This window comes from Nonomuraea mangrovi (assembly GCF_042681425.1).
GTDB classification, from domain to species: Bacteria; Actinomycetota; Actinomycetes; order Streptosporangiales; family Streptosporangiaceae; genus Nonomuraea; species Nonomuraea mangrovi.
The window spans coordinates 113065-169689 of sequence record NZ_JBHUFV010000050.1; the positions used below are offsets into that span (position 1 = coordinate 113065).

The 56625-nt window shown below is 69.5% G+C and carries 46 protein-coding genes and 2 pseudogenes (2 of these 48 cut by a window edge); 20 read left to right on the forward strand and 28 right to left on the reverse strand.

Going from position 1 to position 56625, the window contains the following annotated elements; all coding sequences use genetic code 11:
- The 4 genes from ACFSKW_RS33195 to ACFSKW_RS33210 all read left to right on the forward strand — a co-directional run.
- On the forward strand, positions 1 to 619 hold the 3' portion of the coding sequence (locus ACFSKW_RS33195) for a hypothetical protein (RefSeq protein WP_379576527.1). 104 nt of this gene lie to the left of the window's left edge; the window shows 619 of its 723 coding nt (coding positions 105-723); its start codon lies beyond the left edge, outside the window; it ends in the stop codon at positions 617 to 619.
- Between the two features lie 133 nt (positions 620 to 752).
- Entirely contained in the window at positions 753 to 1343 is a 591-nt protein-coding gene (locus tag ACFSKW_RS33200; RefSeq protein WP_379576529.1) for a DUF4344 domain-containing metallopeptidase, read from the forward strand.
- 49 nt (positions 1344 to 1392) lie between these two features.
- Positions 1393 to 2091: a maleylpyruvate isomerase family mycothiol-dependent enzyme gene (locus ACFSKW_RS33205; protein WP_379576531.1), complete on the forward strand. Its 699-nt coding sequence runs from the start codon at positions 1393 to 1395 to the stop codon at positions 2089 to 2091.
- The gene (locus ACFSKW_RS33210; protein WP_379576533.1) at positions 2088 to 2351 is read left to right on the forward strand and encodes a DUF6343 family protein; all 264 of its coding nucleotides are present in this window, start codon (positions 2088 to 2090) and stop codon (positions 2349 to 2351) included. Before ACFSKW_RS33205 ends, ACFSKW_RS33210 begins: the two co-directional genes overlap by 4 nt.
- Here ACFSKW_RS33210 and ACFSKW_RS33215 read toward each other — a convergent pair.
- The 3 genes from ACFSKW_RS33215 to ACFSKW_RS33225 form a co-directional block, all read right to left on the reverse strand.
- Complete coding sequence (locus tag ACFSKW_RS33215; RefSeq protein ID WP_379576535.1) at positions 2333 to 3874, reverse strand: FAD-dependent monooxygenase; 1542 nt, start codon at positions 3872 to 3874, stop codon at positions 2333 to 2335. The two genes, ACFSKW_RS33210 and ACFSKW_RS33215, sit on opposite strands and share 19 nt — an antisense overlap.
- Positions 3853 to 4797: an MBL fold metallo-hydrolase gene (locus ACFSKW_RS33220; protein ID WP_379576537.1), complete on the reverse strand. Its 945-nt coding sequence runs from the start codon at positions 4795 to 4797 to the stop codon at positions 3853 to 3855. The genes ACFSKW_RS33215 and ACFSKW_RS33220 overlap by 22 nt, the downstream gene beginning before the upstream one ends.
- A gap of 97 nt (positions 4798 to 4894) precedes the next feature.
- Entirely contained in the window at positions 4895 to 8422 is a 3528-nt protein-coding gene (locus tag ACFSKW_RS33225; protein ID WP_379576539.1) for a discoidin domain-containing protein, read from the reverse strand.
- A gap of 228 nt (positions 8423 to 8650) precedes the next feature.
- On the opposite strand from ACFSKW_RS33225, the gene ACFSKW_RS33230 reads away from it, so the two are divergent.
- The gene (locus tag ACFSKW_RS33230; RefSeq protein ID WP_379576541.1) at positions 8651 to 9637 is read left to right on the forward strand and encodes a LacI family DNA-binding transcriptional regulator; all 987 of its coding nucleotides are present in this window, start codon (positions 8651 to 8653) and stop codon (positions 9635 to 9637) included.
- A 65-nt stretch (positions 9638 to 9702) separates the two neighbouring features.
- On the opposite strand, the gene ACFSKW_RS33235 is transcribed toward ACFSKW_RS33230, so the two are convergent.
- Positions 9703 to 10314, reverse strand: coding sequence for an NADPH-dependent FMN reductase (locus ACFSKW_RS33235; protein WP_379576543.1), 612 nt, complete (start codon positions 10312 to 10314; stop codon positions 9703 to 9705).
- A 128-nt stretch (positions 10315 to 10442) separates the two neighbouring features.
- On the opposite strand from ACFSKW_RS33235, the gene ACFSKW_RS33240 reads away from it, so the two are divergent.
- The 5 genes from ACFSKW_RS33240 to ACFSKW_RS33260 all read left to right on the forward strand — a co-directional run bounded on the left by ACFSKW_RS33240 (position 10443) and on the right by ACFSKW_RS33260 (position 16184).
- A complete protein-coding gene (locus ACFSKW_RS33240; protein ID WP_379576545.1) occupies positions 10443 to 11084 on the forward strand; it encodes a TetR/AcrR family transcriptional regulator in 642 nt (213 codons plus the stop codon).
- 260 nt (positions 11085 to 11344) lie between these two features.
- Entirely contained in the window at positions 11345 to 12718 is a 1374-nt protein-coding gene (locus ACFSKW_RS33245) for an ABC transporter substrate-binding protein (protein WP_379576547.1), read from the forward strand.
- A 124-nt stretch (positions 12719 to 12842) separates the two neighbouring features.
- Complete coding sequence (locus ACFSKW_RS33250; RefSeq protein WP_379576549.1) at positions 12843 to 13733, forward strand: carbohydrate ABC transporter permease; 891 nt, start codon at positions 12843 to 12845, stop codon at positions 13731 to 13733.
- A complete protein-coding gene (locus tag ACFSKW_RS33255) occupies positions 13730 to 14656 on the forward strand; it encodes a carbohydrate ABC transporter permease (protein ID WP_379576551.1) in 927 nt (308 codons plus the stop codon). The genes ACFSKW_RS33250 and ACFSKW_RS33255 overlap by 4 nt, the downstream gene beginning before the upstream one ends.
- 7 nt (positions 14657 to 14663) lie before the next feature.
- Complete coding sequence (locus ACFSKW_RS33260; protein ID WP_379576553.1) at positions 14664 to 16184, forward strand: glycoside hydrolase family 13 protein; 1521 nt, start codon at positions 14664 to 14666, stop codon at positions 16182 to 16184.
- A gap of 67 nt (positions 16185 to 16251) precedes the next feature.
- Here ACFSKW_RS33260 and ACFSKW_RS33265 read toward each other — a convergent pair whose 3' ends face one another.
- Together ACFSKW_RS33265 and ACFSKW_RS33270 are read right to left on the reverse strand one after the other, a co-directional pair.
- Positions 16252 to 17814, reverse strand: coding sequence for a sigma factor-like helix-turn-helix DNA-binding protein (locus ACFSKW_RS33265; RefSeq protein WP_379576555.1), 1563 nt, complete (start codon positions 17812 to 17814; stop codon positions 16252 to 16254).
- A gap of 24 nt (positions 17815 to 17838) precedes the next feature.
- The gene (locus ACFSKW_RS33270; protein ID WP_379576557.1) at positions 17839 to 18834 is read right to left on the reverse strand and encodes a LacI family DNA-binding transcriptional regulator; all 996 of its coding nucleotides are present in this window, start codon (positions 18832 to 18834) and stop codon (positions 17839 to 17841) included.
- Between the two features lie 119 nt (positions 18835 to 18953).
- Between ACFSKW_RS33270 and ACFSKW_RS33275 the strand changes: the two are divergent.
- A pseudogene (locus ACFSKW_RS33275) lies at positions 18954 to 20193 on the forward strand (RNA-guided endonuclease InsQ/TnpB family protein).
- Here ACFSKW_RS33275 and ACFSKW_RS33280 read toward each other — a convergent pair.
- From ACFSKW_RS33280 to ACFSKW_RS33320, 9 genes are all read right to left on the reverse strand, one after another.
- Positions 20183 to 21097, reverse strand: coding sequence for a carbohydrate ABC transporter permease (locus tag ACFSKW_RS33280; protein WP_379576559.1), 915 nt, complete (start codon positions 21095 to 21097; stop codon positions 20183 to 20185). The pseudogene ACFSKW_RS33275 and the gene ACFSKW_RS33280 sit on opposite strands and share 11 nt — an antisense overlap.
- Positions 21094 to 22065, reverse strand: coding sequence for a carbohydrate ABC transporter permease (locus ACFSKW_RS33285; protein ID WP_379576911.1), 972 nt, complete (start codon positions 22063 to 22065; stop codon positions 21094 to 21096). The genes ACFSKW_RS33280 and ACFSKW_RS33285 overlap by 4 nt, the downstream gene beginning before the upstream one ends.
- A 133-nt stretch (positions 22066 to 22198) precedes the next feature.
- Positions 22199 to 23536, reverse strand: a complete 1338-nt coding sequence (locus ACFSKW_RS33290) for an ABC transporter substrate-binding protein (RefSeq protein WP_379576561.1) — start codon at positions 23534 to 23536, stop codon at positions 22199 to 22201.
- Positions 23537 to 23610: 74 nt separating this feature from the next.
- Entirely contained in the window at positions 23611 to 25035 is a 1425-nt protein-coding gene (locus tag ACFSKW_RS33295; RefSeq protein ID WP_379576563.1) for a GH1 family beta-glucosidase, read from the reverse strand.
- Complete coding sequence (locus ACFSKW_RS33300) at positions 25032 to 25841, reverse strand: carbohydrate ABC transporter permease (RefSeq protein ID WP_379576565.1); 810 nt, start codon at positions 25839 to 25841, stop codon at positions 25032 to 25034. Before ACFSKW_RS33300 ends, ACFSKW_RS33295 begins: the two co-directional genes overlap by 4 nt.
- Entirely contained in the window at positions 25838 to 26794 is a 957-nt protein-coding gene (locus tag ACFSKW_RS33305) for a carbohydrate ABC transporter permease (RefSeq protein WP_379576567.1), read from the reverse strand. Before ACFSKW_RS33305 ends, ACFSKW_RS33300 begins: the two co-directional genes overlap by 4 nt.
- Before the next feature lie 61 nt (positions 26795 to 26855).
- Complete coding sequence (locus tag ACFSKW_RS33310) at positions 26856 to 28163, reverse strand: ABC transporter substrate-binding protein (protein ID WP_379576570.1); 1308 nt, start codon at positions 28161 to 28163, stop codon at positions 26856 to 26858.
- Positions 28164 to 28393: 230 nt separating this feature from the next.
- Positions 28394 to 29293, reverse strand: coding sequence for a serine/threonine-protein kinase (locus ACFSKW_RS33315; RefSeq protein WP_379576572.1), 900 nt, complete (start codon positions 29291 to 29293; stop codon positions 28394 to 28396).
- Positions 29294 to 29627: 334 nt separating this feature from the next.
- On the reverse strand, positions 29628 to 30842 hold the full coding sequence (locus tag ACFSKW_RS33320) for an MFS transporter (protein ID WP_379576574.1): 1215 nt from the start codon (positions 30840 to 30842) through the stop codon (positions 29628 to 29630).
- A gap of 65 nt (positions 30843 to 30907) precedes the next feature.
- On the opposite strand from ACFSKW_RS33320, the gene ACFSKW_RS33325 reads away from it, so the two are divergent.
- Entirely contained in the window at positions 30908 to 31303 is a 396-nt protein-coding gene (locus ACFSKW_RS33325) for a MerR family transcriptional regulator (protein ID WP_379576576.1), read from the forward strand.
- Between the two features lie 133 nt (positions 31304 to 31436).
- Here ACFSKW_RS33325 and ACFSKW_RS33330 read toward each other — a convergent pair whose 3' ends face one another.
- The 4 genes from ACFSKW_RS33330 to ACFSKW_RS33345 form a co-directional block, all read right to left on the reverse strand.
- A complete protein-coding gene (locus ACFSKW_RS33330; protein WP_379576578.1) occupies positions 31437 to 34775 on the reverse strand; it encodes a methylmalonyl-CoA mutase family protein in 3339 nt (1112 codons plus the stop codon).
- A gap of 54 nt (positions 34776 to 34829) precedes the next feature.
- Complete coding sequence (locus ACFSKW_RS33335) at positions 34830 to 36077, reverse strand: CHAP domain-containing protein (protein WP_379576913.1); 1248 nt, start codon at positions 36075 to 36077, stop codon at positions 34830 to 34832.
- Between the two features lie 128 nt (positions 36078 to 36205).
- Complete coding sequence (locus tag ACFSKW_RS33340) at positions 36206 to 36697, reverse strand: hypothetical protein (protein ID WP_379576580.1); 492 nt, start codon at positions 36695 to 36697, stop codon at positions 36206 to 36208.
- 72 nt (positions 36698 to 36769) lie between these two features.
- On the reverse strand, positions 36770 to 37540 hold the full coding sequence (locus tag ACFSKW_RS33345; RefSeq protein ID WP_379576582.1) for a PP2C family protein-serine/threonine phosphatase: 771 nt from the start codon (positions 37538 to 37540) through the stop codon (positions 36770 to 36772).
- 76 nt (positions 37541 to 37616) lie between these two features.
- On the opposite strand from ACFSKW_RS33345, the gene ACFSKW_RS33350 reads away from it, so the two are divergent.
- Complete coding sequence (locus ACFSKW_RS33350) at positions 37617 to 39401, forward strand: class I SAM-dependent DNA methyltransferase (RefSeq protein ID WP_379576584.1); 1785 nt, start codon at positions 37617 to 37619, stop codon at positions 39399 to 39401.
- Positions 39402 to 39409: 8 nt separating this feature from the next.
- Here the strand turns inward: ACFSKW_RS33350 and ACFSKW_RS33355 are convergent, their stop codons facing one another.
- Positions 39410 to 40759, reverse strand: coding sequence for an LCP family protein (locus tag ACFSKW_RS33355; protein WP_379576586.1), 1350 nt, complete (start codon positions 40757 to 40759; stop codon positions 39410 to 39412).
- Between the two features lie 201 nt (positions 40760 to 40960).
- On the opposite strand from ACFSKW_RS33355, the gene tpx reads away from it, so the two are divergent.
- Both tpx and ACFSKW_RS33365 read left to right on the forward strand, forming a co-directional pair.
- Positions 40961 to 41461 (forward strand): thiol peroxidase, encoded by a 501-nt coding sequence (gene tpx / locus ACFSKW_RS33360; RefSeq protein ID WP_379576588.1) that lies wholly within the window; start codon positions 40961 to 40963, stop codon positions 41459 to 41461.
- A 59-nt stretch (positions 41462 to 41520) separates the two neighbouring features.
- Positions 41521 to 42264, forward strand: a complete 744-nt coding sequence (locus ACFSKW_RS33365) for a helical backbone metal receptor (protein ID WP_379576590.1) — start codon at positions 41521 to 41523, stop codon at positions 42262 to 42264.
- 26 nt (positions 42265 to 42290) lie between these two features.
- Here ACFSKW_RS33365 and ACFSKW_RS33370 read toward each other — a convergent pair whose 3' ends face one another.
- Genes ACFSKW_RS33370 through ACFSKW_RS33385 form a run of 4 tightly spaced genes read right to left on the reverse strand, consistent with a single transcriptional unit; the run spans position 42291 to position 46522 of the window.
- Entirely contained in the window at positions 42291 to 43427 is a 1137-nt protein-coding gene (locus ACFSKW_RS33370; protein ID WP_379576592.1) for an ROK family transcriptional regulator, read from the reverse strand.
- A 2-nt stretch (positions 43428 to 43429) separates the two neighbouring features.
- Positions 43430 to 44275, reverse strand: coding sequence for a carbohydrate ABC transporter permease (locus tag ACFSKW_RS33375; protein WP_379576594.1), 846 nt, complete (start codon positions 44273 to 44275; stop codon positions 43430 to 43432).
- Positions 44268 to 45161, reverse strand: a complete 894-nt coding sequence (locus ACFSKW_RS33380; protein WP_379576596.1) for a carbohydrate ABC transporter permease — start codon at positions 45159 to 45161, stop codon at positions 44268 to 44270. The genes ACFSKW_RS33375 and ACFSKW_RS33380 overlap by 8 nt, the downstream gene beginning before the upstream one ends.
- Positions 45158 to 46522, reverse strand: coding sequence for an ABC transporter substrate-binding protein (locus tag ACFSKW_RS33385; protein WP_379576598.1), 1365 nt, complete (start codon positions 46520 to 46522; stop codon positions 45158 to 45160). Before ACFSKW_RS33385 ends, ACFSKW_RS33380 begins: the two co-directional genes overlap by 4 nt.
- Positions 46523 to 46806: 284 nt before the next feature.
- Here ACFSKW_RS33385 and ACFSKW_RS33390 point away from each other — a divergent pair, with 284 nt between their 5' ends.
- From ACFSKW_RS33390 to ACFSKW_RS33400, 3 genes and pseudogenes are all read left to right on the forward strand, one after another.
- Positions 46807 to 47844 carry a zinc-binding dehydrogenase gene (locus ACFSKW_RS33390; RefSeq protein WP_379576600.1) on the forward strand — a complete coding sequence of 346 codons (1038 nt, stop codon included), beginning with the start codon at positions 46807 to 46809 and terminating at the stop codon, positions 47842 to 47844.
- Complete coding sequence (locus tag ACFSKW_RS33395) at positions 47841 to 48626, forward strand: sugar phosphate isomerase/epimerase family protein (RefSeq protein ID WP_379576602.1); 786 nt, start codon at positions 47841 to 47843, stop codon at positions 48624 to 48626. Before ACFSKW_RS33390 ends, ACFSKW_RS33395 begins: the two co-directional genes overlap by 4 nt.
- Positions 48623 to 49801, forward strand: a pseudogene (locus tag ACFSKW_RS33400) (MGH1-like glycoside hydrolase domain-containing protein); the annotation flags it as partial. The gene ACFSKW_RS33395 and the pseudogene ACFSKW_RS33400, both read left to right, overlap by 4 nt.
- A gap of 18 nt (positions 49802 to 49819) precedes the next feature.
- Here ACFSKW_RS33400 and ACFSKW_RS33405 read toward each other — a convergent pair.
- Complete coding sequence (locus ACFSKW_RS33405; RefSeq protein ID WP_379576604.1) at positions 49820 to 50911, reverse strand: zinc-binding dehydrogenase; 1092 nt, start codon at positions 50909 to 50911, stop codon at positions 49820 to 49822.
- Positions 50904 to 51854 (reverse strand): Gfo/Idh/MocA family protein, encoded by a 951-nt coding sequence (locus ACFSKW_RS33410; RefSeq protein WP_379576606.1) that lies wholly within the window; start codon positions 51852 to 51854, stop codon positions 50904 to 50906. The genes ACFSKW_RS33405 and ACFSKW_RS33410 overlap by 8 nt, the downstream gene beginning before the upstream one ends.
- A 105-nt stretch (positions 51855 to 51959) precedes the next feature.
- Between ACFSKW_RS33410 and ACFSKW_RS33415 the strand changes: the two genes are divergently transcribed.
- Positions 51960 to 52865, forward strand: a complete 906-nt coding sequence (locus ACFSKW_RS33415; protein ID WP_379576608.1) for a glucosyl-3-phosphoglycerate synthase — start codon at positions 51960 to 51962, stop codon at positions 52863 to 52865.
- Positions 52862 to 54007 (forward strand): glycosyltransferase, encoded by a 1146-nt coding sequence (locus tag ACFSKW_RS33420; RefSeq protein WP_379576610.1) that lies wholly within the window; start codon positions 52862 to 52864, stop codon positions 54005 to 54007. Before ACFSKW_RS33415 ends, ACFSKW_RS33420 begins: the two co-directional genes overlap by 4 nt.
- Here the strand turns inward: ACFSKW_RS33420 and ACFSKW_RS33425 are convergent.
- Together ACFSKW_RS33425 and ACFSKW_RS33430 are read right to left on the reverse strand one after the other, a co-directional pair.
- Complete coding sequence (locus ACFSKW_RS33425; RefSeq protein WP_379576915.1) at positions 53967 to 56306, reverse strand: ABC transporter permease; 2340 nt, start codon at positions 56304 to 56306, stop codon at positions 53967 to 53969. The two genes, ACFSKW_RS33420 and ACFSKW_RS33425, sit on opposite strands and share 41 nt — an antisense overlap.
- Positions 56306 to 56625 carry the end of an ABC transporter ATP-binding protein gene (locus ACFSKW_RS33430; RefSeq protein ID WP_379576612.1) on the reverse strand. The gene runs 412 nt beyond the window's last position, so 320 of the gene's 732 nt are visible here — the last part of the coding sequence; the start codon falls outside the window, past its right edge; it ends in the stop codon at positions 56306 to 56308. The genes ACFSKW_RS33425 and ACFSKW_RS33430 overlap by 1 nt, the downstream gene beginning before the upstream one ends.

The window sequence follows — 56625 nt, forward strand, 5'->3', positions numbered from 1 at the left end:
CCAGGACATCCAGCCTGACCCCGTCGTCGTCGCCAAGGGCGGCGAGACGACGGCCACGTTCTTCGTCGAGGCCACGAAGGGCGCCAAGGTCGAGCTCAGGGTCGAGCCCGTCGGCAACATGCGCACGTTCGCCGCCAAGAACGTCAGCGTCATCCCCAACGGCGACAACTGGAAGTTCACGGTCCCCTTCACCTCCGGTGACGAGGGCAACTGGCGCGCCATCGCCACGGCCTCCAAGGACAACGAGACCGACCGCGACAAGTCGACCTTCGAGGTCACCGTCAAGGGCGGCAAGGCCGACACCCGCATCACCAGCTTCAGGGCCAACCCTGACCCGGTGAAGAAGGGCCGCACCATCTGGTTCTCCGGCCGCCTGCAGGTGGACGACGAGGGCTGGGACGGCCTGCGCGGCGGCGAGGTCGAGATCTACTTCCGCGCCAGCGGCTCCAGCGGCTGGAAGTACGTCACCAGCACCGACAGCCGGTGGGGCGGCAAGTTCTCCGCCAAGACCCGCGCGTGGAAGAGCGGCACGTTCAAGGCCGTCTACGACGGTGACGACGACACCAACGGTTCGGAGAGCCGCACCGACTGGGTCCGCGTCTACAGCTGGCACCACTGAGCATCACTGAGCACCACCGGTGAGCACCACTGAGAAAGCCGGTTCGCGTTCGCGCGGACCGGCTTTTTCGCGTCGTCGATGTTTGTCGATCTCCGAACCGCGCATGGCCATGGACCACACAAAGGAGATCACCATGCTGTTCGACGTCCCCCCGGTCCATTTCGAGCGGTCCGCCCATCCGGCGGCGGAGCGGATGCTGCGCGAGGTCATCCCCTCCAGGCTGCCGGGCGGGCTCGCCCTCGTGGCCAAGGACTGCGGAAAGCCCGAGGCGCGCTGGGACCACGAGCGGCGCCGCATCGTCTACTGCTACGAACTGGCCACCACGATGGACGCGACGATGAAGGGCATCGCCGAGACCGAGGAGTCGGGCGACCCGGCCGCCACCACCGAAGGCGCGCTGACTGCCGTCCTGCACCAGCAGATGGGCCACGCCCTGATCGCGCTGAACGGGCTGGAGGCCTCCGACGCGCTGGCGGACCGCTTCGCCGCGCTGACCCTGGCCTCCGCCGTGCCCCGGCGGGTGGTCGCGGCGGCCCACGGCCACTACCTGACGGTGGCGGGACGGCCGGAGCGGAGCTTCGACTTCGAATGCCTGCTGTACGGCGCCGACCCGAAGGCGCACGCCCGCATCGCGTCCGCCGGATGGGTGCCCGCCGAGCGCGCCCCCGGATGCGCCCGCGAGTACGGACAGGCCAGGGAGAGCCTGGGCTCCTACCTGCGGTGAGTGTCCGCAGGGATGAGTGACCGCCGGGTGCGGGGGTACCGCCCACAGTATGGAGCAGTTGAAGGAGTTCGACCCTTTCGACATCTTCGACGCGGAGGCGGCCAGGCTCGACGGCTTGTTCGCCTCGCTCGACGAGGAAGGGTGGAACCGGCCGACCCGTTGTGAGGGCTGGTCGGCGCGCGACGTGCTCGCGCATCTGGCGGGCGAGGAGCTGTACAACCACGCCTGCCTCGACGGCGACCTGGACGGATTCTTCGCCATGGTCGAGCAGGAGGGCGTCAAGGGATTCGACCAGTTCAACGAGTGGTGCGTGCGTCGACGCCGCGACCTGCCCGTGGAACAGGTGCTGGAGGAGTGGCGGACCAAGAACGGGGAGACGCGCGAGCGGATGCGCGCGCTCGGGCGCGAGGGCGTCCTGCAGACGTCGGCGGGGCCCTACCCGGTGGATCTGCAGACCTTCCACTACGACTCCGAGTTCGCCACGCACGCCGACGACGTCGGCGCGCCCGTCTCCGAGGAGGAGCTCGACCAGCGGATCTGGTGGCGGCTGCAACTGGCCAGGCAGGTCCTGGCCGAGCAGGGCGCGAAGGTGCAGGTGGAGGTGATGGCCGATCACGTGTGGGTGTACGCCGGAGGCGCCAGCGCCAGCATGTCGTTCCCCGCGTTCGTCGAGGCCACGGTGGGCAGGACGAACCCCGACGACGAGCTCGACCCGGAGATCGCCAGGGCGCTGCGTTGCCTGGCGTGAGAGGAGCAGTAGAGGAGGCGGCCATGTGGCAGCGGCACCCTGATGGCACCGAGCCCGTCAGCGCGCGCAGCCCGCTACGGGCCAGAAAGATCATGTCTTCGATCGCGCTGCCGATCGCCCTCATGGGGACGATCGTCTTCGCGGTCCTCGCGGTGCGTTCCGGCCGGGAGGTCTGGTGGTGGGAGACCGCCATCGCCGCGGCGGTGACGCTGTTCGCCGCCATCGACCTGGGCGTGCTGCACTACCGGACGCGGCGCTGACCGTCCGGTTCACCTCCCGTCGCCCTGCCGAGGGCGGCGGCCAGTTCGGCGGCGGAGAAGGCGGGGAGCACGGCGGCCAGATGCCCGTCCGGCCTGACCAGATGGACGCTGTCGGCTTCCCCGCCGAGCACCGCCGGGTCCACGCCCAGGTCGGCCAGCGCGACCACCTCGACGGGCGCCACTCCCGCCACTTCCGCCGCGGCCGACACCGCGGCCGCCACCCTGTCCTTCCGCGTCACCAGCACGACGAAGCCCGCACCGAAGCGCTGCCGCAGCCGCCCACCCGCCACGCGCGCGTCCGGGCAGATCACGCCGGGCACCGGCGGCCGGGCGGCCCCCGGCTCGGCCGGCACCGGCACAGGGGAACGGGTGGTCAGCGGCGAGTCCACATACCAGTACGGCTCCGCCAGCTTCCCCGAGTCGATCGATCGGCGCGCCTCCGGATCGCCGACCGCCCGCTCCAGCACGCGCCTGCGCCACTCCCACTGCTCGGGGGTCTGCGGGACCAGGAACTCCATGGTCTTTCCTGTCACCGCCAGGTTGACCAGTGCGGCGGCCCGCCGTTCCAGCTCGTAGGAGTCCAGCAGCGCGGCGGGCGCGCCCCGCCGGACAAGGGCCAGCTTCCACGCGAGGTTCTCCGCGTCCTGCAGCCCGGAGTTCAGGCCGCGGGCCCCGAAAGGCGCGAACAGGTGCGCGGCGTCGCCCGCCACGAACACCCGCCCCCGCCCGAACGCCGACGCCACCCGTGAGTGGAAGCGATAGACGGTCAACCAGACGATCTCGTACGGCAGGCTGCCCGTGATCCGTCTGATCATCGCGTCGAGGTCGGCCGTACCCGGGTCGAAGCCCGGCGGCACCTGCCAGTCGATCCGCCACACCGAGTCGGGACACTGGTGGACGAGCACCTGCCGTCCCGGGTTCCACGGCGGGTCGAAGTAGAAGCGCCGCTCGCTGGGGAACGGCAGCGACGCCTTGATGTCGCAGATCAGGAACAGGTCGGCGAACGACCGTCCAGGAAAGTCGATTCCCGCCAGCCTGCGCACGGCACTGCGCGGGCCGTCCGCCCCCACCAGGTGCGTGCCGCGGACGGGACCGTCGCGGGTGAGGACCTCCACGCCGTCCCCGTCCTCGCGGTAGCCGATCACCGCGCTGCCGTACCTGAGGTCGACGAGCGGCTCGGCGGCGACGCGCGCGCACAGCAGCTCCTCCACCCGCGCCTGCGAGATGTTGATCCACGGCGGCACCGCCGCCCTGGGGAAGGTCACGGAGAACAGCTCGTGCTCGCGGAAGTAGGTCCGCCCGGTGGTCCAGGTGACGCCCTCGGCGACCATCGGGGCCGCGACCCCCACCCTGTCGAGGATGTCGAGCACGTCGCGCTGGAAGCAGATCGCCTTCGACCCCGACGGGTCGCGGCGCGCCGCCGCCTCCAGCACCACCGTCGGCACCCGCCATCCGGCCAGCAGCAGCGCCGTGGCCAGCCCGACGGGGCCGGCCCCCGCGATCACGACTGGAGCTGGTCCCATACCGCCCTGTCCCGTTCCGCCGTCCAGATGATGGGCCGTTCGACGCCGTCCAGCTCGTCCCAGAGCCTGGAGACGTTGAACGGCAGGCAGTGCTCGAAGATCGGCCACCCGCCGTAGCGCGGCTCCAGCGCGGCGTGGGCGGCCTCGAAGGCCTCCTTCAGCGTGCCCGTCCTCCGGTGGACCGCGCCGACCTCGCGCAGCATCACCTCCAGGAAGTCGCGGCTCTGCCCGATCGCCGCCCCGACCTCTCTCGTGACCGCCCCCCGACCGCCGATCAGCGTCTGCGCGCCGAGGGCGGCCACCCGGTCGAGCGTGGTCGTCGACCACTCGCGGTGAAAGGCGTCGCCGGTGTAGAGGGCCGCCTTCGCCTCGACCAGGTCGCCGGCGAACAGGATCCGCTCGTGCGGCAGCCACGCCACGATGTCGCCCTCGGTGTGGCCCCTGCCCAGATGCCGCAGCTCGAGGAACCTGCCGCGGCCCAGGTCGATCCTGAGCTCGTCGGTGAACGTGAGCGTCGGCCTGGTCAGGCCGGGGATCGAGCCAGGATCGGTGAACAGGCGCGGCATCCTGCCGTACTCCGACTCCCAGTCCTGCATGCCGCGCTCCTCGATGAGGAGCCTGGTGTTCTCGTGCGCGACGATCACGTCGGCGGCGAACGCCGACGCGCCCAGCACCCTCACCGCGTGGTAGTGCGACAGGACCAGGTACCGGATCGGCTTGTCGGTGAGCTCGCGCAGCCGTTCCAGCCAGCGAAGGGCGGCGGTCGGGGTGGCCATGGCCTCGAAGCAGACCAGGAAGTCGTCGGCCTCTATCGCGCCGACGTTCGGGTCGCCCTCGGCGGTGAGCGCGTAGACGCCGTCGCCGACGGTCTCCAGGGTCTGGGTCTTCTCGGTCAGGTCGGCGGATGAGGCGAACGCGCGCATACCCGGATCTCTACCCGCGTTCTGCCGTACGGCACGCACGGAGCGCGCCCGCCTCCTCCCCAGAGGACGGGCGCCGCCCGGGCCCCGCACCGCCTCGCTAGTTGATGTTGATCGTGAACGTCGAGGTCGTGTTCCTGATGTCGGTGTGGTTGTCGCTGAACCGCAGCCCGTTGAACGTCACCGACCCCACCGCGGGCCCCTGGTCGGGCTCCGGCAGCTCGTTCGCCCACAGCCCGAACCCTGACTTGGCGTCGAACGCGTCCCCGCTCTTGCGCGCTCCCGAGATCGAGATGTTCGTCAGCACCGTGTCCGTGATCGGGTTGACCGGCCGGCCGCCGATGTACTGGGTCTGGAACATGATCCCGGAGTACGTGGGATCCACGATGTCCACGTTGCTGATCCTGATCCCCTGGAACACCTTGGAAGCGGAGAACAGCCAGATCGCCGGGAACGTCTGGTTGCCCCAGAAGTGGCCGCCCGATCTGACGATCGAGATGTTCTCCAGCCGCGTCGGCGTGGTGCCGAAGCCGCGCATCGCGATGCCGAAGTCGAGCGAGCTGATCGTGGCTCCGGAGTAGGTGAGCATGTCGGCGATGTAGATGTTCCTGAAGACGTTGTCCGATCCGCCGTACACCGCGATGCCCGCGGCCCGCCAGGTGAGCGTGGCCGTCAGGTTCTCGTACACGTTGCCGGTCGTGTCGGCGTTGTGGATGTCGATCGCGTTGAACATCGCGAAGCTGTCATCGCCCGTGGTGCGCGCCTCGACGTTCCTGACCGTGTTGCCGGTGCTGCCGTTCGTCAGGTTGACGCCGTCGGCGAACGTGTCGCGGATCCGCGAGTTCGTGACGGTGACGTTGTGGATGTCGGTGCCCCACAGCATGCACATCTGGTGCTCCACCCAGATGCCGTCCATGGTGATGTTGGAGACGCCGGTCAGGTTGAAGACCTTGCCGGGCCCGTCGTTGCGTGAGGTGTAGTTGCCGAAGGAGGCGAACCCGCTGAAGGAGGAGCCGTTGGCCGAGCTCTGCACGTCGAACCCGACGTCGGTGTTCTCCTGCCCTGTGGGCGACAGGAACCTGGTGAACCAGGGCCCCGCGCCGGCGACCTTCACGGCCTTGCCGTACACCTGGAACTTCTGCGCCGTCGCGTAGTCGCCTGCGGGCAGGTACACGCCGACGAGGTTGGCGTCCTGGCGCACCTTGTCGAGCGCGTTCTGCACGTCCTGGTGGCTGAATCCCGCGGGTACGGCGTAGCGCGCCGGGTCGGGGTTGACGACGGGGACGGCCTGCTCCAGGTTGATGAAGTCGATCGCGAACGTGCCGCCGTTGGCCGCGTCCTTCTGCATTTTGATCTTGCTGTTGGCCGCGACGGTCGTGCCGAGCAGGATGTTGGCCTCGTCGTAGATGTGGCGCGGCGGGCCCGCGCCCGGCGAGTTGCTCGGGCTCGCCTCGGCGCCGTACAGCCACGCGTACTTCGAGGTCAGGTTGATCGCCTTGAGGAAGGTGTTGTCGACGTAGATGTTCAGGGTCGAGCTGGTGCCGTCCGGGATGGAGAAGCGGGTGACAAGCGTGTTGGCCGTCGCCTTGGTGGTGAACTCGACCGACGAGCCGGTCGAGTTGAGCGTGACCGCCCTACGGCCCGACGCCTCGCCGGCCAGGTCGCCGATCGTCCTGTTCGGGCCGACGATCTGCGCGCCGCCGCCGAGCGTGCCGTCCTCCGCCTCGTACATGTCGTACGGCAGGCTCGCGCCGCGCCCCACGAACAGCGGCTCCGTCGTGGTGTTGTTGGCCCGCTTGACCGGCAGCTCGTTGGCGTCGTCGGCGATGACGGTCCTGACCGTGTACTTGCCGTCGGCCGCCGTCCACGTGCCCAGGTTCACCGGGGCGGTCGTGGCGCCGGGGTTGATGACGCCGTTGTGGGCGCCGATGAGCGTCCGCACCACGGTGCCCGCCTCGTTGGCGACGGTCAGCGTGATGCCGTGGGCGCCCGAGGCGGAGGCCTGGTTGCCCTGGTTCTTGATCGCGACGGTGAAGGTCACGGTGTCGCCCCTGGCGGGGTTGCCGGGGGTCCAGCCGACGGGCGCGGCCACCAGGTCGGCGCTGTCCACGGGTCTGACGGTCAGCGAGGTGGGGTGGTTGTGGACGTTGTTGGTCTCGTCCTGCTCGATGACCGTGTCGGCCTCGTCGACCTTGGCCGACAGGGCGTACGTGCCTGCCGTACGGGTGCCGATGTTCGCCGAGACCGTGGCGGAGGCGTTCGCGGCGAGCGCGCCGACGGCTGCGGTGCCGACCTTGGTGGTGCCCAGGTACATGGTGACGTTCGTGGCGACCGACGACTGGGTGCCGGCGTTCTTGACGGTGGCCGACAGCGTGATGGCGTCGCTCTCCACAGGGGAGGCGGGGGAGATCGTCATGCCGGTGATCGTCAGGTCGGGGTTGGGCGCGGGGACGCCGATGACCTGGAACTCGGCGACCTGGCCGTTCGGCGCGCCGGTGTTGGAGGTGATGGACAGCCGCACGTCGGCGGCCCTGCCGCTGACGGGGATCGTCACCGTGTTGCCGCTGGACGGGTTGAACGTGTACGTCGCCGACGACACCAGGTTCGTGAAGGACGAGCCGCCCTGGTCCCGGCCGAGCACCTGGATCGTCTGGGTGCGCGTGCCCCACGCGCTGTCAGGGTTGAGCTTGAGCACGATCGAGCTGAGGTCGGCGTTCGAGCCGAGCTGCACGGTCAGCGTGTTCGGGTAGCCGCCGCCTTCCCAGTAGGTGGTGAGGCTGCCGTCGTTGGCGTTGGCCGGCGCGTAGATCCAGGTGGAGCCCGAGGCGGTGATCGGTTTGCCCTGGGCGAGGTTGCCGCCACCGCCGCCTGAGCCCGTGCGGGTCACGGTGTTGCCGGCGGCGGACTGGTTGCCTGCGGCGTCCTTGGCCTTGACGTAGTAGGAGACGGTGGCGCTCGCTGGCTGGTTATCCGTATAAGTCAGGACATTCCCTGTGACGCTGCCGCGAAGAGCGTTGTTGGCGTAGATGTTATAGCCGGTCACGCCCACGTTGTCGGTCGACGCCTGCCAGGTGAGCCTGATCTGCCCGGACGACGGTTCGGTGTAGGCCAGGTCGCCCGGCGCGGTCGGGGCCTGCGTGTCGGGACCCGTGACGGGGCCGTACACCTCGAACTCGCTCAGCTGCCCCGCCGGCCAGCCGGTGTTCGCGGTGAACGTCACCCGCACGTACCGGGTGCTGGTCTGCGGGATGTCGATGGTGGCCGTCGGGTTGAACGTGCGCGCCGCGGACGCGGCGAGCGTGGTGAAGCTCGAGCCGTTCGTGCTGCCCTGCACCGTCAGTGTCTGAGTACGGCTCGGCCAGCCGTTCGGCAGCTTGAGCACGACCTGGTCGACGGCGACCGCCGAGCCCAGGTCGACCTGGATCCACTGCGGGAAGGCGTTGTTCGCGCTCTCCCAGTAGGTCGCCTGATCGCCGTCGTTGGCGTTGCCCGCGGGATACACGTCGGTGTGGCTGCTCTCGGACATCTGCTTGCCCGCGGCCAGGTTGGGCCCCGCGGACCAGGCAGGGGTCGCGAGGCCGAGGACCGCCAGCGACAAGGCGGCGAGTAACGCGAGGGTGCGTCTCATAGGGCGGCCTTTCGTCATGGGGGGAGTGGCTGCACCATAAGATGACGAGCAGCTTTCTGCAATATTTCGACTGCATTTCGCAAAAGGATGACTCGCTTATGGGATCGGTCCCACGGGATGTCCGTGCTGATAGGCATGGATGGCGGAGGGTTCAGATCTCTTCATGGGAACGCAAGCGAAGCTGCAAGCACTTGCAATGACTTACACGGATCGGCGTATAGTTTGCGCATGACGCGACGACTGGCAGAGGTGGCCAAGAAGGTCGGGGTGAGCGAGGCCACCGTGAGCCGGGTGCTGAACGGCAAGCCCGGGGTCTCGGAGGCGACCCGCGAAGCCGTGCTGACCGCACTCGACGTGCTCGGCTACGAGCGTCCCACCCAGCTGCGCGGCGACCGCGCACGCCTGGTCGGCCTGGTCCTGCCCGAGCTGCAGAACCCCATCTTCCCCGCGTTCGCCGAGGTCGTCGGCGGCGCGCTGGCCCAGCAGGGTTTCACCAGCGTCCTGTGCACCAGGACCGTCGGCGGCGTCTCCGAGGCCGACTACGTCGACCTGCTGCTGCAACAGCAGGTGTCCGGCGTCGTCTTCGCCGGAGGTCTGTACGCCCAGGCCGACGCCTCGCACGAGCACTACGAGCTCATCCTCGAACGCAAACTCCCGACCGTGCTGGTCAACGCCGCCGTCGAGCACCTGGGCTTCCCCCAGGTCTCCTCCGACGACGCCGTCGCCGCCGAGATGGCGCTCGGCCATCTGCGCGCGCTCGGCCACGAACGCATCGGCATGGTGCTCGGGCCCAAGGACCACATGCCGTCCAGGCGCAAGCTCGAAGCGTTCCTGTCGCGGGGCGGCGACTACGACCTCGTCGAGTTCACGATGTTCTCGCTGGAGGGCGGCCACGCGGCCGCGACCAGGCTGGTGCGCAAGGGGGTCACGGGTGTCATCTGCGCCAGCGACCTGCTCGCGCTCGGCACGATCAGGGCGGCCAGGCGGGCGGGGCGCGACGTGCCCTCCGACCTGTCGGTGATCGGCTACGACGACTCGGCCCTGATGACCTGCACCGACCCGCCGCTCACCACGGTCCGCCAGCCGATCGACGCGATGGGCAGGGCCGCCGTCGACCTGCTCGTGGCGTTGATCGACAAGGCGGTGGTCCCGGCGGACGAGCTGCTGTTCGAACCCGAGCTGGTCGTGCGGGCCTCCACGGCCCGCGTCCAGTGACCCGGCCGACACCTCGTACACGCGCGGCCCGTCCGGCAGCCGTCAGCGCGTGATCACATCCGTCGTCAGGCCGGCACCGGGTGGGCTCCTGCCGTCCGCAGCGGCCTGAGCGCACGGGACCAGGCGATCACCTCGTCGAGCAGCTCGACCAGGGTCGGCTCCTGATGGGGGCCGGGGGCGAAGACTCCTGGCTGCGTCGGGTCGGTGATCTCGAAATCGGCGAACACCGAGAGCGCGACCTGGGTGCGCACGCTTGCGACCTTGAGCTCGGCCATGGTCAGGCGCAGGTGTTCGACCGCCCTGGTGCCGCCGTGGACGCCGTAACTGACGAATCCCGCCGACTTGTCGTGCCATTCGGCGAACAGGAAGTCGATCGCGTTCTTCAGTGAGGCGGGGACGGAGTGGTTGTACTCGGGCGTGACGAAGACGAACCCGTCGAAGGAGCCGATGGTCTCGGCCCACCTCGCGGTGTGCGCGTTGGCGTACTCGCCGAACAGCGCGGGCACCGGCTCGTCCAGCAGGGGCAGGCCGTACTCGGCCAGGTCGACCACCTCGAAACGCACGCCTTCGCGCGCGGTGGCGGCGTGCCTCTCGGCGATCTCGGCGACCCATCGGGCCACGGCCGCGCCCCTGCGGCGGGGGCGGGTGCTGCCGATGATGATGGCAATGCGGATCATCGTGTTGCTCCTCACGGCGCGGGTCATCGTGGACGGCCTCGGCGGCCCGTCCTGTGCGACACCAGGTAAAGTACAACGTGTATGGCAACAAGTAAAACGATGACTGTAAGAAAAGCGAGGAGACTCCAGTGACCAGGAACGACGCGGTGAAGGGACGGCCACGCGGCGGCCTTGCGGACAAGCGGCGCGCGATCCTCGCAGGCGCGCTGGCGGTGTTCGCGCGCGACGGCTACACCCGCGCGAGCATCGACGCGATCTCCGCGACGGCGGGCGTCTCCACGCGCACGATCTACAACCACTTCACCGACAAGGCCCAGCTGTTCCAGAGCGTCATCCAGGAGAGCGCCACTCTGGCCGCCGAGGCGCAGATCGCGATCATCGACCGCCATCTGGGCAAGGTCACCGATCTGGAGTCCGACCTGGTGGAGTTCGGGCGGGCCTTCGCCGCGCCGATGGCGGGCGAGCACGCCGAGCACTTCGCGCTGGTCCGCCAGATCCACGCGGAGGCCGGCCACATCCCGCCGGCCGCGATCGAGGCGTGGCAGGAGACGGGCCCGCGCAGGGTCCGCCACGCGCTCGCGGACCGCATGCGGCACCTGTCCGAACGGGGGTTGCTCAGGGCCGGTGATCCGGAGCGCGCCGCCCTCCACCTCATGGTGCTGATCTCGGCCCCGGGCACGTTCCGGGGGGTCATGGCGCCGACGGAGGAGGAGGTCGCCGAGACGGTCGCCTCCGGTGTCCACGCCTTCCTCCACGGCTACCACCCCTGACGGAACGCCCCCTTCGTCCAGGACGCCGAACACCGCGGGCCGGCCGAGCCGGCCCGGCTTGGCACCAAGACCGGCATCTCGCGGTCAATCGAGGGCTTCGCCCGATCTTTCCTGTTCAGTACGGCCGCTGCCCCACGCCGCACATCACGGACGGCGTCATTCAGTCGTTATATTTCAATACACTGTCAAAATATTGCAAGAATGTGTCGCTGCTGCTTATCGTGTGGACCTCCCCATCCCCATCAGAAGGGTCCAGACCGATGAGCAGCTCCCGCAGAGCACTCGGCCTGCTGATCGTCACCGGCCTCGGCCTGTCGGTCGCGGCCTGCGGTTCCACGGCCGAAAAGCCGGCGTCCGCGGCAAGCGGGGCGCCCCAGGCCGCGCCCGTCACGATCTCCGTCGGCTGCCAGCCGCCCAAGACCAACCCCCTGCAGCGCAAGGACTGGGACGACGACGTCGCCGCCTTCCAGAAGCTGCACCCGAACATCACGATCGACAGCAAGGACGGCTTCCCCTGCCACGACGTGAAGACCTACGACGCCAAGCTGGCGGGCGGCCAGATGGAGGACGTCTTCTACGGCTACTTCGGCGACGTGCAGACCGCGATCAGGGCGGGCCAGGCGGCTGACATCACCGCCTACGCCGACACGATCTCCACGCTCAAGGACATCGACCCCAGCGTGATGGCGGCATACACGGTCGACGGCAAGATTTACGGTGTTCCCCGCGGAAATTACAAGGTCGGTCTCGTCTACAACCGCAAGCTCTTCACGCAGGCAGGTCTCGACCCCAACACGCCACCCAAGACCTGGGCGGAGATCCGCGAGGCGGCCAAGAAGATCACCGCGCTCGGCCCCGGCCACATCGGCTACGGGGAGTACAGCGCGGGCAACACCGGCGGCTGGCACTTCACCCAGTCCATCTACGGCAGGGGCGGCTCCGTCGTCGACGAGACGGGCAAGAAGGCGGCCTTCAACACCCCTGAGGGCAAGGCGGTCCTGCAGAACCTCAAGGACATGCGCTGGACCGACAACAGCATGGGGACCAAGCAGCTCTACCAGTGGGACGACCTCATGCGCCTGATGGGCGCGGGCAAGATGGGCATGATCCTCGGCGCGCCCGACGTCATCACCGAACTGCACGACAACCGCAAGGCCGCATACGAGGACTTCGGGCTCGCGGCCTTCCCCGAGGCCACGGCCACACTGGGCGGTGGCGACGGCTACATGTTCAACCCCAAGGCCACTCCTGAGCAGATCAAGGCGGGTCTGCTGTGGCTGGACTACTACGTGCTGGCTCCCGGCAGGGGCCAGTTCGACTACGCGCGCCAGAAGGCGACGGGCAGGGCGGTCGGCCTTCCCGACAACAACGTCTGGGGTGACAGCCCGACCGGTCAGAAGCTGCTGGAGCTGCGCAAGACGAACGCCACGCTGCCGCTGGAGAACTTCTCCGCCTACGTGGACGGGATGGCGAAGGTGCCGCTCAAGCTCGAGCCGCCCATGAACCAGCAGATCTACCAGATCCTCGACACCCCGATGTCGGCCGTGCTCACCCGGCAGGACGCGGACATCGACAAGCTGCTCGCCGAGGCGGAGACCAAGGTCAACGACGTTCTGAGCAAGTCCACCAGCTGACCCCCGCCTCGCCCGTCCCGACCGCTCGCGCGGTCCGGGCAGCGCCAGGGTCCCCGCCGCCGTCACCGCCGGCGGGGACCCAGCAGCCATGATCCACAGGAGTGACCCCTTGAACGTAGCAAGCATGGGACGAAGGCCCCCGTCCAGAACGGGCAGGGCGGTGAAACGCAACCTCACCGCCTACGGCTTCCTGAGCGCCGCCCTGATCTGCTTCGCCGTCTTCTCGTGGTGGCCGATGATCCGCGAGGTTCTCCTGAGCCTCCAGGAGAACAACTTCGTCGACCCCCCGACGTGGGTCGGCCTCGACAACTTCGCGACGGTCATCGAGGACCCCGCCTTCGCCCAGGCCTGGATCAACACCGCCGCCTTCACCGGCCTGGCGCTGCTGATCGGCTACATCGTCCCCTTCACCGCGGCGATCGTCCTCAACGAGCTCCGCCACGCCAAGGCCTATCTGCGGTTCGTGGTCTACCTCCCGGTGATGCTGCCCCCGGCCGTGTCCGTGCTGCTGTTCAAGTGGTTCTACGACCCGGGCCCCGGCCTGTTCAACCAGATCCTCGGCTTCTTTCACCTGCCGCCGCTCGCGTGGCTCGACTCGACCGACACCGCGCTCATCTCCCTGGTCATCGTCTCCACCTGGATGAACCTCGGCAGCGGCACGCTCATCTACCTGGCGGCCCTGCAGACGATCCCGAGCGAGCTGTACGAGGCGGCGGAACTCGACGGCGCGGGCCTGTTCAAGCGCATCTGGCACGTCACCATTCCCCAGACCAAACTGATCCTCCTGGTGATGCTGCTGCTGCAGGTCATCGCGACCATGCAGGTGTTCATCGAGCCGTTCATGCTCACCGGCGGCGGGCCCGAGAACGCCACCGTGACCGTCGCGTACCTGATGTACCAGTACGCGTTCAACTTCGGGAACTTCGGCGGCGGTGGCGCGATGGGCCTGATGCTCATGATCGTGCTCATCGTCTTCTCCGCCGTGTACCTGCGCGTTTCGCGGGAGAGGTCATGATCGCCACCGCCGTACGGCACCGCAGGCCGAAGCCGCGCAGGCTCGCCGAGCGCCGCATCGAGACGCGGTTCCGCACCCTGGTGTCGCCGCACCAGCTCAACACCCGCAAAGGCCGGACGATCTACTGGATCGTGCTGGTGGCGATGGTCGCCGGCTTCACCGCGGTCTTCATGTTCCCGCTCTACTGGATGGTGACCGGCGGGCTCAAGACCCCGGAGGAACTCGACCAGATCCCGCCCACGCTGATCCCGCGGAACCCCAGCTTCGACGCCTACATTGAAGCGTGGAACCTGCTCGACCTCGGACTGCTGCTGAAGAACACCGCCCTCTACGCGGCGGGCGCCTGGCTGTTCACGCTGGCCGTCGACGTGGCCGCCGCCTACGCGCTGTCGAAGCTGCGCCCGATGTTCGGCAAGCTGATCACCGGGCTGATGCTGGCCACGCTGATGATCCCGCCGATGGTCCTGATCCTGCCCCTGTACGTGACTGTCGTCGACCTGGACCTGCTCAACACCCCGTGGGCGATCTGGCTGCCCGCGGCGGCCAACGGCTTCAACATCTTCCTGCTCAAGCGCTTCTTCGACTCCATCCCGAGAGAGCTCATCGAGGCGGCCGAGATGGACGGCGCGTCGCCCGTGCGGATCCTGTGGTCCATCGTGCTGCCGGTCTCGCGGCCCATCCTGGGCGTCGTGTCGATCTTCACCGTGGTCAACGTGTGGCGGGACTTCGTCTACCCGCTGCTCGTGCTGCCTGACACCGACCGCATGACGGTGAGCGTCGCCATCAACTCGCTGTCGCAGACCATGCCGACCAACGCGCTCACCGCGGCCCTGGTGATCGCCAGCATCCCGACGATCGTCATCTTCCTGTTCTTCCAACGGCACATCATGGCGGGCCTCACCGCCGGAAGCCTCAAGGGTTAGGAGCGCAATGTCCGACACGTGGTGGCGGGGCGCCGCGATCTACCAGGTCTACCTGCGCAGTTTCGCCGACGGGAACGGCGACGGCGTCGGCGACCTGGCCGGGCTGCGGGACCGCCTGCCGTACCTGAAGGACCTGGGGGTGAACGCGGTCTGGCTCAACCCCTGGTACCCGTCGCCCATGGCCGACGGCGGCTACGACGTGGCCGACTACCGCGACATCGAGCCGGTGTTCGGGACGCTGGGAGAGGCGGAGCGGTTCATCAGGGAGGCCCACGACCTGGGCATCAAGGTCATCATCGACGTCGTGCCGAACCACAGCTCCACCGCCAGCGCCTGGTTCCAGGAGGCCCTGCGGGACCGGTCGAAGCGCGACCGCTTCTGGTTCGGCGACGAGCCGAACGACTGGCGGTCGATCTTCGGCGGGCCCGCGTGGACCCAGGTGGAAGACGGCCAGTGGTACCTGCACCTGTTCGACCCTGGGCAGCCCGACTTCAACTGGGACAGCCCCGAGGTGCACCAGGAGTTCCACGACGTGCTGCGCTTCTGGTTCGACAGGGGCGTGGACGGCATCCGCATCGACTCCGCCGCGCTGCTGGTCAAGTCGGCGACCGCCTACGAGGACCTCGATGGCGTCCACGACATCTACCGCGGCTGGCGGCAGGTGGCCGACGAGTACGACGACCGGATCCTCGTCGGCGAGGTGTGGCTGCCCGACCAGGAGCGGTTCGCCCGCTACCTGCGGCCCGACGAGCTGCACACCGCGTTCAACTTCGACTTCCTCTCGTGCCCGTGGGAACCGGCGGCGCTGCGGGCCAGCATCGCGCTGACGCTGTCGACCCACGCCACCGTGGGCGCGCCGCCGACGTGGGTGCTGTCCAACCACGACGTCGCCCGCGTCGTCACCAGGTACGGCAGGACCGACACCTCGTGGGACCACGCGGCCCGCAGGGACGGCGCCCCCGCGGACCTGGACCTCGGCTACCGCAGGGCCAGGGCGGCCGCGCTGCTGGCGATGGCGCTGCCCGGCGGCGTCTACGTCTACCAGGGCGAGGAACTGGGCCTGCCCGAGGTCGACGACATCCCCGACCAGCTGCGTCAGGACCCCATATGGACCAGATCGGGGCACACCGTTCCAGGGCGGGACGGCTGCCGCGTGCCGCTGCCGTGGTCGGGTGACGCGCCGCCGTTCGGGTTCGGCCCCGGCGCGGGCGAGCCGTGGCTGCCGCAGCCGCCCGAGTGGAAGGAGCTCACGGCCGAGGCCCAGGCGGGCGACCCCCGGTCCATGTTCACCCTCTACCGCACCGCCCTCCACCTGCGCCGCGACCGGCTCGGCGACGGATCGCTGACGTGGCTGGACCTGGGGGACCATGTGCTGGCGTTCGCGCGGGACTCGGGGGTGGTGTGCGTGGTGAACCTGGGCCCCGACCCGGTACGGCTCCCGCCGCACTCGGCGATCCTTCTGGCCAGCGGCCCCACGTGTCACGACGGCCTGCTCCCTCGTGACACGGCGGTCTGGCTGGAGCCCTGACCCGAGGGCCCCACCCGGAGGACCGGCCCCTCCCTCCGGGTGGGGCCGGGGCTCCGGAAAGGCGAGGTCAGCGCACGGCCTTCAGATTGAGGATCCAGAGGTCGCGGCCGTCGGAGTCGCTCCACGCCAGCATCGTCCCCGGGTCGTTCTTGTCACCCAGGCTGACCGCCATCGACGGGTCGGCGGGGTCGAAAGTCGCCAGCGTCCCCGCCCGCAGATCCTTGATCACCTGTAGCCCGGCCCGCAAACGCAGCACCACGAACCGGTTCAGCACCGGCCCGTCCGACGTCGACCCGGGCAGTTCGACGACCGTCCCCGACCCGTCCGTCCTGCGCGCCAGCGTCATCCGCGAGATCGCGTTCCGTTCCACGCACCAGTCGGGCGAGCACTGCGCCACCCCCTGGCCGCCGGTCACGAACAGCCTCGAACGGCCCGTCTCCAGGTCCGTCAGCGTCCCCTTCGCCAGGTCGGCGGCCCACGGCCACTCCAGCAGCCGCAACCCGTCGCGCACCTTCTCCCTGCCCCCCTTGCCCGACAGCGGCCGCCGATAGATCGCCTTGTCGGTGTTCCAGAGCAGATGCCCGCCGCCCACCTGGAAATGGATCTCCGGAGGCGCCTGCCTGTCACCCTCCGCGGCGGTCGTCACGAGCCGGGGCTTGCCGCCCTTGACCGGCACCCGCCAGAACTGCGTCTCGACCGTGTCGTCCGCGCGCAGCCCGAGGGCGCTCCACACCACGAACCGCCCGTTGGTGGCGAACCACCGCACCTCGTCCCCCGTCGCCAGCTTGGCGAACCTGCCGATCCTGCCGGTGACGGCGTCGTAGACGTCCAGCCGTACGTCGTCGTAGCCGAGCCGTTCCTGCGCCAGCAGCACCACGCGGTGGTCGTCGATCGCGATCGCGGGCTGGTACACCAGCCCGTCGGCCGAGCGGGCGGGCAGCCGGGAGACGGCGCGCGGCCACACCTCCTGGGCCGCCATGGCGCGCCCGACTCTCGACGGCGCGGGACGGGCGGTGGCCGCGACGTGGTCGGCGGGCGCCGCCACCGTGGGCCTGACCAGCACGACCAGCCCGGTCACCGCGGCCAGCGCGAGGCCCGCGGCCGCCGCCGACCGCAGCCGCTTCGCCGTACGGCGGCGCCGCAGCCGCGACAGCCCCGACAGCAGGTCAGCGGGCTGGGCCGTCGCGGCCGCCGCTTCGAGGGTTCTGACCAGGTCGTCCTGCCTGAAGGCGACAGCCTGGTCGCGCACCCTGGACGACGGCAGGTCGAGGACGTGCGCGATCTCCTCGTTGGACAGCCCGCCATAGGAGCGGAGCACGATCACCGCTCTGGTCAGCGCGGGAAGCTCCGCCAGCTGCCGCCAGATGTCCGGGTCGCCGCCCTGCCTGGCGACGTCGGCCTCGGGGACGCCCTGCCCATGGCGGCGGCGCCGTCCCGTCACGAACAGGCGGGCCATCGTCGTGCCGACATAGGTGTCGGGATTTCCGGTCTTCGCGGCGTTCAGCCCTGCCAGCGCCTCCTGGGCCAGCGAGACGCCTTCGCGCTGATCGCCGGTGAGCACGAGGCCGTAACGCACGAACCCCATGCCCTTGATGAGGACGAAATCGGTGACGTCGCCCGGAGGACCCATCCAGCCACCTCCGTGGCCAGCATCTCAGGCGGATTCGCGGATGACCAGTTCGGTCGGCAGGATGACCGGATCGGCGGGACCGCCCTCGAACAGCCCGAGCAGCAGCCTCGTCATGGCCGCGGCCTGCTCGAAGATGTGGTGGCGGACCGTCGTCAGCGGCGGGTCGGTGTACTTGGCGGCCTCGATGTCGTCGAACCCGACCACGGCCACGTCGTCGGGCACCCTGCGCCCCGCGTGGCGCAGCGCCTGCAACGCGCCCACGGCCATGAGGTCGTTGCCGCAGAAGACGGCGTCGAGGCCGGGGTCGTCCTCCAGCAGCTGCCGCATCGCGATCGCGCCGGACTCGCGGGTGAAGTCGCCGATCGCGACGATCGAGCGCCGGTCGGAGTCGCGCAGCACGTTCCGATAGCCGGCCAGCCGGTCCAGCCCCGCGATCATGTCCTGCGGGCCCGCGATGGTGGCGATCCTGCGCCTGCCCGACTCCACCAGATGCCGTACGGCATCGGCCGCCCCGCCCACGTTGTCGTTGTCCACGAACGGGATGTCGATGGGGACGGCGGGCCTGCCGTAGGAGACGACAGGCACCCGCATGCGCGCGATCGCGGCGGGCAGCGGGTCGCCGCCGTGCATCGAGATGAGCATGACGCCGTCGACGTGGCCGCTGGCGATGTACCGCTCGATCCGCGCGTGGCTCTTGGCCGAGCTGGTCAGCATGAGCACGACCTGCTTGTCGGCCGCCTCCAGCTCCACACTGGCCGACCTGATGACGGTGGAGAACATCGGGTCCTCGGAGAACACCCTGGTCGGCGGCTCGGAGAAGACGAGGGCGATCGAGTCGGTCCGCTGCGTGACGAGGCTGCGCGCCGCCGAGTTGGGCACGTATCCGAGCTCGTCGACCGCGCGCAGCACCACGTCGCGGATGTGCGGGGCGACCGTCGCCTGCCCGTTGACCACCCGCGAGACCGTGGCACGCGACACTCCCGCCCTGGCGGCGACCGCCTCCAGCGTGGGGCGCTTCATCAAGACTCCTTGAGTGTGGAGATGCCCGTCTTCAGGCAGGGGAGGAAACGCGGCTGGATGCCGCATGCTGTGTACCGAACACCTGCGCGAGTGCTCACTGATCGTGCACGATGTGAGGCGTGGCGCAGACGGTGAAGCGGGCGTTCAAGTTCCGCTTCTATCCGACCCCCGGGCAGGCCGAGGAGCTTGCCCGGACGTTCGGCTGTGTCCGGCTGGTCTACAACAAGGCGCTGGCAGAGCGGACTCGCGCCTACAGGCAGGAGGGTCGGCGCGTCTCCTACGCGGAGTCCTCGGCCGCGTTGACGGAGTGGAAGCGCTCGGAGGGGCTGACGTTTCTCGCGGAGGTGTCGTGTGTGCCGTTGCAGCAGGCGTTGCGGCATCTGCAGGCGGCGTTCGCGAACTTCCTCGCCAAACGGGCCGGGTATCCGGTGTTCAAGTCGCGTAAGCGGTCGCGGTTGAGCGCTGAGTACACGCGTTCGGCCTTCCGGTGGTGGGATGGACAGCTCACTCTGGCCAAGATGGACGGCCCGCTGAACATCGTGTGGTCGCGTCCGCTTCCGGAGGGCGCGCAGCCGTCGACCGTCACGGTATCGAGGGATGCGGCGGGCCGCTGGTTCGTGTCCATCCTGTGCGAGGACCGGATCCGGCCCCTCGACCCGGTCGATGGCGCTGTGGGGGTGGATGCCGGGATCACGGCGCTGGTGACTCTGTCCACCGGAGAGAAGATCGTCAATCCGCGGCATGAGCGAGCCGCCCGCCGGAAGGTGGCCAAAGCCCAGCGGGGACTGGCCCGGAAGGAGAAGGGTTCGGCGAACCGGGCCAGGGCCAGGCTCCGGCTCGCCAGGGTGCACGCGCGTGTCGCCGACCGCAGGAATGATCATCTGCATCAGGTCAGTACCCGGCTCGTTCGCGAGAACCAAGTGATCGCCGTGGAAGACCTGGCCGTCCGCAACCTGATCAAGAATCGTTCGCTTGCCCGCGCGATCTCGGACGCGGGTTGGCGGGAGTTGCGCCGGATGCTGGAGTACAAGGCGGCCTGGTACGGGCGGGTACTGCTGGTCGTTGACCGTTGGTTTCCTTCCTCCAAGCTGTGTTCTGCCTGTGGGGCGAGCCAGCGGTCGATGCCGTTGACCGTGCGGGAGTGGGAGTGCGCGTGTGGCGTGGTCCATGACCGGGACGTGAACGCGGCAAGAAACATCCTCGCCGCCGGGCTGGCGGAGAGGTGAAACGCCTGTGGAGCTGGTGTAAGACCTCAAAGGGAGCTCTTTCCTGGCGGGGCGGCCGGCGGTGAAGCAGGAACCCTCACGGGTGACCGTGGGAATCGCCCTCGTTGACGAGGGAGAGGATGTCAACCTTTGACGCTTCCGGCCAGGAGCCCGCGGACGAAGTAGCGCTGCATCGACACAAAGACCACGAGAGGAATGATGACAGACACGAACGCCCCGGCGGTGAGGCGCTGCCACTCGTTGCCCTTGGTCCCGGCCATCTGGGCCAGCCGTACGGTCATCGGCGCGCTCTCCGCCGTGCCGCCTCCGAAGATCAGTCCCACGAGCAGGTCGTTCCACACCCACAGGAACTGGAAGATCGCGAAGGTGGCTAGCGCGGGCGCCACCAGCGGCAGCACGATCCTGCGGAAGATCGTGCCGTGGGTGGCGCCGTCGACCCTCGCCGCCTCCATGAGCTCGTGCGGCAGCTCGGACATGAAGTTGTGCAGCAGGAAGATGCCGAGCGGCAGCGCGAAGCAGGTGTGGGCGAACCACACCTGGACGAACCTGCCCGTGCCCTCCAGGTTCCACGCGGGCGTGAGCTGCACGCCGAACACCTCGACGCCCTCGGAGAAGAACGACAGCAGCGGCACCAGCGCCATCTGCAGCGGCACGACCTGGAGGGCGAAGATCCCGATGTAGATCCAGTCGCGGCCTCTGAACGGCAGCCAGGCCAGCGCGTAGGCCGCGAAGGAGGCGAAGGCCAGCGGGAACAGCACGGAGGGCACCGTGATGACGATCGAGTTGAGCAGGAAGCTCGCCAGCTGCCCCGAGGAGGAGGACGTGCCGAACAGCACCTCCTGGTAGTTCTCCAGCGTCAGGGTGGGCGCGGAGAAGAACGTCCACCAGCCGGACGTCTTGATCTGGTCCTCGGGCCTGAAGGACGACAGCAGCAGGCCGAAGGTCGGCGTCGTCCAGAGCAGCGCGATCAGCAGCGCGACGAGGGAGGCCGTCCTGCTGGACAGGCCGGCGCGGACCCTGGCGGTCGGGGTCGTCATCGGATGGCCCTCCTGCTGCGGATCTGGTAGACGACGATCGGCGTGACCAGCACGAACAGGAACACCGCTAACGCGGCGCCCTTGCCGGTCTCGCCGTACCTGAAGGCCTGGTTGTACATCTCGTTGGCGATGACGCTGGTGTCGAACTGGCCGCCGGTCATGGTGCGCACGATGTCGAACAGCTTCAGCGTGCCGATCGACTGGGTGACCAGGACGACGATCACGGCGGGCCTGATCGACGGCAGCGTCACCCTGAAGAACATCTGCGCCGGGCCCGCGCCGTCGAGCTTGGCCGCCTCCACGATGTCGGAGGGGATGCCCTTGATCGCGGCCGACAGCACGACGGTGGCGAAGCCGGCCTGGATCCAGACCATCACCACGATGAGGAAGAGCGTGTTGAGCGGCGGGTCGAGCAGCCACTGCCTCGGCTCGCCACCGAGCCAGACCACGACCTGGTTGAGCAGGCCGATCTGGTCGACGCCCTCGGGCCGGTAGGCGTAGACGAACTTCCAGATGATGCCCGCGCCGACGAACGAGATGGCCATCGGCAGGAAGACGAGCGACTTGGCCAGCGACTCGAACCTGCTGCGGTCGACGAGCACCGCGTAGACCAGGCCGATCGCGGTCACCAGGAGCGGGACGAGCACCACCCAGATGAGGGTGTTGCGCAGCACCGTCACCGCCTCGGGCTGGGTGAACATCCACGCGTAGTTGTCCAGGCCGACGAAGGCGGTGCCGTCGCCGCTCATGAACGACAGCAGGGTGGTGCGGACGCCGGGGACGACCAGGCCGACGGCCAGCAGGACGAGAGCGGGGGCCAGCAGGATCGCGGCGTGCAGGCGGGCCTTCTGCCGCATCGGCGCCCTGTCGAGCAGGAGCAGGACCAGGCCGACGACCGCCAGGAACGCGACGACGCCGACGACCAGCTGGGTGAGTTTGGGCGACTCGGCGGCCAGATCGAAGTCCAGGTCCAAGGGTCCTCCTGGGGTTCCCCGCGCCGGGTGGGGCGTCGTCGGGGGGCGTGCGGGGCGACTCAGGGAGCGCGGGGCGGCCGTCCTCCCTGGAGGTACGGCGGGCGGCCGCCCGCCGTACCGGGGCAGATCAGGACTTGGGCCAGGAGGCGTCGATGAAGTCGAGCACCGTCTTGGTGTCCTTGCCGTTGATCCAGTCGGTCATGCCCTTCCAGAAGGTGCCCGACCCGACGGCGGCCGGCATGAGGTCCGAGCCGTCGAACCTGAACACGGTCGCCTCGTCACGCAGCATCTCCATCGACAGCTTGTCGATGGGGTTCTGCGCGTTGGCCAGGTCGACGCCCTTGTTCGCCGACACGTAGGTGCCCAGCTTCATCCTGGAGTTGGCGTGGTCGGGCGTGGCCAGGTAGCGCTGGAACGCCTGGACCTCGGGCCGGTCGGCGAAGGCCGCCACGAACTCGCCCGCGCCGAGCACCGGCTTCTTGGCGGGGTCGTTGCCCGGGAGGTAGAAGGCGAAGACGTCGCCGTCCTCCGCCACCTTGGTGCCCTCCGGCCAGAAGTTGGCGTAGAAGGAGGCCTGGCGGTGCATCGCGCACTTGCCCGTCGTGATCGGCACGCCTCCCTCCTGGAAGGCGGTGCTGGCGATCGACTTGACCGGGCCGTAGCCGCCGTTGACGTACTTGTCGTTCTTGAGGATCGCGCCGACCTTGTCGACCGCCGCGACGACCTTGGGATCGTTGAACTTCAGCTCGTGCGCGACCCACCTGTCGTACTCCTCGGGTCCGAGCTCGCGCAGGATGACGTCCTCGATCCAGTCGGTCGCCGGCCAGCCCGTCGCCTCACCCGACTCGATGCCCGCGCACCACGGCTTGACGCCGGTGGCCGCGATGGTGTCGCTGAGCTTCATCAGCTCGTCCCACGTCTTGGGGACCTGCCAGCCCTTCTCCTGGAAGGTCTTGGGGGAGTACCAGACGAACGACTTCACGCTGGCGCCCAGCGGAGCGGCGTAGAAGGTGCCGTCGACGGTGCCGTAGTTGATCCAGTCCTTGGACCAGCCCTGGTCGGCCAGCGTCTTGACCTCGGCGGGAGCGGCCTTCAGCTTGCCCGCCTTCGCGAAGCGCGCCAGCAGGCCTGGTTGGGGGAAGAATGCCAGGTCAGGCGGGTTACCGCCGTCCGAGCGCACTTGGATCTGCGCTTCGAACTCGCCCGTGCCCTCGTAGGTGATCTTCATGCCCGTGCACTTCTCGAACGTCTTCCAGTTCTGCTGGAAGAGGTCGGCCTCGGCGTCTCTGATGGGGGAGTAGACCGTGACCTTCTTGCCGTCGTGCTTGCCGTACTGCTGGTAGGCGGCGCAGTCGGCCGCGGGGGCCGCCTGGCCGGTGGAGGACCCGGACCCGGTGGAGCCGCAGCCGGTGGCGACGAGCGCCAGCGCCGCGGCTCCGACAAGAAGTCGAGGGGCGGTCGTCATGTGCATCCTCCTGTGCCGGTGAGAGCGTTCTCTGAGAATTGATGGCGCACATGACGAGGTCAATATCGGTGGTATTACGGTTTGTTGGGGGACCAGGAAAACCCGTTGTTGCCGATCACGTCCCGGTACCAGAGGGCGCTGTCCTTGGGGGTGCGGACCTGGGTGGTGTAGTCGACGTGGACGACGCCGAACCTGTGGCTGTAGCCCTCGGCCCACTCGAAGTTGTCCAGCAGCGACCACACCAGGTAGCCGCGCAGGTCGGCGCCCGCCGCGATGGCCTCGTGCGCCGCGCGCAGGTGTCCTTCGAGGTAGGCGAGCCTGCCGCCGTCGTGCACCCTGCCGTCCTCGACCACATCGTCGAAGGCCGCGCCGTTCTCGGTGACCATGAGGCCGACCTGCGGGTAGTCCTGCGAGAGCCGTACCAGGAGGCGGGACAGGCCGCTGGGCACGATCGGCCAGCCCATCGCGGTGACGGGGGCGTCGGCCGGGGCGAAGCGCACGCCCTCCGAGCCTGGCCATGCCGGGTCGGCGCCGAGGCCGGGCCCGTCCTCCACCACGCAGGGGTTGTAGTAGTTGATCCCCACCAGGTCGATCGGCGCGTTGATGATCTCCAGGTCGCCGTCGAGGATGTGCGCGGTGCCGCCGTTGCGCCCTGCGGCGGCCAGCACCTCCTCGGGGTAGGAGCCGAACAGGGCCGGGTCCAGGAACTGCCTGGTGAGCAGCGTGTGGATGCGGTGGACGGCCGCCGCGTCGGCCTCCGAAACCGCCGCGTCCGGGTCGTTCACCTGGGCGGGCGTCAGCACGGGTGCCGAGTTGACCACCAGCATGATCTCCTCGGCGCCGGCCGAGCGCAGCGTCCGCGCCGCGAGCCCGTGGCCGAGCAGCAGGTGGTGCGCGGCCTTGAGCGCGTCGTGCGGAGAGGTACGGCCCGGCGCGTGCACGCCGCTGCCGTAGCCGAGGAAGGCCGAGACCCACGGCTCGTTGAGCGTGGTCCAGTGGCTCACCCTGTCACCGAGCCGGCCGTACATGATCGCGGCATACTCGGCGAAGTGGTAGGCCGTCTCGCGGGAGGTCCAGCCGCCGAGGTCCTCGAGCGCCTGCGGCAGATCCCAGTGATAGAGCGTGACGTAGGGCGTGATGCCCGCCTCGAGCAGCGTGTCGACGAGCCTGTCGTAGAAGCCGAGCCCCGCGGGGCTGGCGGGCCCCGTGCCCGTGGCCTGGATCCTGGGCCAGGCGACGGAGAACCGGTAGGCGTTGAGGCTCAGCTCCTTCATCAGGGCCACGTCGTCGCGGTAGCGGTGGTAGTGGTCGCAGGCGACCTCGCCGGTGTCGCCGTCGCGCACCTTCCCCGGCGTGGCGGAGAAGGTGTCCCAGATCGAAGGGCCCCGGCCGTCCTCCTTCGCGGCCCCCTCGATCTGGTAGGACGCGGTCGCCGCGCCCCAGACGAAGTTCTCAGGGAAGACCACGGTCCCCCGCGTCTCCATGGTCGTGATCGTCATCCCTTGACCGCTCCTTGCATGATTCCTCCGATGATCTGTTTGCCGAGCAGGATGAAGACGAGGATCAGCGGCAGGGTTCCCACCGCTGTCCCCGACAGTCCGAGGACGTAGTCGTTGACGTAGCCGCTGGCCAGCGTCGAGAGCGCCACCTGCACCGTCGGGTTCTCCGGCGTCAGCACCACCAGCGGCCAGAAGTAGTCGTTCCACGCGGTCATGAACGTCAGCATCCCGAGCACCGCCGCGGCCGGTCGTGCGGCGGGCAGGACGACGTGCCAGAACAGGCCCCACGTGGTGGCGCCGTCGACCCTGCCCGCCTCCAGCAGCTCGGTGGGCAGCGCGCGGGACAGGTACTGCGTCATGAAGAACACCCCGAAGGCGTTCACCAGCGCGGGCACCACCAGCGCGTACATCGAGCCGGTCCACTCGATCTTCACCATGAGCATGTAGAGCGGGATGATGCCGAGCTGGGTGGGGACCATCATGGTCGCCACCGTGATCAGCAGCAGGATGTTCTTGCCCCTGAAGCTCAGCTTGGCGAAGGCGAACCCGGCCAGCGTCGAGAAGAACATCACCGCGACCGCGATCGACCCCGCCACCAGGAAGGAGTTGAGCAGCGCCATGGCGAAGGGCACCGTGTCGAAGACGCGTGCCACGTTGGCGAAGAAATTGCCTCCGGGTACCAGCGGCGGCGGCGCCTCGGCCAGCGCCGAGTTGTGCCGCGAGGCCACGACCACGCTGTAGTACAGCGGGAAGACCGAGAAGAACGCCACCGCCAGCAGCGTCAGGTAGGTGAGGCGTCGTCTCACTTGAAAGCCCCTCCGATCCGGCGGGTCAGCAGGTAGTTGACGCCCGCCGCGACCACCACGAACAGGAACATCACCCACGAGGCCGCCGAGGCGTAGCCGAAGTCGAACTTGTTGAAGCCCAGGTCGTAGACGTAGAGCGCGAGCGTCTGGAACTGGTGGTCGGGGCCGCCGCTGGTGATGCCGCCCGCCCCGCTTCCCGCCCCGAACAGCAGGGGCTCGGCGAGGATCTGCATCGCGCCGATCGTCGAGACCGTGACCACGAAGATGATCGTGGGTCTGATCATCGGGATGGTGATCTTCTTGAGCTGGGTCAGGTGCGACGCGCCGTCGATCGTCGCCGCCTCGTACAGCTCCCTGGGCACGGCCTGCATGGCGGCCAGGAAGATCAGCGCGTTGTAGCCCGTCCACCTCCACATGATCATCGCGGAGATGGCCACGTGTGAGGTGGCGGTGCCCTCCGCCCACGCGACGCCGTCGATCCCGAACCACGACAGCATCCAGTTGACCAGCCCGTAGTCGCGCCCGAAGAGCTGGCTGAAGATCACCACGACCGCGACCACGCTCGTCACGTTCGGCACCAGCAGCGTGATGCGGAAGAACGTCTGAGCCCGCAGCGGGCGGTTGAGCAGGTGTGCCAGCCAGATGGCCAGCACGAGCTGCGGCACGGTCGAGACGACCCCGATGGAGAAGGTGTTGAACGTGGCGTTCCAGAAGTAGCCGTCGGCGAGCAGCGTGCCGAAGTTCTCCACGCCGATGAAGGTGTGCACGTCGGAGGTGAGAGTCCACTCGTGCAGGCTCACCCACGCGGTGAAGATCAGCGGGAAGACGCCGAACGCGCAGAACAGCAGGAAGAACGGGGCCACGTAGGCGTAGGGCGAGAGCTTGAGGTCGAGCGTGTGCCTGACGAGACGGCGGTGCCTCCTGGGCGCCGCCGCGGCTGGCAGGGTGGCCATGCGGAAGTCCTCTGGTTCGATGCGGTACGGCGGGGCGCGCGCCGCCCCGCCGTACCGGCTGCTACTTGATCTTCTGGACGTCCGCGACGACCTGCGCCCACGCCTCGTCCGGCGTCTGCTTGCCCTGCTCGACCCTGCCGAGCCCGTCGCCGATGGCCACGCGCACGTCGCCCTCCTTGGGGCCGAGGTGCTGGGGCTTGAGGTTGCGCGCCGCGTCGGAGTAGATCTTGCCGATCGGCGCGTCACCGAAGAACGGCTTGGTGAAGCTCTGGATCGAGGGGTCGTCGTAGAGCGCGGGGATCGAGGGGAAGGTGCCCTCCTCCTTGAACACGCGGGCCTGGTTGTCCTTCGAGGTGAGGAAGTCGATCAGCTCGGCCGCCTCCTTGGGGTGCTTGCCCTGCTTGGGGAGCAGCAGGTGGGAGCCGCCGCTGTTGCCCGAGCCGCCGGGAACCTTCGCGATGTCCCACTTGCCCGTCGCGTCCTTGGCCTGCTCCTGGATGTAACCGGTCATCCAGGCGGGGCAGATGATCGTGGCGAACGAGCCCTTGGCGAATCCGGTGTTCCACGGCGGGGAGAAGGCGGCAAGTTTGGCGCTCAGGTCGTTCTGGGTGATCTGGTTGGACAGGTCCCAGGCCTTCTTCACCTCGGGGTTGGACGCGACGACGATCTGGTCCTGCGCGTCGTAGAGGCCGACGGGCGCCTGGTTGACGATCGCGCGGAAGATCTCGCCGGGGGAGTCGACGAACTTGGCGTCCTTGACGCTTTCCGCGAACTTCTTGCCGGTCTCGATGTACTGCTCCCACGTCGGCCAGAGCTCGGCGACCTTCTCCCGGTCGGTCGGCAGCCCCGCCTTCTCGAACAGGTCCTTGCGGTAGCACATGGCCAGGCCGCCGACGTCGGTGCCGAGGCCGAGCAGCTTGGTGCCGTCCTTCGACAGGCCCTGCTGCCACTTCCAGTCCAGGTAGTCGCCCTGCCGCTTGTCCAGGCCGTACTGCTTGAGGTCGTGGAACTTGTCGGGCTGCGAGGTGAAGGAGCTGATGTAGCCCACCTCCACCGCCTCGACGTCGGCCGCGCCCGCGTTCGTGGCCAGCCGCTTGACCAGGTTGTTGTGGTGGTCGTTGAACTGCGTCACCCGCTCGACGATCTCCACGTTGGGATGCGTCTTCTTGAACTCCGCGTACAGCGGCTTGAAGCCGAAGTCGCCGAAGAGGGCGACGCTGAGCGTCACCTTCTCGTCGCCGCCGCCCGTGGCGGCGGGCTGCTGCGAGCCGCCGCCACAGGCGGCGAGAGCGAGGGCGAGCGCGGAAGCGGTGAGCACCGGTACGGCGAGCCGCCCGAAGCGGCGGGCCTGGGAGTACGGCATGGCCATGGAACCCTCCCTGAGGGCGGTGTGGGGTTGAGTCGTTGAGAGAGCGCTCTCTGAGAAGGTTGGGGCCAGGCCGGGACCGTGTCAACGGAGCGTTTCGCCGCCCTGCGAGAGAGCGCTCTCTCCAGATTGGAGCTGTTTTCGCAGCTAGCGGGATGGATTCACGCGCAATGGGAGCGCTCCCAAAGTGATGGGCCGTTTCCAGAGTGTTACCTGCACGGGAGAGCGTTCTCTCAGCCGAGAACGCGGCCGAGCACCTTGGCGTACATCCTGCCGGGACTCGGCGCCGACGGAGGGGTCAGGAACCCCGGCAGCATCGGCAGGTCGACCGCGAACGGCTGCAGCCGTTCGTACAGCAGATTCGCGTCGCCTGGACGCGCCTCCACCGCCTTCTCCAGCAGGTCGGACAGCACCTTCCCGAGCGCGGCGGGCAGCCCAGGGACCGAAGGCGGCCGTTCCTTCACCTGCTTCTCGAACACCACGTACTCTGTCGGCCCCGTGAACAACTGCCGCCCCGTCAGCATCTCGTGCAGCACGCACCCGAGCGAGTAGAGATCGCTGCGCGGCTCGGCGACACCCCGCTGGATCTGCTCCGGTGCCATGTAGGCCGGAGTGCCGAGAATCTGGCCGATCCTCGTGAACTGCGTGCCGTTCGACTCCCGCAACATCGCGAGCCCGAAGTCCAGCACCTTGATGCTGCCGTCAGGGCAGAGCATGAGGTTGGTCGGCTTCAGATCCCGATGGCAGATCTCCAGCGCGTGCGCCGCCGACAACACCGCGCATGCCTGCGCCGTGATCGCCACCGCCCACGGCACCGGCAGCGGGCCGTGCTCGCTCAGCAGGTCGGCGACCGTGACCCCGTCGATGAACTGCATCACCTGGAACAGCCGCTGCTCGTGCGTGCCGAAGTCGTACAGGACCGGAGCGCCGGGATGCTCCAGGCGGGCCAGGATGCGCGCCTCCCTGATGAAACGCCGCTCCAGCTCCTCGTCGGCGTCCTTGCCGGGCAGCGGGTACAGCAGCTTGACGGCCACCCGCCGATCCAGGTGCCGGTCGTGGCCCCGGTAGACGGCACCCATGCCACCCCGGCCCAGGGGCAGGTCGTCGAGCTCATAGCGGTCACCGATGACCATCCGCCCCTCCCTGCTCCCCTCGGGACAAGCCAGCACGAGACCCTCCGGGGAATCTACAGCAACCCGGTGGATCTTGATCGCTTACCGCGAAGGCGCACGCCCCTTTCTGGACGCGCTTCGATGCGAGGCCCGTCCCCCGGGGAGGCCGGAACGCATGGACCTCGGTGACCGGCCGGTCGCCACGGAACGCCGCCATCGCGCTGTGGGCGGCGCTCCACGGGTTCGCGTCACCGCGCGCGAGCGTTCCCGCGTTTCGCTGGCCCGATCGTCGGGAGATGCCCGACACGCTGCTGGACCTCGTCGGCCAGGTTCGACGCCATGCCTGTGCGGGTGTTCACGAGGTCGCGCGAACGGCGGGGAAGCCGTGCGCGCGTGCGGCGAGCACGACGGCGAGCACCGGGGCCAGGAGCGCGAGCACGCTCCATGGGAAGGAGGCCGAGCCGAGCAGGCCGAGCAGGATCCCGCCGACGACGCCGCCGCCGGCCATGGCCACGTTCCACAGCGTGACGAGCATGGCCTGGGCGGCGTCGGCCGACTCGCCGCCCGCGTCGCCCACGGCGGTCTGCAGCAGCGTGGGGACGCCGCCCCACCCGAGGCCCCACAGGGCCGCCGCGCCGTACACCAGGGCGGGGTTGCCGGTGGTCAGCGCCAGGATGGCGGCCGCGGCGGCGACCAGGAGGGTGCCGGCGATGGTGAGGGCGCGCAGCCGGCGGTGGATGTGGGCGCCCACGTACCAGATGCTCACCAGCGAGGCGGCGCCGAACGCCAGCAGCACGAGGTCGGTGGAGCCGCCCATGCCGAGCCGGTCGAGGAAGGGGGCGATGTAGGTGTAGAGGATCGTGTGCGCCAGCACGAAGACCAGGGTGACGAACAGGACCGGTGCCACGCCGGGAACGCGGAGGGCCCGCAGCATCGGTGTCCCGCCCTGCCGCTGCCGGCCGGGGTGGTCCGGGACCGTCGCGACGATCCATGCGATCACCAGGAGAGTGAGCCCGGTCATGATCAGGAACGACACCTGCCAGCCGAGCGCCTTGCCCAGGAAGGTTCCCGCGGGCACCCCCAGCGACAGCGCGATCGGAATGCCGGTCATCACGATCGCGATGGCCTTGCCCTGCAGGTGGACAGGCGCCATACGACGGGCGTACCCGGCCAGCAGCGCCCAGGCCAGGCCCGCGGCCACCCCGGCGACGAACCGGGCCACCATGGTCAGCGGAAAGCTCGCCGAGACCGCCGTGACGGTGTTGGCGACGGCGAAGGCCGCCATCGCCGTCAGCAGCAGCCGCTTGCGCCGCCACCCCGCCGTGGCCGCGGTCAGGGGGAGTGCCGTCAAAGCGGTCCCGATCGCGTAGATCGTGACCGACTGTCCCATCGCGGACTCACCCACGCCGAGGTCGGCGCTCATCGCGGGCAGCACGCCCGCCGGGAGCGTCTCGGTCAGGCTGGTGATGAAGACGGCCGTGGCCAAGGCCAGCAGCGCAGGCAGGGGGAGTCGCTGATCCTCGATCCCGGTGCGGGAATCGGCAGGTGCATCTGTGGTGTCTTTACTCATGCCTCGTATGCTCAAACCATCACATACATGTGAGGGTCAACGTGTCCTGGTGTGAGGTGGAGCACATGCGTATCGGAGAACTGTCGGACCGCACCGGCACGCCGCGCCGTCTGCTGCGCTACTACGAGGAGCAGGGCCTGATCAACCCCAGCCGCTGCCAGAACGGCTATCGCGCCTACGACGAGAGCCTGGTGGACCGGGTCATGCAGATCAGGGGGCTGCTCGACGCGGGATTGCCGACCCGGCTCATCAAGCAGATCCTCCCGTGCCTCGACAAGCCCCGGATCATCCACTTCTCCGACGCGACCCCGGAGATGCTCGCCACGCTCGAACACGAACGCGACCGCATGACCGAGCGGATCAGGTGCCTGACCCGCAACAGGGACGCCATCGCCGAGTATCTGGACGTGGTGCGCGACAACCCCGGCGCCGCCACCCCAGAGGCGGCTCCGGCACCCTGACCCCGCGCGGCCCGGGACACCGGGTAGGCGACGATCGCCCACCCGGCACCAGCCCGGACGTGCTCAGCACCTCGCGCGTGACCGCGCAGGCCTCAAGCTCTCGCCCCGGGGTTCGTGGCGGTGGAGGGCCCGGTCAGACGTTGCGGCGGTACTGGCCGCCCGCCTCGAAGAGCGCTTCGGTGATCTGGCCGAGCGAGCACACGCGGGCCGCGTCCATCAGCACCTCGAACGCGTTCTCCTCCGACATGGCGACCTCCCGCAGCCGCCGCAGCGCCGCCGCCGACTCCGAGCGGTTCCTGGCGTGGAAGCCGTGCAGCCGGTCCAGCTGGGAACGCTTCTCCTCCTCCGTCCCGCGGGCCAGCTCGAGCGGCCCGTGCTCCACCTCGCCGCGCGGGTTGCGGAAGGTGTTCACCCCGATGATCGGCAGCGACCCGTCGTGCTTGCGGGTCTCGTAGAGCATCGATTCGTCCTGGATCTTGCCGCGCTGGTAGCCGGTCTCCATCGCGCCGAGCACGCCGCCCCTGTCCGACAGCCGCTCGAACTCGCTGAGCACCGCCTCCTCGACCAGGTCGGTCAGCTCGTCGATGATGAACGAGCCCTGGAGCGGGTTCTCGTTCCTGGCCAGGCCCCATTCGCGGTTGATGATGAGCTGGATCGCCATGGCCCGCCGTACGGACTCGGCCGAGGGGGTGGTGACGGCCTCGTCGAAGGCGTTGGTGTGCAGGCTGTTGCAGTTGTCGTAGATCGCGATGAGCGCCTGCAGGGTGGTGCGGATGTCGTTGAAGTCCATTTCCTGGGCGTGCAGCGACCGGCCCGAGGTCTGGATGTGGTACTTCAGCTTCTGCGAGCGCTCGGCCGCGCCGTACCGCTCCCTCATGGAGACGGCCCAGATGCGGCGGGCGACGCGGCCCAGCACCGAGTACTCCGGGTCCATGCCGTTGGAGAAGAAGAACGACAGGTTGGGCGCGAAGTCGTCGATGTTCATGCCGCGGGCGAGGTAGGCCTCGACGTAGGTGAAGCCGTTGGCGAGGGTGAAGGCGAGCTGGCTGATGGGGTTCGCGCCCGCCTCGGCGATGTGGTAGCCGGAGATGGACACCGAGTAGAAGTTGCGCACCTGGTTGCGGATGAACCATTCCTGGATGTCGGCCATCATCCGCAGGGAGAACTCCGTGGAGAAGATGCAGGTGTTCTGCCCCTGGTCCTCTTTGAGAATGTCGGCCTGTACGGTGCCCCGCACGGTGGCGAGCGTCTTCGCGCGCAGCTGGGCCGCCTCCTGCGCGGACGGCGCGCGGCCCTCGGCCGACTCGAAGCGTTCGATGGCCTGGTCGATGGCGGCGTTGAGGAAGAAGGCCAGGATCGTGGGGGCAGGGCCGTTGATGGTCATGGAGACGGAGGTGTTCGGTGCGGACAGGTCGAAGCCGTCGTAGAGCACCTTCATGTCGTCGAGCGTCGCGATCGACACGCCAGAAGTCCCGACTTTTCCGTAGATGTCGGGCCGTAGGTCGGGGTCGTTGCCGTACAGCGTCACCGAATCGAACGCGGTGGACAGCCGCGTCGCCGGCTGTCCCTCGGACAGCAGCTTGAATCGGCGGTTCGTCCTGAACGGATCGCCTTCGCCGGCGAACATCCTGGTCGGGTCCTCGTCGTCCCGCTTGAAGGGGAACACGCCCGCGGTGAACGGGAAACGGCCGGGGAGGTTCTCCGAGCGCAGGAAACGCAGGAGCTCGCCGTGGTCGTCGTAGCGGGGGAGCGCGACGCGCGGAATCCTGTTGCCGGACAGGGTCTCGCGCCACAGCGGGGTATGGATCTCCCTGTCGCGGACCCGCACGACGAGCTCGTCGGCGGTGTACTGCTCCTTCAGCGCCGGCCACTCGGCCAGCAGGCTCCTGCTCTCGTCGGACAGCTCGCGCTCGGCCCGCGCCGCCAGCTCCGCCAGCCGCGCGTCCGTCGCAGCGCCCGGCCCGGCGCCGGGTGTGCCGGTCGTGGTCGGCTCGCCGGTCATGGTGGGGGTGCCGGTCGTGGTGGGCTCGCTCGCCGGGCCCGCGGCGGCGGTCTCGTCGAGGAGGGCCCGGACGGCCATCAGCTGCTGGCGGCGCCGTGCCACCGCCACCTGGGTCAGGGTCTCGGCGTGATAGCCACGGACGGTCTCGGCGATCTCAGCGAGATAGCGGACCCTCGCGGGCGGCACGACCGCCGCCGCCGTCTTGGAGGTGCGCCCCTGCACCAGGGGGAGCAGCCCAGGGCCGGATGGCAGGCCGCGCTCGCCGAGCACCTCGCGCAGGTGGTGATACAGCGCCGTCACACCCGCGTCGTTGTAGCGGGCCGCGATCGTCCCGAACACCGGCATGTCGTCGGGCGAAACCCCGAAGGCCGCCCTGTTGCGCACCATCTGCCTGCGCACGTCGCGCAGCGCGTCCTCGGCCCCGCGGCGCTCGTACTTGTTGATCACGACGGCCTCGGCGAAGTCGAGCATGTCGATCTTCTCCAGCTGGGAGGCCGCGCCGAACTCCGGCGTCATCACGTAGATCGGCACGTCCACGTGGGGGACGATCCCCGCGTCGCCCTGCCCGATGCCGGGCGTCTCGACGATGACGAGGTCGTACCCGGCCGCGCGGCAGGTGGCGATCACGTCGTCGAGGCAGGCGGGCACCTCGCTGGAGGCGCCGCGCGTGGCGAGGGAGCGGAAGTAGGTCTGGCCGCCGAGGCTGTTCATCCTGATGCGGTCGCCGAGGAGGGCGCCGCCGCCCCGCCGCCTGGTGGGGTCGATGGCGATGACCGCGATGCGCAGCTTGTCGTCGTTGTCGACCCGGATCCTGCGCAGGAGTTCGTCGGTCAGCGACGACTTGCCCGACCCGCCGGTGCCGGTGATACCAAGGACGGGCGCCCGGCGCACCGCCGTCTCCTCTGGCTCGGCGGTCGCGCCGCCGAGCGCGCGCAGGCCCGCGAGGAGTTCGTCGGGCGCGCGTCCCGACTCGATCAGCGTGATCGCCCTGGCCAGCGCCGCATTGTCGCCCGAGGCGACGGCCTCGACCGACGGCGGGTCGCCGAGCTCGACGTCGCATTCCTCGATCAGCTTGTTGATCATCCCGGGCAGGCCGAGCCGCTGCCCGTCCTCGGGGGAGAAGATCCTCGCCACGCCCCTGGAGTGCAGCAGCTCGATCTCCTCGGGGACGATCACGCCGCCGCCTCCGCCGTACACCCTGACGTGCCCGGCGCCCCGCTCGCGCAGCAACTCGACGAGGTAGCTGAAGAACTCGACGTGCCCGCCCTGGTAGGAGCTGATCGCGACGCCCTGGACGTCCTCCTGGATGGCGGCGGTGACGATCTCGTCGACGGATCTGTTGTGCCCGAGATGCACGACCTCGGCTCCTTGGGACTGCAGAATCCGCCGCATGATGTTGATCGCGGCATCGTGGCCGTCGAACAGCGCCGCCGCGGTCACGAATCGGACGGGATGGACCGGTGCGTGCACGCCTGATCACTCCTTTGTGAGGGGCCTCCCTTCCGAAGATACTAGGACGTCCTACTATTTCCCAGTCGTCGCCTCATACGGCTTGCGTCGCCTGCCCGTACCCGGGGAGGTCTGCGGGGCGGCCGGATGCGGATTTCCCGAGGTACGGCCTGCCTGGGCACGCTCGCCGGAACGCTCCAACGGCCCGCGAGCCCGCTCCGCCTGAGCCTGCGCCCTGGCACGCGGCGCGGCATCACCGGCCGGCACCCGGGGTCGGGGCGTGGAGCTGTCGGACACGCGGCTGCGGGGCGTGGCGGTGTCGGCCGGCATGCGAGGGCGGGGCGTGGCGCTCTCGGGCACGCGGGTGCGCGAGTTGCCGGAGGGCCGGAGGGTCGGCGGGCCGCCCGTACGGGTCGCGGAACCCCTCGCCGCGCTCTCGCTCCCCGACCTGCGCGCTTCCGGAGAAGGCGAGGAGGCGGCACCCGAAGCCGGCCCCCGTGCCGTGGACGTGGCGCGGACCTGGGGTGCGGTGCCCGGGGAGGTCGCGCTCGAAGCCGGTCCGCGCGCTGGGGGAGTGGCGCGAGCCGGCGTGGGCGAGCCCGCCGGACGCGCGCCCGCACCGGAGGTGGCGGTCGAGGTGATCCACGGGAAGAGTCCCCTGCGGTGTCTGCCGGAGCCGCGGGAGCGTCCCGCCATCCTGAACGAGACGATCACGGTGGTCAGCACCATCGCCGCGAGTAACGCCTGGGGTGTGCCCAGCAGGTCGAACGGCGAGTCTCCCGCCCGCGCCACGGGCGCGTCCGCCTGGACGGTGAAGGGCTGGAGCGGCTTGTCCGAGGGGCGTACCTCGATCAGCGTGGGACGCTCCTTGACCATGCGGGGCAGGCCGTACCCGACGACCTTGTCGGTGTCGCGGACCTTGCGCTTGAGCCAGACCCTGTCGACGTTCGCCTCGATCGTGTGGATCTTCGATCCGGCGACCTTCTCGACGATGCCGACGTGGTCGATGCCCTTGTAGCTCTTCCCGCCCTTCCAGTCGTAGAAGACGAGGGCGCCGGGCTCGGGGGTCTGTGACCAGGCGCCCCGCTGGATGAACCAGGCCGCGTGGGAGGGTGTCCAGGCGAACTGTCCGACGAAGTCCTGTACGCCCGCCTTCTGCGCCGCCCATGCGATGAACATGTCGCACCATGGCGCGTCGCGGTACTGGGGGTCCTGGACGAGGTTCGCGTACCACGTGCCGAACTTCGTGTGCTGGCCGCCCTTCTCCCGGTATCCGAGTTCGGGGCGCGCCGCCTTCAGCAGTCCTTCAGCGATCGGGTCCAGGACGACTCCTCCCCAGAAGACCGGCGACTAACGAGGGACTGTAGTAGCGCCATCGTGATCGCGTGCCGGACATCCGGAAAGTGTCTAGATATGAGGTGAAATATGCGTTCTGTGACTGCTGTGACTTACTACTTCAGGTAGGAGTAGAGGTTCTTCCAGCTTCCCGAGTAGTAGCAGTTGAGCGACGGCTCCTTGGCCTTGCCCTCGTTGCACACCTTGACCTCGACCAGCACGACGCGGTGGTCGGTGAAGGAGAACTCCTTGGGCGTGCCCTTGGAGCAGTCGAGGTAGGAGCGGTGCTTGAACGGCACGCTGCCGTCACTCTTCAGGTAGGAGATCCGGAAGACCGTCCAGCCGCAGCCCTTGCTGCTGGTCAAGTCGGTGATCTTGCCCTTGACCCGGACCGTGGCGGTCACGGGGATGGTGTTCTCGTCCCGGCTGACCACGGTGAGGGTCCCGCGCGTGACGGCCTTGTCGCCCTGGGCGAACAGCGGACCCCATGAGCCGGCCGAGACGGCAGGACCGGCCGGAGCGCCGGTGGAGGCGGAGACGATGGTGGCGGGGGCCGCCGTCAGGAGCCCCGCGGTCGCGGCGATCAGGATGGTACGGCTGGTCCTCATGGAGTTTCCCCTCTCTTTGCTGAGAGTGTGTGCTCCTGCGCTTTCACGCTGCTTGAGAACCGCCGTACCTTTTCATGACCCGACGCCCACCCGGTACATCGAGGTGCCGCCCTCCCCCGACGGCACGACGTCGGCCACGATGACGGTCACGTTGTCGGGCCCTCCGCCCTCGTTGGCCAGCTCGATGAGCTTGCGCACGGCGGCGTCCGGCTCGCCGTACGAGGTCAGGATCTCGTGGAGGGTCTCAGGGCCGAGAACGTCGGTCAGCCCGTCGGAGCACAACATGTAGCGGTCGCCGACCTCCGCCTCGCGCAGCGACATGTCCGGCTCGGACCTGCCCTCGCTGCCGAGCACGCGCAACACCATCGACCTGCGCGGGTGCACCGCCGCCTGGTCCTCCGTTATGCGACCCTCGTCCACCATCGACTGCACCAGCGTGTGGTCCTTGGTGATCTGGTAGAGCGCGCCGTCGCGCAGCAGGTACGCCCTGGAATCGCCAAGATGAGCCAAAGCGAACCTCGTGCCGTCCCACAACATGGCGGTCACCGTGGTGCCCATGCCCCTGCGAGCAGGGTCGATCTCGACCAGCTCGGCAAGCCTGCGCCCCGCCTCCAGAACGGCCGCCTCCAGGGCGGTTTCGAGATCGGCGCCTGCCTCTGGCAAGCTTGCGTCGAGCTCGCGCAGCACCGCGATCGTGGCGGAGCTGGCCAGCTCGCCGGCCGCGTGGCCGCCCATCCCGTCCGCGATCGCCAGCATGCGGGCGCTCACGTAGCCCGAATCCTCGTTCTGCTCCCTTCGTCGGCCCACGTCCGACCCGGCGGCATAGCGGATGTTGTGCGTCATAGTATGCAGTAAATCATTGGTTGAAACACTTCACAAGCAGATGCGCTGAAGAGTGTTGTGAACTAATGTGGCCTCCATGAGCCACGACCCGACCGTGAACGCCGGCGACATCGCTCGGCTCGCCGGTGTCGGGCGGGCCGCGGTGAGCAACTGGCGCCGCCGCCACGACGACTTCCCCAAACCCGTCGACGGAACCGCCGCGCAGCCGCTTTTCGCGCTGCGCGAGGTCGAGGCGTGGCTGAGTCGCTATGGGAAGTCCTACCAGGTCTCGCTGGCAGATCGCGCGTGGCAACGCCTGAAAGCCTCGGGAGATCTTCAGCTTGGCGAGCTCGTGGCCGCCGCTGGGGACTTTCTCGCCAGTCCCGACGGCGGCGATCACGGGCTCGACGCGGGTCTGGTCACTGTGCTGCGCGAACTGGCCGCCGAGCGCGGCGAGCTGGCCGCCTACGAGTTCCTCTGCGCCCGCTACTTCGAGGCCCATTCCCGCAAACTCTCCGTCACCCGCGAGGACGTCGCGGCCCTGATGGTACGGCTGGCCGCGCCCCGGGGCGGCATCGTCCTCGACCCCGCCTGTGGTGTCGGCACCCTCCTGCTGCCGCTGTCGCCCTCTGGCCGGGCGAAGGCAGGACCCGACGGTGCCAGGGCGCTCGGCCAGGAGCTCGAAGGCAGCTCCGCCCGCATCGCCGCCGCCAGGCTGGCACTGCGCGGTGTCGAGGCCGAGATCGTCCACGGCGACGCGCTCAGGCGCGACGCCTTCCCCGGCCCTCGCGCCGACGCGGTGGTCTGCGACCCGCCGTTCAACGAGCGGTCGTGGGGCTACGACGAGCTCACCGGAGACCCCCGCTGGGAGCACGGCCTGCCGCCGCGAGGCGAGTCCGAGCTCGCCTGGGTGCAGCACTGCCTCACCCACGTCAGGCCAGGCGGCCTGGTCGCCATCCTCATGCCGGCCGCCGCCGCCAGCCGCAGGGCGGGCCGCCGCATCAGAGGCAACCTGCTGCGCGCAGGCGCCCTGCGGGCCGTGGTGACGCTCTGGCAGGGCGGCCCCGACCTGTGGCTGCTGCGCAGGCCCGAGAGCGGCGAGCGCCCGCCCTCCGAGATCGTCATCGTGGACGCCGAGGGCGACCTGGCCAGGGTCGAGCCCGCCCTGCGGGACGGCGCGCACCAGGTCCGCATCATCGACCTGCTCGACGACGAGGTCGACCTCAGCCCCTCCCGCCACGCCCCCCGCGCGGGGGCCGACCTCGGCAGGGCCTTCGCCGACGCGCGCGAACGCTTCCTGGCCGCCTCCGTCGACGCGCCCGACCTGCTGGTCCTCGACCAGCCGCTGGACCAGCCCGCCACCACGATCGGCGAGCTGGTCAAGGCGGGCCTGGTCACCATCCTGCAGGCCCCGCCGAGGATGGCGGCCGACGGCGGCGACCTGCCCGTGCTGACGGCCGACGACGTGGAGCGCGGAACCACCCCGTCGGGCGCCACGACCGCCGAGCCCGGCCTGGTCAGGATCCAGCCGGGAGACGTCGTGGCCACCTACGCCACGGCCAGGGTCGTCAGCCAGGACGGCGCCGTCCTCGGCCCCCAGCTGACTCTCTACCGCGTCGACCAGCATCGGGTGGACCCCCATTTCCTGGCCGGGTTCCTGCGCTCGGCAGGTGCCCGGGTGCCCGCGGGCTCCAGCAGGGTCGACGCGCGCCGTACCCGCCTGCCCAGGCTGTCACTGGCCGAGCAGCGCGCCTACGGCGACGCCTTCCGCCGGCTCGCCAGCATGGAGGACGCCCTGCGCGAGGCGACCGCGCTCGGCGAGACCCTCATCAGGCTCGGCCACGAGGGCCTGGCCGACGGCAGGCTCCAGCCTCCGTCCTGACCCCGGTGTCACGCCGCGCACGTGTCGTGGGTGGCGTCGAACCCCTTCAGCGCCTCCGAGTCCCCCGCCTGCAGGGGCTTCAGCCCTTTCCAGTCGTCGCCGATCGTGAGCACCAGCCGCGGCGTGGTCGCCCCCGCCACGAGCCGCGGCGTGCCGGACAGCAGGTCGCGGGTGATCGTGGGCACGCGGGTCTCCCCGTTCGGCGAGTACAGGAGCAGGGTCGTCGGGTACGGCTTGTGCGGCGCGTCACTGATCTTGGTGATGTGGTAGCCGCGCTGTTCGAGCCCCACCGCCACCTGTCCTGCCAGACCGGAGCGAAGGGTGCCGTTGCGCACCTCCACATTGATCCTCGACCGGGGGATCTTCGCCTGCCCGCCCCTGATCCCCGCCACGCTCCTGTCCTTGGCCACCATCTGGAACAGCGTCCTGGCCTGCGGCTGCACCCACTCCACCCGCCCAGGGCTGGTGACGGAGTAGTGCCACGGCGTCGTGATGAAGCGGATCTGTCCTGCGGTCATGCCCTGCGCGCTCTCGGCCAGGTCCTTCATGACGCCGGGGGTCAGGCCCGGGTCGGTGGTGACGGCCTTGGTGGCCGCGTCGAGGAAGCCGAGGAGCCTGGCGGGATCGGTGAGCGTCTGCCCACTCATGACCTTCTTGAGCATGGAGGCGATGAACATCTGCTGCCGCTGGATGCGCCCGATGTCGGAGCCGTCGCCCATGCTGTAGCGGGCGCGGACGTAGCCGAGCGCCTGTTCGCCGCTGAGGGACTGCCGCCCCGCGTCGAGGTGGAGCAGCGCCTTCGTGTCGTCGATGCGTTCGGGCAGGCACACCTCGACGCCGCCGACGGCGTCGACCATGCTCTTGAAGCCGGTGAAGTCGACCTTGACGAAGTGGTCGATGCGGATGCCGGTCAGCGACTCGATCGTCTTCCACGTGCAGCCAATGCCACCGGAGTTGAACGACTCGTTGATCATGCCGATGTGGGGCTGCTGGCCTGGCAGCGTGCCCTTGGCGCGGCACGCGGGCAACTGCACCAGGGAGTCGCGGGGGAAGCTGATCACCATGGCGTCGTCGCGCCTGGACGACAGGTGGGCCAGCATGATCGTGTCGGTGCGCTCACCCTCGATGGTGCGGCCGTATCTGGCGTTCTTGCCGTCACGCTGGTCGGAGCCGACGATCAGCACGTTGAGCGCGGTGGTGGCGGCCTTGGGCGGCCGGGTGGCGCCCAGGTCGCCGGTCACGTCGATGTGCTGCACGTTGCCGGTCAGCTTCACGTAGACGCCGATCAACCCGCCGACGACGGCGAGCACCACTGTCATCGTCACCGCGACGACCCAGCGCAGCCATCGCCTCCGCACCCGCGGAGGCGGCCCTGGAGGGGGCAAAGGCGAAGAAGGGGCGTCAACGAGCCCACTGCTCACATGTCACTCCAGTGGAGGGCCAGTCGAACTCGCCGAGTGTACTGAGTCCCATGGTCCCTGGTGCGCCGGAACCGCGAGCAAGGCGAGGCCATAGGATCGAGCTCTTGGCTTTTGACACCTTTTCGCCGGGAGGCGTTCATGTCCGATGTCACCTTCAAGGGCAACCCGATCACGGTCGGCGGCACCTTCCCCCAGCCGGGCGACGCGGCCCCCGCGTTCAGCCTCGTGGGCAAGGATCTGTCCGACGTGACGCTCGCCGCGTTCGGCGACAAGACCAAGGTGCTCAACATCTTCCCCAGCATCGACACGGGGACCTGCGCGGCCTCGGTCCGCCGCTTCAACGAGCTGGCAGCCCAGCACCCCGAGGTGGCCGTGCTGTGCGTCTCGGCCGACCTGCCGTTCGCGCAGTCCCGCTTCTGCGGCGCCGAGGGCCTCGACAACGTGGTGACGCTGTCGCTGATGCGCGGCAGGGAGTTCCTGACCGCGTACGGCGTCGCCCAGGAGTCGGGCCCGCTGGCCGGTCTGGCCGCCCGCGCCGTCGTGGTGCTCGACGGCGACAACAACGTCGTCTACTCCGAGCTGGTCCCCGAGATCACCCAGGAGCCCGACTACGAGGGCGCGCTCAAGGCCCTGGCGTAACCCTCCCGCGGCGGGTCCTCCCTCGTGAAGGATCCGCCGCCAGGCCTGTTGGAGAAGCCGTGGCCTTCGATGACACGGGCGCCGAGGTGCGGGTGCCCTCGACGGTCGACCGCGTGGTGTCCCTCGTGCCGTCGCTCACCGAGTCGGTGGCGGCCACGGGCAAGCTGGTCGGCGCCACCGACTGGTGCAGCCATCCGGCAGACCTCGACGTGGTCAGGGTGCGCGGCACCAAGAACCCCGACATCGAGCGGATCGTGGCGCTCAGGCCCGACGTGGTGCTGGCCAACGCCGAGGAGAACAGGGAGCCCGACCTCGAGGCGCTGAGGCGGGCGGGCCTCGCGGTGTGGGTGACGCGGATCGAGACGGTCGCCGCCGCGTTCACCTCGCTGGCCAGGATGTTCGAGCACGCCTGCCGCGGCCCCGAGCCCGCCTGGCTGGAGCGTGCGCGGGAGGCGTGGGACCTGCCGGAGCCCGAGGCCAGGCGCACCGCGATCATCCCGATCTGGCGGCGGCCGTGGATGGTGGTCGGCCGTGACACCTTCACCGGCGACGTGCTGAGGCGGCTGGGCGTCGACAACCTCTACGGGGACCATCCCGAGCGCTATCCCAAGATCCCCCTCGACGAGCTCGTCGCGAAGAACGCGGACCTGGTGGTGTTGCCGGACGAGCCGTACGCCTTCAACGAGAACGACGGCCCCGAGTGCTTCGGCAGGAGCGCGCTGGTGAGCGGGCGGTTGCTGACCTGGTACGGGCCCTCGATGGTGGAGGCGCCCGCCACGCTACGCGAAAGCCTCGCCCGCTAGCCCCGTCTCCCGGCCCGCCACGGGGCTCACCCCAGCGCGGCGTCGACGCTCGCGGGTGACAGCACGTGCTCGATCACCATCACGGCCGTCCCGATGATGCCCGCCCTGGCGCCCAGCACGCTGGTCACGATCTCCAGGTTCCTGGTCGTGTACGGCAGGCTGCGCCGGTAGACGCTCTCCCTGATGCCGGTCAGGTAGTGCTCCCTCGTCTCGGCCATGTCGCCCGCCAGCACGAGCACGCCGGGGTTGAGCAGGCTGACCGCGGTGGCCAGCACCAGCCCGAGCGTGCGCCCCGCCTCCTGGGTGCGGGCGATCGCCTCGGGGTCTCCGGCCTGCACCAGGCGGACCACGTCGCGGCTGCTCTCCTGCCCGAGGTCCTCGGCCACGGCGTGACCGCTGGCCAGCGAGGCCACGCAGCCCTTCGAGCCGCAGGTGCAGACCCTGACGTCGCTCTCGCTCAGCCGTACGTGGCCGATGTTGCCCGCGGCCTCCTCCACGCCCCTGTAGATGCTCCCGTCGAGCACGATGCCCGCGCCGATGCCGGTGGAGACCTTCACCAGCAGCAGGGAGGGCGAGTGCCGGTAGGAGGCCCACCACTCGCCGAGCGCCATCGCCTTGGCGTCGTTCTCCACCAGGATCGGCACGTCGAACCCGCCGCCGAAGGCCGCCTTGATCGGCAGGTCGTCCCATCCGGGCATCAGGAAGGACCGCAGGACCTTGCCCGAGGTGTGGTCGACCGAGCCTGGCAGGTCGAGGCCGATGCCGCACACCTGGTCACGGGGGCGTCCCGTGCGGTCGAGCAGGCGATCGAAGGCCTGCCGTACCCAGGTCAGGACCTCTTCGGGGCCGCGGTCGATGCGCATGCTCGCGCACTCCTCGGCCTGCGGACGCGCGGTCAGATCGGTCAGCGCCACCCGCGCGTGGCTGGCGCCGAGGTCGGCGACGAGTACGACCCTGCTGGTGGAGTCGAGGGCGAGGACCGAAGGCGGGCGCCCGCCCCCTGACGCCCCCTTGTCGGCCTCGCGGATGTAGCCGGCCTCGATCAGCCGGTCCACCCTGTCGGTGATCGTGGACCTGGACAGGCCGGTGCGCTCGATCAGCTCCTTGCGGGTACGGCACGTGCCCTGCCTGATCAACTGGAGGAGGTGTCCCGCCGTCAGCATCTCTAGCCCTTCTCCGCGCCGGCCGTGAGGCCCTCCGTCAACAGCCGTTCGCTGGCGAAGAACACCAACACGATGGGTAGCGTCAGGACTACCGATCCTGCCATGAGAACGGTCGTCGGGATCTCGATACTGCCCGCCAGTTGGGACAGTCCGAGGGAGACCGTCCAGCTCTCCCTGCGCTCGACGAGGAAGAGCAGGGCGAAGAGGAACTCGTTCCAAGCGATCATGAAGGCGTAGAGCCCGGTGGCCATGAGCGCGGGCTTCGACAGCGGCAGCACCACCCGCCAGATCGTCTCGATCCTGCCGCAGCCGTCGATGGCGGCCGCCTCCTCCACGCTCTGCGGCACGGTCTCGAAGTAGTTGCGCAGCATGTAGACGACGACCGGCACGGTCTGGGCGATGTAGACGAGGATCAGCCCGGCCAGCGACCCGCGCAGCCCGATCATGGTGAACAGCACGAACAGCGGGATCGCCAGCACGATCGCGGGGAAGAGGTAGACGGCCAGGAACAGGAAGTGCACCTGGCGGCGGCCGAGGAAGCGCAGCCTGGCCACCGCGTAGGCGCCGGGGATGGAGATCAGCAGCGTCACCGTGACCGAGGCGACGGCGACGATCGCGCTGTTGCGCATGAAGGTCAGGAAGCCCTGCCTGCCCAGCACGTCCTGGTAGGGGGCCAGGGTGAAGTGCCGTGGCCACAGCGATCCTGGGTCGAGGATCAGCTCCTGGATGTCGCGGACCGACAGCATCACCATGTAGAGGAAGGGGAAGGCGGTGATCAGGGTGAGGAACGCGATCACCAGCGGCCTGAGCACCCTGAACAGCGCGCGTTCGAAGCGGTCCCTACTCATGCTCGCCCCCGAAGAACCTCAGGTACACCGCCAGGAAGGCCACCAGCACGACGGCCAGCACGATGGCCTGGGCCGCCGAGGCGCCGATGTCGTCACGCGCGGTGAGAAAGGTGTAGACCCTCACGCTGATCACCTCTGTGCCCGCGCCGCCCCCCGTGAGGAGGTAGACGTCGTCGAACTTGGTGAAGGTGAACACGAACCGCAGCACCGAAAGCAGCGCCACCACCCGCCAGAGCTGCGGCATGATCACGTGGCGGAAGCGCTGGGTCGGCGTCGCGCCGTCCACGACGGCCGCCTCGTCGAGCTCGCGTGGCAGCGCCTGGAGTCTGGCGAGGATGAACAGGAACGCGAAGGGGAAGTAACGCCAGGCCTCGAAGGCGATGACGGTGAGCAGCGCCACCGGCACCCGCAGGCCGAGTAAGGTGCCGCCGGCCTGGGTGAGGAAGGCGATCGGCTCGTCGAGCCAGGTGTTGACGATGCCGAACTGCGGGTTCAGCATCACCTCCCACAGGAAGGCGACCGCCACGACGGGGGCGATGTAGGGGGTCAGGATGGAGGCCCTGACCAGGGTGCGTCCCTTGAAGGCGTCCTTCAACGCCAGGGCGGCGACCAGGCCGATCGCGATCGACAGCGCGGTGCCCGCCACGGTGTATATCAGCGTGTTGGCCAGGGAGGTCCAGAATCCCGGCTCGGAGATGACGTAGCTGAAGTTCTCCAGCGTGTAGTTGCCGAAGACCCCCGTCCGCCTGACGTTGATCAGGCGGACGTCCTGGAAGGCGAGCATGATCGCCCACAGCAGTGGCACGACCACCACGACCAGGGTGATGACCAGCGTGGGGGAGATGAGCAGCAGGCCCGCCCTCGCCTCCCGTTGACGCAGGGTCATTGCCTGATCCCGCGCTTGATCGCCTCGACGTCCGCCTTGGCCTGGGTGGCCGCGGCCTGCGGGGTCAGCGAGCCGGCAACCACGGCGCTGAGCGCCTTGGGCACGGGCAGCTCGCCCATGGTGGCCCCGACCAGCTTGCCTTGCCCCTGCGGGATGCCCCACCTGGCGAAGGTGTCGGGGCTGCTGCGCAGCGCGTCGAGCACGTCGTCCGGGTAGATCTCCGCCAGCGGCTTCTTGGCGTCGACGCCCGCGGGCAGCGCGGTCCACTTGGCCTCGAAGCCCTTGCGGGTGGGGAACTTGCCCTCCGGCGCCATCCCGATCCAGCGCTCGTAGCCCTCGTTCATCATGAAGCCGACGAACCGCTGGGCGGCCGTGGCGTTGGCGTCCCTGGTCACCGCCCACGAGACGATCTCGCCGTACTGGGCGGGCGTGCCGCTCCCGGGTCCCTTCAGCGCGGTGACCACGGCGGTGTTCCTGGCCAGCCACCCCTTGTCCTTCCTGCACTCGGCGCAGGACGGGAGCGCGTCGTTCCTGAGCCCGGCCAGCTCGTCGAGGATGTAGGACGACCAGATGGTCATGGCGGCCTTGCCGGCGAAGTAGGTGGCTCTGGTCGAGTCGACGTCCTGCTCACCCTTCACCGAGTACCGCGAGGCCAGGCGCGCGTAGAAGTCGAGGGCCTGCACGCACGGAGGGGAGTCGAGGAGGACGTTGCCGCCGTTGTCCACCAGCTGGCAGCCGTTGGCCAGCGCCACGTGCTCGAAGCTCTGCGCGGTGAAGGAGTCCTTGGGCGCGTTGGCCAGGGTGATGCCCGCGACCCCTCCGGTGTTGAGCTTCTTGGCCGCCGCCTCCAGCCGCTCGTAGGTGTCGGGCGGCTGGAGGCCCGCCTTCTCGAACAGGTCCTTGCGGTAGAGGATCAGCTGCGCCCACCCGTCGCTGGGCACGGCCAGCAGCTTGCCGGAGGCCGTGTCGAGCTCCAGCGCCCTTGCCGAGAAGGTGTCGCGGCCGAGCTGGTCCACCACCTTCTTCGGCGTCTCGGTGTCGAGCAGGTCGTTGGCCTCCAGCTCGCGCACCGCCGCCAGCGGGAGCGCGCCGATGACGTCCGGCAGTCGTCCGGCCGCCGCGGCCGCGGTGACGATCTGGCTGAACTGGTCCTCCGCCACGCCGACCAGATTGACCTTGATACCGGTCCTTTCGGTGAAATCGGCGATGATGCGGCGTTGCACGGCTATGCGGTCGGCGAGTGCTTCCTCGGTCCATACGGTGATCGCGTCGGCGGGCCGATCTTCCGCGCCACCGCCGCACGCGGCCGTGGTGAGGGCCAGCAGCGCGGCGGAGAGGACGGCGGTTACCTTGTACGGCATGACTCGCTCCTCCTGAGGTGTTGTGCCTGGAGTACCCCTTGAACAGGTCGAGCAACGCACTGTGCAATTTCCGGCATCCGTTGAGAAACTCGGCGGGCCGTCGTGCCTGGTCAGCCCCCACACGATTGATCATGGGAAAGGTTGCTTTCCGGAAACGGCTCCTCAAATTCACGGCAATGCTCGGCTAAAGACGTAGACTTAAGTGTGATTTGAGCGCAGCTATGGTTTGCAATCATGCGCCAAATCAGCCACTTCTGTTTGATCAAAAAGCGTAAGTGTGGGTAATGCACGTCATCACGATCGAAGAGCCGGGTCTTGTACGCGTCACGCATGAGGAGCCCGGCGAACTGGCGCCCGGTACCGTGCGCGTGCGCACGCTGTACTCAGGCGTCTCGGCGGGCACGGAACTGACCGCCTACAGAGGAACCAACCCCTACCTCAACCGCCGCTGGGACACCGAGCGCCGGCTGTTCGTCGAGGGCCAGAGCCACTCCTATCCCCTCGCGGGCTGGGGCTACCAGGAGGTCGGCGAGGTCGTCGAAGCCGCGCCGGACGTCGCCGACCCGCCCGTCGGGTCGCTGGTGTGGGGCATCTGGGGCCACCGCGACGAGGCGGTCGTGCCGGCCGAGAAGCTCGTCGGGCACATGATCCCCCCCGGCGTCGATCCCCTCATCGGCGTCTTCGCCAGAGTGGGCGCGATCGCGCTCAACGCGGTCCACGCCGCCGACATCCACCTCGGTGACCAGGTGACCGTGTTCGGGCAGGGCGTGATCGGGCTCCTGGCCACCCGCCTCGCCGTGCTCAACGGCGCCAGGGTGGTCGCCGCCGACGCGCTGCCCGCCCGCCTCGACCTGGCCAAGGAGTTCGGCGCGGCCGAGGCCTTCGACATCCAGACGGGTTCGGTGGCCGAGTTCGTGCGCAAGCGCATCGAGGGCGCCGACACCGCCATCGAGCTGAGCGGCAGCCACCTGGGCCTGCAGGAGGCCATCAGGACCGTCCGCAAGGGCGGCAGGGTCGTGGCGGCCGGCTTCTACCAGGGCGAGGCGCTCGGGCTGCGACTCGGCGAGGAGTTCCACCACAACCAGGTGCAGCTCGTCTCCTCCCAGATCGGCGGCGTGGCCTCGTGGCTGTCGCACCGATGGGACGTCGAACGGCTGCAGCGCACGTTCATGGAGCTGGTCTACCGCGGCGAGGTCGACGCCGGACGGCTGATCAGCCACGTCATGCCCGTCGAGTCCGCCGCCGAGGCCTTCGACCTGCTCGACCACCATCCGGCGGACGTTCTGCAACTCGTCTTCGCCTTCGAAGGAAGCACAGTATGAAGCTGGCCGTACAGGAGCAGTTGCTGCCTGGTCGCACGCTGCAGGAGAAGTTCGCGTTCGCCGTCGACGCCGGGTTCGACGCGATCGAGCTGCGCGGCAAGGGCGACTTCCAGTTCGCCACCAGGCTGACCGAGCTCAAGCGCGCGCTGGCCGACGGGGTGGTCATGCCCACCGTCTGCGTCGACATGCCGCACTTCATCGGCGACTTCGACCCCGCCAAGCGCAAGGACGCCATCCAGCAGCTGCGCTCCCAGCTCACGGTGATCGCCGAGCTGGGCGGCATCGGCGTGATGACGCCCGCCTCGTGGGGGCAGTTCTCCAGGCGGCTGCCGCCCTTCGAGCCGCCGCGCGGCCCCGAGGAGGACCGCGAGGTGCTGGCCGAGGCGCTCGGCCTGCTGGGCGAGCACGCACAGCGCAACGGTGTGAAGATCATGCTGGAGCCCCTCAACAGGTACGAGAACCACATGGTCAACACGCTGGCCGAGGCGGTCTCGTACTGCTCCATGGACTCCGTCAAGGTCGTCGGCGACACCTACCACATGAACATCGAGGAGGACGACCCCTGCCGCTCGCTGGTGGAGGCCGCGCCGTACCTCGCCCACATGCAGATCAGCGAGTCGAACCGCAACCAGCCGGGCACCGGGCACCTGGACTGGGGCGCGCAGCTGGCCACCCTGGACGCGATCGGCTACGACGGCTACCTCGCGCTGGAGTGCCGCCTGCGCGGCGAACCCGAGATCGTCCTTCCGCAGACGGCCGCCTTCGTCAGGAAGTTCCTATGATCGCACGCGACGCCGTGCGCGTCCTGGTCGCCAACTGGGACGGCAGCTACACCGTCCCCTCGCGGCGGCTCTACCCCCACCAGTGGAGCTGGGACTCCGCGTTCATCGCGATCGGCAACGCGCGGTGGTCGCCGCGCAGGGCCCGATCGGAGCTGCTGTCGCTGTTCGGCGCGCAGTGGCGCGACGGGAGGGTGCCGCACATCGTCTTCAACCCCAACGTGCCCGAGGGCGCCTACTTCCCCGGACCGGAGTTCTGGGACGTCCGCGCCCCCTCGGGCAGCGCCACCTCTGGGATCGTGCAACCTCCCGTGCACGCCATCGCGGCGTGGCAGGTGCACCTGGCCGAGCCCGACACCACCTTCCTGAGACGCCTGTACCCGCGCCTGGTCGCCCAGCAACGATTCCTCCGTACGGCCAGGCAGTCGGCCGAGGGTCTGATGTCGATCGTCCACCCGTGGGAGTCGGGCATGGACAACAGCCCCGCGTGGGACATCCCCCTGGCCGCGGTCGCCCCTGGCCCCACGGGCATCGTGCGCCGCGACCTCACCCACGTCAGCGCCGACGAGCGGCCCACCGACCGCGACTACGAGGCCTACGCCGCGCTCGCCCGCGCCTACCGCGACACCGGCTACCGCAGGGCGGGCGCCTTCGCCGTGGAGGACCCGCTGTTCAACGCCGCGTACGGCGCGTCGGAGTCCGCCCTGGCGAAGATCGCCGCCGCCTGCGGTCTCGACCCGGCGCCGCACCACGCGGAGGCGGCCAGGATCACCACCGCGATGGTCGAGCACCTCTACGACGACGGCCTGTTCCACAGCCGCGACACCGCCAGCGGCATCCTGCTGCGCTCCCACAGCGCGGCGGGCCTGGTGCCGCTGATCCTGCCCGACCTGCCGCGCGAGATCGTCACCGCGCTCATCGGCACGGCGCTCGACAGGTTCGAGATCAAGCTGGGGCTGCTGCCCAGCTTCGCGCCCGGCACGCCGGAGTTCGACCGGGTCCGCTACTGGAGGGGGCCGAGCTGGATCAACCTGACCTGGCTGGTCTGGCACGGCCTGCGCCACCGCAGGGCCGACCTGGCCGAACTGCTGGCCGATGGGTTGATCAGGGCGGTGAGCACCTCGGGGTTCAGGGAGTACTTCGACCCGTTCACCGCCGAGGGGCACGGCTGCGCGGACTTCAGCTGGTCGGCGGCGCTAGTCCTCGACGTCCTGGCTCAGCACGGCCTGGATGGCGTGCCGGCGTCCCTGCGCCAGGTCGGCGAGGAGCTGGGGAGCCTGGTCGAATCCGACGACGTCGGTCACCGCGTGCTCACGTAGCCCCGTCCTGTTCCTGAGCAGCTCGACCGTCTCGTGGGAGAGCCGCTCCCTGTCCCACGCGTGGGCGAGGCCGCGCGGCACCCTGCCGATCTGGGCGCACCTGATCGACAGCCCGTTGTGGTGGAACTCCTCGCCCAGGCGCACCTCGTCGGCGCCCTGGGGATAGAAGGCCAGGTCGATCACCGTTCCCTGGGGCCTGAGCAGCTTCAACGCCAGCGCCAGGTAGCGGGCCTGCCCCCTGCATTGGAACACCACGTCGGCGCCCCTGTCACCGGGGCCGTGCCGCCATCGCTCCTTCAACGTGACGGCCGGGTCCTCGCTGACGGTCATGGCGCCGAGCGCCTCGGCGACGCGCAGCCGCTCGGGCGTCTCGTCCACCACGACGACCTCGGCCGCGCCGTGCCTGAGCGCGAAGCAGGCGGTCAGCAGGCCGACCACGCCCGCGCCTGTGATCGCGACCCTGCGACCGCGCACGCCGTCGCCCAGGCTGTGGAAGGCGGGGCCGTACAGGTCGGCGGCGGCGTGCAGCAGGCCGTTGGCGCAGATGGGGCCCATGTGCGCGACGTAGATGCCCAGCAGCGGATCGAGGTCGTCGGGCAGCTCGACGAAGCGGTCCTTGAGCGGGTCGGCCACGTAGCCGGTGCGGTGACCGTAGGCCATGGCCAGCAGCGAGCCCTCCCGCACCGCCCTGGTCCTGGTCTCGGTGACCATGCCGACCTGCATGTAGCCGATCCCGCGCACCGGGTACCCGATCGACGGCACGCCCTCGATGAACAGCCCGAGCACGGGATCCCACGTGGCGTTCAGGTAGGGGTTGGTGCCCTTCACGTAGGTCAGCTCGGTCCCCGCGGAGATGCCGCTGTAGACGGTCTCGACGCGGAACGCGCCGTCCTCCAGCGAGCTCGTCTTCTCCTCGACGAAGGTGATCTCGCCCGGCGCCTCGATGCTCAGCGTGCGGATCTCATCCATGCAGCATCACGGGAACCCTCTCGCCCGCCGAGCGCGCGACCGCGTGCGCCAGCCTGTGGGTGCGCAGCGCCTCCTCGTACGGCGCGCGCACGTCGCTCGTCCTTCCCTGGACCGCGTTCACGAACTCCCTGTCCACCCTCGTCTTGGCCCTGCCCGGGTCCTCCATGATGCTCCGCCCGTCGGTGACGAGCCGGGTTTCGCTGATATCCAGCGACACTCCCTCCGCGCACACCTCGAGTCCCACCCGGCCCTTGGCGGTCAGCATGCAGGTGACCGCCAGCAGGCCCGCGGCCCCCGACTCGAACCGCAGCACGGCCGCGGTGGCCCTGTCGACCTCCCCTTCCTCCGGCGTCCCCCCTGGCACGGCGTGCACCATCGTCACCTCGCCCACCAGCGCTCTGGCCAGGTCGAGGACGTGCACGGCCTGTTCGAGCACCTGGCCGCCGGACAGCTCGCGCCTGATCCACCACGGCACCGGCGGCACCTTGTCCAGCCAGTGGCCGATCGCGAGCTGGATCGGGCGCTCTTCGAGCAGTTCTCTCGCCCTGTCGATGATGTCCAGGTATCGCCAGTGGTGTCCGACCGCCGATGGCAGACTTTTACGTTGGATCTCCGCGCCGATCCTTTCGGCCGTTTCGAGGTCCAGCGCGAGCGGTTTTTCAACAAATATCGGTAGATCGGACTCCAAACAGTCAAGCTCTGGCGTACCGTGCGCGAAAGGAGGAACACACACGTAAACCGCGTCAAGTCTGCCGGCAGCCAGCAGGTCGGCATGGTCGCCGTAGGCGGGGGAGCCATGCCGTGAGGCCAACGCCTCGGCCTTGTGGGGTTCTGTGTCGGCGATTCCAGCAATCGTCACGTCGGGGAATGTGGAGAGGACGTCAGCGTGGCGTGCGGCGACATTTCCCGCTCCGATGATGCCGATTCGGGTGAGTGAGGTCACGGAATGGCATATGCCTCATCTGCGGTCGAGCAAACAACGACGTTCGAATCGCTATGAAAAGGGCAGTTCTGCCATTCATGACGTCATCAGATCGGGGCAGACTGCATGGAACCAGGTACCAGCACCGCCGCCGACTGGCCGCTTGACGCGTTGCGTCTGGCCAAGGGCGGCACGACCGTCAGTGTGGTGCTTCCCGCGCGAGACGAGGAGCGCACGGTCGGCGCGATCGTCTCGGCGATCCGCGACGACCTGTCCGGACTGGTCGACGAGATCCTTGTCGTCGACTCCCGCTCCACCGACGCCACGGCCGCCCGCGCGGCCAAGGCGGGAGCCAGGGTCGTCCGCCAGGACGACGTGTTGCCCCAGCTGCCGCCGCTGTCGGGCAAGGGGGAGGCGCTGTGGAAGGGCCTGGCCGCCAGCCATGGCGACCTGGTCGTCTACATCGATTCCGACCTGCGCAACTTCGGCTCCCACTTCGTCTCGGGGCTGCTCGGGCCGCTGCTGGCCGACCCAGGGACGCAGTTCGTGAAGGGCGCCTACGAACGGCCCCTGCGCGGACGTCGGGGCGAGGGAGGGCGGGTCACCGAACTGGTGGCGCGGCCGCTGCTCAACCTGTTCTGGCCCGAGCTGGCCGGGTTCGCCCAGCCGCTCGGCGGCGAGTACGCCGCCAGAAGGTCGGTGCTGGAGCGGGTGCCGTTCGTCACCGAGTACGGCGTCGAGTTCGGCCTGCTCGTCGATCTCCTCGAGCTGATCGGCATGGACGCCATGGCCCAGGTGGACCTCGGCTCTCGTGAGCACTCCCATCAGAGCACGGCCGCCCTCGGCAGGATGGCGGGGCAGATCCTGCTCACCGCCTGGTCGCGGCTGGAGCGCCAGGGCAGGATCGTCGCCTCGGAGCCGCCTGCGACACTCCTGCGCCAGTTCAATCCCGACACCGTCACCGACGTGTCCGTCGCCGAGCGGCCACCGCTCGCGTCCCTGATCAAGGTCATGGAGGAGGACGTGGCATGAAGATCCTGGTGAACGCAGGACCGTGGTTGCCGATCCCGCCCTCGGGCTACGGCGGGATCGAGAACGTCGTCGCCACTCTCGTGCCCGCCCTCCGCTCGCGCGGCGTGCACGTCGTACTCGCCTCGGTGGGTTCCAGCGGCATCGAGGCCGACGAGCTGATCTGGACGTTCCCCGACGGGCAGTTCGGGGATCTGCAGAAGCCGTACAACCAGGTCATGGGCCTGGCCCACGCGCACCAGGCGCGCGTGCTCGACGAGTTGCGCGGCCGCGACGACATCGACCTGGTCCACGACCACCTGGAGGTCGTGGGTCCCGCGACGCTGTCGGCCTTCGGCGGCCCGCCCGTCCTGCACACCCTGCACTGGGACCTGCGCAAGCATCCGGCCTTCTACGGCGCCTTCCCGCCGGGGATCGCGGTCAACGGGGTCTCCGGCTCGCAGCTGGCCCGCGCGCCCTCCGCCCTGCGCGCGGCCTCGCTCGGCGCGGTCCACCTGGCCACGCCGCTGGCCGATGAGGAGCCGGCCGGGGGAGGCGGCGAGCAGGTCGTGGTCATGGGCAGGGTGTGCGCGCTCAAGGGCCAGCACCTGGCGGCGCGGGTGTGCCAGAAGCTCGGCCTGCCGCTGGTGATGGCGGGCCCGGTGAGCGGCCTGAACACCCCCGCCGAGCTGGAGGCCGTCCTGCAGGACCCCGACCATCCGCTGCACGGCCACCCCGACGTCCGCTACCACCACGACCAGGTCGCCCCCTACCTGGACGGCGACCTGGTCCGCTGGATCGGCGGCGTCGGCGGGAGCGACAGGGACGAGCTCTACGCCTCGGCGAAGGCCGCCCTGTTCCCCATCCAGTGGGACGAGCCCGGCGGCACCGCCGTGGTCGAGGCCCTCGCCCTCGGCGTGCCACCGGTCGGCCTGCGGCGCGGCTGCATGCCCGAGCTCGTCGACCACGGCCGCACCGGCTGGCTCGCCGACACCGAGGAGGAACTGGCCGAGCTGCTGCTGCGGGTCGACGAGATCGATCCGGAGGAGTGCCGCCGCGAGGCCCGCGCACGCTTCTCCCCGTCGGTCATGGCCGAGCGCTACCTGGAGCTGTACGGCCAGGCTGTCACTCGCGGGCGCCGATCGCCTCGGCGGGCGGCCGGCTGAGGGCGAACCTCGCGGGGATCGCGGTGGCCAGCAGCGCGAGCGTCGCGGCCGCGGCGATCACCGCCAGGTAGGTCAGCGGCGGCACGGACGGCATCGCCGATCCCGTCATCCCCGTGCTGAAGGCCGTCAGGGTGATCAGCGCAGCGGCGCTGCCGAGGACCGTCGACACGAGCACGGCGGCCAGGCTCTCCGCCCGCAGCATGCGCAGGACCTGCCGCCTGGTGGTGCCGACCAGGCGCAGCAGCGCCAGCTCGCGGGTGCGGGCCGCGGTCGACATGGCCAGCGTGTTGACCACGGCGATCGCGCAGAAGGCGACGATCAGGCCCATGGCGACGTAGGCCACCGCCGGGTTGGAGCCGCTCACCTCGGCGGGCAGCCGGGCGCCGAACCGCTCCAGCGTGGCCGGGTCGCCTCCGGCGACCAGGATGCGGCCGCGCGGATCGTCGACGTGTCCCGCGACGAGGGCGTGGGAGAGGGTGAGGTCGCCGAAGCCGAGACCCCTGCCGTAGACGGCGGCGACGGTCAGCTCGGCCGGGGTGCCGTCGCCGAGCGTGAGGGCGAGAACGGAGCCCACCGAGAGGCCCAGGCGCCCGGCGGCCGTCGTGCTGACCGCGACCGACCTCTCGTCCAGCTTCTGGAGCGAGCCGGCCACGACGCCCAGGTCCATGGTCTTCTCCAGGCCCTCGGTGGTGACGGCCTGCGCGGTGTACCTGTCCAGGTCGATCCTGACCGAGGTGCGCAGCACCTCGGTGACGGCCACGACGCCCGGCAGCTCGCGGACGGCGGCGGCGGAGATGCCGGACCCGAGCACGTGGCCGGCCCTGACGCCCGCCGCGGCCTGCTCGCGGGCGGCGTTCTCCATGGTGGTCTGGCTGAACAGGATCGTGCAGGTCATCGCGATCAGCAGGCTCAGCGGGGTGACGACGGCGGCCATGCGCCTGGTGTTCGCGCGCAGGTTCGCCGCGGACAGGAACCCGCCCGCGCCGGGGGTGCGCAGGGGAAGCGCGGTCACGAACCTGGCGATCACCGGGCCGAGCAGCGCGATGGCGATCGTCCACACCAGAGCGGTGAGCTGGGTGACAGGGGCCGAGGCCGACTCGGTGTCGAGGGTCGAGACCAGGATCGTCAGCACCACGCCGCCTGCCAGGGCGAGCACGCCCGCCACCACGCGCGCCATGGGCAGCCCGCCGCTCTGCAAGGCCGCCTCGCCGAGCGCCTCCACCGGCCTGATCCTGGCCGTGCGGCGGGCCGAGACCAGTGCCGCCGCCCACGCCGCGCCCACGGTGGCCGCCATCGCGGCGAGGGGCGGGAACGGGCTGACGACGAGCTGCAGATTGGCGGGCATCGCCCCCGTCGCGACGAACCTGGTGCGCAGCCAGAGGCCGAGCAGGACGCCCACGCCCGAGCCGAGCACGCCCGCGCCCGCGCTGACGAGCAGCGCCTCGCCGCCGAGCAGCTTGCGGATCTGCCGGGGGGTGGCCGCGATCGCCCTCAGCATGGCCAGCTCGCGCTGGCGCTGCTGGACAGACAGCGCGAGGGTGCCGACCACGACGAGCACCGACACCAGCAGCGAGGTGCCGCCGAGCGCGCCGCCCAGGCTGACCAGCGTCGTCCGGGCCTTCTCCGCCCCGAGGAACTCCACCGCGCCGCGCTCGTCGCCGGTGTAGGCGAACGCGCCCTTCACCTGGCCGCCGAAGGAGGGGAAGACGCCGATCGCGCTCACCATCCCCTTCCTGCCGGCCAGGCGCCGCGCCTCGGCGGTGGTGAAGAAGACGGTGTCCTGGCTGGGCAGGGCCTGCGCGGTGACGCCGACCACGCGGTAGGCCCGCCCGGAGGCCTCCAGCGTGGCTCCGGCGAAGCGCGCGTCCACGACGACCTCGTCGTCGGCCCTGGGCGCACGCCCCTTGGCGAGCGTGAACGGCGTGAGCGCCGCCGACTCCCATCCGTGCCCGAGCGCGTGCCCGACGGGGAAGGTCACCTCGGTCACGACCTTCTCGACGCCGGGCGCCCTCTTCAGCTCGGCGGCGATGGAGGCGGGGATCCAGCGCCGCTCGGACAGCGGCTTGGCCTTGGTCTTGACGTCGCCGTCGTCGTCACGGGTGGTCTGACGGTCGAACCGGTCACCGGCGACGATCACCGGCGCGCCCGCGTACCGCTCGGCCGCGACCCCGCCCCGAAGGCCGGTCTCCAGCAGCATCCCGCAGGCGGTCACCAGCGCCGCCGCGCAGAGCAGGGCCACGAACGCGCCCGCGAACCCCGCCTTGCGGTGCCGCAACGTCCTGATCGCGAAGGAGATCATCACTTCCACGCCCCCAGCCTGGTCATCCGCTCGGCCACCTTGTCGGCGGTCGGGGCGGCCATCGAGTCCACGATCCTGCCGTCGGCCAGGAACAGCACGGTGTCGGCGTAGGAGGCGGCCACCGGGTCGTGGGTGACCATCACCACGGTCTGCCCCAGAGAGGAGACCACCTCGCGCAGCAGCGTCAGCACGTCACGGGCGGTCATGGTGTCGAGCGCGCCCGTCGGCTCGTCGCCGAACACCACCTCCGGTCTGGTCACCAGCGCCCTGGCGATGGCCACGCGCTGCTGCTGACCGCCCGACAGCTGGGCGGGCCGGT

Excerpts from the sequence above, each read along its gene's own strand:
- ACFSKW_RS33265 (WP_379576555.1), bottom strand. The coding sequence starts at position 17,814 with ATGGGTCCTCCGGGCGACGTCACCGATTTCGTCCTCATCAAGGGCATG.
- ACFSKW_RS33380 (WP_379576596.1), bottom strand. The coding sequence starts at position 45,161 with ATGACCCTGCGTCAACGGGAGGCGAGGGCGGGCCTGCTGCTCATCTCC.
- ACFSKW_RS33295 (WP_379576563.1), bottom strand. The coding sequence starts at position 25,035 with ATGACGATCACGACCATGGAGACGCGGGGGACCGTGGTCTTCCCTGAG.
- ACFSKW_RS33245 (WP_379576547.1), top strand. The coding sequence starts at position 11,345 with ATGAGCAGCTCCCGCAGAGCACTCGGCCTGCTGATCGTCACCGGCCTC.
- ACFSKW_RS33200 (WP_379576529.1), top strand. The coding sequence starts at position 753 with ATGCTGTTCGACGTCCCCCCGGTCCATTTCGAGCGGTCCGCCCATCCG.
- tpx (WP_379576588.1), top strand. The coding sequence starts at position 40,961 with ATGTCCGATGTCACCTTCAAGGGCAACCCGATCACGGTCGGCGGCACC.
- ACFSKW_RS33340 (WP_379576580.1), bottom strand. The coding sequence starts at position 36,697 with ATGAGGACCAGCCGTACCATCCTGATCGCCGCGACCGCGGGGCTCCTG.
- ACFSKW_RS33320 (WP_379576574.1), bottom strand. The coding sequence starts at position 30,842 with ATGAGTAAAGACACCACAGATGCACCTGCCGATTCCCGCACCGGGATC.
- ACFSKW_RS33255 (WP_379576551.1), top strand. The coding sequence starts at position 13,730 with ATGATCGCCACCGCCGTACGGCACCGCAGGCCGAAGCCGCGCAGGCTC.
- ACFSKW_RS33390 (WP_379576600.1), top strand. The coding sequence starts at position 46,807 with ATGCACGTCATCACGATCGAAGAGCCGGGTCTTGTACGCGTCACGCAT.
- ACFSKW_RS33290 (WP_379576561.1), bottom strand. The coding sequence starts at position 23,536 with ATGACGACCGCCCCTCGACTTCTTGTCGGAGCCGCGGCGCTGGCGCTC.
- ACFSKW_RS33315 (WP_379576572.1), bottom strand. The coding sequence starts at position 29,293 with ATGGTCATCGGTGACCGCTATGAGCTCGACGACCTGCCCCTGGGCCGG.
- ACFSKW_RS33370 (WP_379576592.1), bottom strand. The coding sequence starts at position 43,427 with ATGCTGACGGCGGGACACCTCCTCCAGTTGATCAGGCAGGGCACGTGC.
- ACFSKW_RS33305 (WP_379576567.1), bottom strand. The coding sequence starts at position 26,794 with ATGGCCACCCTGCCAGCCGCGGCGGCGCCCAGGAGGCACCGCCGTCTC.
- ACFSKW_RS33415 (WP_379576608.1), top strand. The coding sequence starts at position 51,960 with ATGGAACCAGGTACCAGCACCGCCGCCGACTGGCCGCTTGACGCGTTG.
- ACFSKW_RS33310 (WP_379576570.1), bottom strand. The coding sequence starts at position 28,163 with ATGGCCATGCCGTACTCCCAGGCCCGCCGCTTCGGGCGGCTCGCCGTA.
- ACFSKW_RS33375 (WP_379576594.1), bottom strand. The coding sequence starts at position 44,275 with ATGAGTAGGGACCGCTTCGAACGCGCGCTGTTCAGGGTGCTCAGGCCG.
- ACFSKW_RS33260 (WP_379576553.1), top strand. The coding sequence starts at position 14,664 with ATGTCCGACACGTGGTGGCGGGGCGCCGCGATCTACCAGGTCTACCTG.
- ACFSKW_RS33405 (WP_379576604.1), bottom strand. The coding sequence starts at position 50,911 with ATGGATGAGATCCGCACGCTGAGCATCGAGGCGCCGGGCGAGATCACC.
- ACFSKW_RS33425 (WP_379576915.1), bottom strand. The coding sequence starts at position 56,306 with ATGATCTCCTTCGCGATCAGGACGTTGCGGCACCGCAAGGCGGGGTTC.
- ACFSKW_RS33250 (WP_379576549.1), top strand. The coding sequence starts at position 12,843 with ATGGGACGAAGGCCCCCGTCCAGAACGGGCAGGGCGGTGAAACGCAAC.
- ACFSKW_RS33420 (WP_379576610.1), top strand. The coding sequence starts at position 52,862 with ATGAAGATCCTGGTGAACGCAGGACCGTGGTTGCCGATCCCGCCCTCG.
- ACFSKW_RS33220 (WP_379576537.1), bottom strand. The coding sequence starts at position 4,797 with ATGCGCGCGTTCGCCTCATCCGCCGACCTGACCGAGAAGACCCAGACC.
- ACFSKW_RS33395 (WP_379576602.1), top strand. The coding sequence starts at position 47,841 with ATGAAGCTGGCCGTACAGGAGCAGTTGCTGCCTGGTCGCACGCTGCAG.
- ACFSKW_RS33350 (WP_379576584.1), top strand. The coding sequence starts at position 37,617 with ATGAGCCACGACCCGACCGTGAACGCCGGCGACATCGCTCGGCTCGCC.
- ACFSKW_RS33225 (WP_379576539.1), bottom strand. The coding sequence starts at position 8,422 with ATGAGACGCACCCTCGCGTTACTCGCCGCCTTGTCGCTGGCGGTCCTC.
- ACFSKW_RS33205 (WP_379576531.1), top strand. The coding sequence starts at position 1,393 with ATGGAGCAGTTGAAGGAGTTCGACCCTTTCGACATCTTCGACGCGGAG.
- ACFSKW_RS33345 (WP_379576582.1), bottom strand. The coding sequence starts at position 37,540 with ATGACGCACAACATCCGCTATGCCGCCGGGTCGGACGTGGGCCGACGA.
- ACFSKW_RS33280 (WP_379576559.1), bottom strand. The coding sequence starts at position 21,097 with ATGACGACCCCGACCGCCAGGGTCCGCGCCGGCCTGTCCAGCAGGACG.
- ACFSKW_RS33325 (WP_379576576.1), top strand. The coding sequence starts at position 30,908 with ATGCGTATCGGAGAACTGTCGGACCGCACCGGCACGCCGCGCCGTCTG.
- ACFSKW_RS33235 (WP_379576543.1), bottom strand. The coding sequence starts at position 10,314 with ATGATCCGCATTGCCATCATCATCGGCAGCACCCGCCCCCGCCGCAGG.
- ACFSKW_RS33270 (WP_379576557.1), bottom strand. The coding sequence starts at position 18,834 with ATGAAGCGCCCCACGCTGGAGGCGGTCGCCGCCAGGGCGGGAGTGTCG.
- ACFSKW_RS33230 (WP_379576541.1), top strand. The coding sequence starts at position 8,651 with ATGACGCGACGACTGGCAGAGGTGGCCAAGAAGGTCGGGGTGAGCGAG.
- ACFSKW_RS33385 (WP_379576598.1), bottom strand. The coding sequence starts at position 46,522 with ATGCCGTACAAGGTAACCGCCGTCCTCTCCGCCGCGCTGCTGGCCCTC.
- ACFSKW_RS33215 (WP_379576535.1), bottom strand. The coding sequence starts at position 3,874 with ATGGGACCAGCTCCAGTCGTGATCGCGGGGGCCGGCCCCGTCGGGCTG.